At 52.8% G+C, this 57,671-nt stretch carries 42 protein-coding genes and 1 CRISPR repeat array (1 of these 43 running past the window's edge); of the genes, 13 read left to right on the forward strand and 29 right to left on the reverse strand.

The features are described from left to right. Nucleotides 1-231: 231 nt before the first annotated feature. The 4 genes from IE090_RS07485 to IE090_RS07500 form a co-directional block, all read right to left on the reverse strand. Nucleotides 232-600, reverse strand: a complete 369-nt coding sequence (locus tag IE090_RS07485) for a hypothetical protein (RefSeq protein WP_189387750.1) — start codon at nt 598-600, stop codon at nt 232-234. Continuing rightward, nucleotides 597-1,793 carry an RHS repeat domain-containing protein gene (locus IE090_RS07490; RefSeq protein WP_505656084.1) on the reverse strand — a complete coding sequence of 399 codons (1,197 nt, stop codon included), beginning with the start codon at nt 1,791-1,793 and terminating at the stop codon, nt 597-599. The genes IE090_RS07485 and IE090_RS07490 overlap by 4 nt, the downstream gene beginning before the upstream one ends. A 651-nt stretch (nt 1,794-2,444) precedes the next feature. After that, nucleotides 2,445-3,413: a hypothetical protein gene (locus IE090_RS07495; protein ID WP_189387752.1), complete on the reverse strand. Its 969-nt coding sequence runs from the start codon at nt 3,411-3,413 to the stop codon at nt 2,445-2,447. Beyond that, the gene (locus tag IE090_RS07500) at nt 3,410-7,063 is read right to left on the reverse strand and encodes an RHS repeat-associated core domain-containing protein (protein ID WP_189387753.1); all 3,654 of its coding nucleotides are present in this window, start codon (nt 7,061-7,063) and stop codon (nt 3,410-3,412) included. The genes IE090_RS07495 and IE090_RS07500 overlap by 4 nt, the downstream gene beginning before the upstream one ends. 1,045 nt (nt 7,064-8,108) lie before the next feature. Here IE090_RS07500 and brnQ point away from each other — a divergent pair. Beyond that, nucleotides 8,109-9,440 carry a branched-chain amino acid transport system II carrier protein gene (gene brnQ / locus IE090_RS07505; protein WP_189387754.1) on the forward strand — a complete coding sequence of 444 codons (1,332 nt, stop codon included), beginning with the start codon at nt 8,109-8,111 and terminating at the stop codon, nt 9,438-9,440. A gap of 58 nt (nt 9,441-9,498) precedes the next feature. Here brnQ and IE090_RS07510 read toward each other — a convergent pair whose 3' ends face one another. The 5 genes from IE090_RS07510 to IE090_RS07530 are packed head-to-tail and all read right to left on the reverse strand — an operon-like array spanning nt 9,499 to nt 16,822. After that, nucleotides 9,499-10,461, reverse strand: coding sequence for a DUF4124 domain-containing protein (locus tag IE090_RS07510; RefSeq protein ID WP_189387755.1), 963 nt, complete (start codon nt 10,459-10,461; stop codon nt 9,499-9,501). Beyond that, nucleotides 10,424-10,819 carry a group II truncated hemoglobin gene (locus IE090_RS07515; protein ID WP_189387756.1) on the reverse strand — a complete coding sequence of 132 codons (396 nt, stop codon included), beginning with the start codon at nt 10,817-10,819 and terminating at the stop codon, nt 10,424-10,426. The genes IE090_RS07510 and IE090_RS07515 overlap by 38 nt, the downstream gene beginning before the upstream one ends. Next, complete coding sequence (locus tag IE090_RS07520) at nt 10,819-14,457, reverse strand: ATP-binding protein (RefSeq protein ID WP_189387757.1); 3,639 nt, start codon at nt 14,455-14,457, stop codon at nt 10,819-10,821. The genes IE090_RS07515 and IE090_RS07520 overlap by 1 nt, the downstream gene beginning before the upstream one ends. A gap of 5 nt (nt 14,458-14,462) precedes the next feature. Further along, a complete protein-coding gene (locus tag IE090_RS07525) occupies nt 14,463-15,368 on the reverse strand; it encodes a DUF4194 domain-containing protein (RefSeq protein ID WP_189387758.1) in 906 nt (301 codons plus the stop codon). Between the two features lie 2 nt (nt 15,369-15,370). Continuing rightward, on the reverse strand, nt 15,371-16,822 hold the full coding sequence (locus IE090_RS07530; protein WP_189387759.1) for a Wadjet anti-phage system protein JetA family protein: 1,452 nt from the start codon (nt 16,820-16,822) through the stop codon (nt 15,371-15,373). Nucleotides 16,823-16,987: 165 nt separating this feature from the next. Between IE090_RS07530 and IE090_RS07535 the strand changes: the two genes are divergently transcribed. Both IE090_RS07535 and IE090_RS07540 read left to right on the forward strand, forming a co-directional pair. Continuing rightward, complete coding sequence (locus tag IE090_RS07535) at nt 16,988-17,500, forward strand: hypothetical protein (RefSeq protein WP_189387760.1); 513 nt, start codon at nt 16,988-16,990, stop codon at nt 17,498-17,500. Between the two features lie 41 nt (nt 17,501-17,541). Further along, nucleotides 17,542-19,866, forward strand: coding sequence for a 7TM diverse intracellular signaling domain-containing protein (locus IE090_RS07540; protein WP_189387761.1), 2,325 nt, complete (start codon nt 17,542-17,544; stop codon nt 19,864-19,866). 14 nt (nt 19,867-19,880) lie between these two features. Here the strand turns inward: IE090_RS07540 and IE090_RS07545 are convergent, their stop codons facing one another. The 12 genes from IE090_RS07545 to IE090_RS17935 form a co-directional block, all read right to left on the reverse strand. Then, nucleotides 19,881-21,941 carry an NADPH-dependent 2,4-dienoyl-CoA reductase gene (locus IE090_RS07545; protein WP_189387762.1) on the reverse strand — a complete coding sequence of 687 codons (2,061 nt, stop codon included), beginning with the start codon at nt 21,939-21,941 and terminating at the stop codon, nt 19,881-19,883. 127 nt (nt 21,942-22,068) lie between these two features. Continuing rightward, nucleotides 22,069-23,166, reverse strand: coding sequence for an iron-sulfur cluster carrier protein ApbC (gene apbC / locus IE090_RS07550; RefSeq protein WP_189387763.1), 1,098 nt, complete (start codon nt 23,164-23,166; stop codon nt 22,069-22,071). A 101-nt stretch (nt 23,167-23,267) separates the two neighbouring features. Then, nucleotides 23,268-26,690: direct repeats of the CRISPR family, unit length 32 nt; unit sequence GTTTCAATCCGCGCGCCCGTGAAGGACGCGAC. A 175-nt stretch (nt 26,691-26,865) separates the two neighbouring features. After that, a complete protein-coding gene (cas2, locus tag IE090_RS07555; protein WP_189387764.1) occupies nt 26,866-27,159 on the reverse strand; it encodes a CRISPR-associated endonuclease Cas2 in 294 nt (97 codons plus the stop codon). A 9-nt stretch (nt 27,160-27,168) separates the two neighbouring features. After that, complete coding sequence (gene cas1c / locus IE090_RS07560; protein ID WP_189387765.1) at nt 27,169-28,185, reverse strand: type I-C CRISPR-associated endonuclease Cas1c; 1,017 nt, start codon at nt 28,183-28,185, stop codon at nt 27,169-27,171. Beyond that, a complete protein-coding gene (gene cas4 / locus IE090_RS07565) occupies nt 28,182-28,805 on the reverse strand; it encodes a CRISPR-associated protein Cas4 (RefSeq protein WP_189387766.1) in 624 nt (207 codons plus the stop codon). The genes cas1c and cas4 overlap by 4 nt, the downstream gene beginning before the upstream one ends. A 27-nt stretch (nt 28,806-28,832) precedes the next feature. After that, nucleotides 28,833-29,702, reverse strand: coding sequence for a type I-C CRISPR-associated protein Cas7/Csd2 (cas7c, locus tag IE090_RS07570; protein WP_189387767.1), 870 nt, complete (start codon nt 29,700-29,702; stop codon nt 28,833-28,835). Further along, nucleotides 29,699-31,558 (reverse strand): type I-C CRISPR-associated protein Cas8c/Csd1, encoded by a 1,860-nt coding sequence (cas8c, locus tag IE090_RS07575; RefSeq protein WP_189387768.1) that lies wholly within the window; start codon nt 31,556-31,558, stop codon nt 29,699-29,701. The genes cas7c and cas8c overlap by 4 nt, the downstream gene beginning before the upstream one ends. Further along, on the reverse strand, nt 31,555-32,229 hold the full coding sequence (cas5c, locus tag IE090_RS07580; RefSeq protein ID WP_189387769.1) for a type I-C CRISPR-associated protein Cas5c: 675 nt from the start codon (nt 32,227-32,229) through the stop codon (nt 31,555-31,557). Before cas5c ends, cas8c begins: the two co-directional genes overlap by 4 nt. A 69-nt stretch (nt 32,230-32,298) precedes the next feature. Beyond that, on the reverse strand, nt 32,299-32,487 hold the full coding sequence (locus IE090_RS07585) for a hypothetical protein (RefSeq protein ID WP_189387770.1): 189 nt from the start codon (nt 32,485-32,487) through the stop codon (nt 32,299-32,301). 73 nt (nt 32,488-32,560) lie between these two features. After that, nucleotides 32,561-34,861, reverse strand: coding sequence for a CRISPR-associated helicase Cas3' (gene cas3 / locus IE090_RS07590; RefSeq protein ID WP_189387771.1), 2,301 nt, complete (start codon nt 34,859-34,861; stop codon nt 32,561-32,563). A 395-nt stretch (nt 34,862-35,256) separates the two neighbouring features. After that, complete coding sequence (locus IE090_RS17930) at nt 35,257-35,532, reverse strand: DUF2268 domain-containing putative Zn-dependent protease (protein WP_268247116.1); 276 nt, start codon at nt 35,530-35,532, stop codon at nt 35,257-35,259. 35 nt (nt 35,533-35,567) lie between these two features. Then, on the reverse strand, nt 35,568-35,912 hold the full coding sequence (locus IE090_RS17935; protein ID WP_189387773.1) for a DUF2268 domain-containing putative Zn-dependent protease: 345 nt from the start codon (nt 35,910-35,912) through the stop codon (nt 35,568-35,570). Nucleotides 35,913-36,233: 321 nt separating this feature from the next. Here IE090_RS17935 and imuA point away from each other — a divergent pair, with 321 nt between their 5' ends. From imuA to IE090_RS07620, 4 genes are all read left to right on the forward strand, one after another. Continuing rightward, nucleotides 36,234-36,854, forward strand: coding sequence for a translesion DNA synthesis-associated protein ImuA (gene imuA, locus IE090_RS07605; protein WP_189387774.1), 621 nt, complete (start codon nt 36,234-36,236; stop codon nt 36,852-36,854). Next, nucleotides 36,854-38,254 (forward strand): Y-family DNA polymerase, encoded by a 1,401-nt coding sequence (locus IE090_RS07610; RefSeq protein ID WP_189387775.1) that lies wholly within the window; start codon nt 36,854-36,856, stop codon nt 38,252-38,254. Before imuA ends, IE090_RS07610 begins: the two co-directional genes overlap by 1 nt. Then, entirely contained in the window at nt 38,238-41,339 is a 3,102-nt protein-coding gene (locus IE090_RS07615; protein ID WP_189387776.1) for an error-prone DNA polymerase, read from the forward strand. The genes IE090_RS07610 and IE090_RS07615 overlap by 17 nt, the downstream gene beginning before the upstream one ends. Before the next feature lie 83 nt (nt 41,340-41,422). Next, a complete protein-coding gene (locus IE090_RS07620; protein WP_189387777.1) occupies nt 41,423-42,235 on the forward strand; it encodes a PhzF family phenazine biosynthesis protein in 813 nt (270 codons plus the stop codon). A gap of 28 nt (nt 42,236-42,263) precedes the next feature. On the opposite strand, the gene IE090_RS07625 is transcribed toward IE090_RS07620, so the two are convergent. Continuing rightward, nucleotides 42,264-43,283 (reverse strand): alpha/beta hydrolase family protein, encoded by a 1,020-nt coding sequence (locus tag IE090_RS07625; RefSeq protein WP_189387778.1) that lies wholly within the window; start codon nt 43,281-43,283, stop codon nt 42,264-42,266. A 214-nt stretch (nt 43,284-43,497) separates the two neighbouring features. Here IE090_RS07625 and IE090_RS07630 point away from each other — a divergent pair, with 214 nt between their 5' ends. From IE090_RS07630 to IE090_RS07645, 4 genes are read left to right on the forward strand one after another with little or no spacing between them, the layout of a single operon-like run. Continuing rightward, nucleotides 43,498-43,953, forward strand: a complete 456-nt coding sequence (locus IE090_RS07630; protein WP_189387779.1) for a DUF2141 domain-containing protein — start codon at nt 43,498-43,500, stop codon at nt 43,951-43,953. 11 nt (nt 43,954-43,964) lie between these two features. Next, nucleotides 43,965-45,074, forward strand: coding sequence for an efflux RND transporter periplasmic adaptor subunit (locus IE090_RS07635; RefSeq protein ID WP_189387780.1), 1,110 nt, complete (start codon nt 43,965-43,967; stop codon nt 45,072-45,074). Then, nucleotides 45,071-48,214, forward strand: coding sequence for an efflux RND transporter permease subunit (locus tag IE090_RS07640; RefSeq protein ID WP_189387781.1), 3,144 nt, complete (start codon nt 45,071-45,073; stop codon nt 48,212-48,214). Before IE090_RS07635 ends, IE090_RS07640 begins: the two co-directional genes overlap by 4 nt. Nucleotides 48,215-48,234: 20 nt before the next feature. Beyond that, nucleotides 48,235-48,981: a MipA/OmpV family protein gene (locus IE090_RS07645; RefSeq protein ID WP_189387782.1), complete on the forward strand. Its 747-nt coding sequence runs from the start codon at nt 48,235-48,237 to the stop codon at nt 48,979-48,981. A 167-nt stretch (nt 48,982-49,148) separates the two neighbouring features. Here IE090_RS07645 and IE090_RS07650 read toward each other — a convergent pair whose 3' ends face one another. Genes IE090_RS07650 through IE090_RS07660 form a run of 3 tightly spaced genes read right to left on the reverse strand, consistent with a single transcriptional unit; the run spans nt 49,149 to nt 51,470 of the window. Next, nucleotides 49,149-50,447: an ATP-binding protein gene (locus tag IE090_RS07650; protein WP_189387783.1), complete on the reverse strand. Its 1,299-nt coding sequence runs from the start codon at nt 50,445-50,447 to the stop codon at nt 49,149-49,151. Beyond that, on the reverse strand, nt 50,444-51,148 hold the full coding sequence (locus IE090_RS07655) for a response regulator transcription factor (RefSeq protein WP_189387784.1): 705 nt from the start codon (nt 51,146-51,148) through the stop codon (nt 50,444-50,446). The genes IE090_RS07650 and IE090_RS07655 overlap by 4 nt, the downstream gene beginning before the upstream one ends. A 10-nt stretch (nt 51,149-51,158) precedes the next feature. Continuing rightward, nucleotides 51,159-51,470, reverse strand: coding sequence for a hypothetical protein (locus IE090_RS07660; RefSeq protein WP_189387785.1), 312 nt, complete (start codon nt 51,468-51,470; stop codon nt 51,159-51,161). A gap of 161 nt (nt 51,471-51,631) precedes the next feature. Between IE090_RS07660 and IE090_RS07665 the strand changes: the two genes are divergently transcribed. Beyond that, entirely contained in the window at nt 51,632-52,678 is a 1,047-nt protein-coding gene (locus tag IE090_RS07665; RefSeq protein WP_189387786.1) for a TRAP transporter substrate-binding protein, read from the forward strand. Nucleotides 52,679-52,743: 65 nt separating this feature from the next. Here the strand turns inward: IE090_RS07665 and IE090_RS07670 are convergent, their stop codons facing one another. Continuing rightward, a complete protein-coding gene (locus tag IE090_RS07670) occupies nt 52,744-53,373 on the reverse strand; it encodes a LysE family translocator (protein ID WP_189387787.1) in 630 nt (209 codons plus the stop codon). Between the two features lie 75 nt (nt 53,374-53,448). After that, entirely contained in the window at nt 53,449-54,444 is a 996-nt protein-coding gene (locus IE090_RS07675) for a GlxA family transcriptional regulator (protein WP_189387788.1), read from the reverse strand. Between the two features lie 130 nt (nt 54,445-54,574). Between IE090_RS07675 and IE090_RS07680 the strand changes: the two genes are divergently transcribed. Continuing rightward, the gene (locus tag IE090_RS07680; protein ID WP_189387789.1) at nt 54,575-56,296 is read left to right on the forward strand and encodes a beta-ketoacyl synthase; all 1,722 of its coding nucleotides are present in this window, start codon (nt 54,575-54,577) and stop codon (nt 56,294-56,296) included. Nucleotides 56,297-56,440: 144 nt separating this feature from the next. On the opposite strand, the gene IE090_RS07685 is transcribed toward IE090_RS07680, so the two are convergent. Together IE090_RS07685 and IE090_RS07690 are read right to left on the reverse strand one after the other, a co-directional pair. After that, nucleotides 56,441-56,884, reverse strand: coding sequence for a DUF4124 domain-containing protein (locus tag IE090_RS07685; RefSeq protein WP_189387790.1), 444 nt, complete (start codon nt 56,882-56,884; stop codon nt 56,441-56,443). Between the two features lie 60 nt (nt 56,885-56,944). After that, nucleotides 56,945-57,671 carry the 3' portion of a substrate-binding periplasmic protein gene (locus IE090_RS07690; protein WP_189387791.1) on the reverse strand. The gene runs 62 nt beyond the window's last position, so only the last 727 of its 789 coding nucleotides appear in the window; its start codon lies beyond the right edge, outside the window — the gene reads right to left on this strand; it ends in the stop codon at nt 56,945-56,947.

Genomic DNA, 57,671 nt, shown 5'->3' on the forward strand with positions numbered 1-57,671 from the left:
TCACCGATAACGGGTAGGGTTTCCTACCTCGTAATGACTTGCTGTAATAGGCAGCAATCGGGCACTCCAGCTCTCTCCAAGGTAGAAGTACTTCCATTTGGTTGAGAAATTTCTCTCGGCGAGTCACCTTACGTTTTTTGGCCTGGCCTTCGGCATCGGAGAAGCTGAGTTGTGACATATTCCTGCCCTTGCTAACTGGAAGATGGATTATCGCCTATTTTGGGGTATTTTTCAGAGGTGCCCTAGGTATTCAATATCAGCTTCGCTGTTGCTGACACTCTTGAAGGTCTGTAGCGCACCTGATGCCAAATCTAATTTCCCCAGCCAAATCAGTGACTCTATTGTCGCAATGTAAATACGCCCACCACCAACTATATTTAAAAGGCCGAACTCTTCGAATAGTCCAACGAGACGCGCCTGATCCCTATCACTGATCGCTGAGACATATAGCCATTGCAAGTAAACACTTCGACTAAAGCATTCAACCTGATTTTTTTTCAAAGAGCTATAGATGTGCCTGTCAAGTTCAGTCCCTTTTAAAAAAGAAACTAAACGCGCACGAGCGATAATAAATGCTGCCCTAAGCTTCAAGAAACTCATGCACACCAACCTGACTTAAGGCAATCATCGATTGCAGATGGATTACACCCATCACCAGGAGCCACTGGAGGCGCAGAGAAGCCATCTGATGGAAATGAATCGAAAAAGTCTTTCGCTTTATCCATAAATCTCTGTTTCCTGCCAGGCCCAGTCGAGTTAGGGTCATATTTACCATTCCTTGTTGCATCATGCGGCTTTTCTTTCAGCTCCGGCCGAGAGTTTTCATTTCTATTTCTCGCGTACTCCTGCAACCGCTTCGAGTACTCCTGAAGAGACTCCCCTCTCCTTTGACTGGGCACAGAAGGACGCGGAGCAGACACTGGCGGCCTAGGTGTGACAGGAGGTGGCCTAGCCATCAAACCATCAGGATCCACCCAGTTTATCGGATTCTGATACGCATACCCAAACGTACTCAACCCACCATTTAACCCAATCGGATCGCTCTGCAGGTAACGCCCCAGCTCAGCGTCGTAGTAACGATGCCAGTTATAGTGCAGGCCACTTTCGCTGTCGTAGTACTGCCCTGGAAAGCGGATATTAAAGGCAATCTGGTTGTCGCTAAGGGTGCTTTCACCAAACGCTTTTTGCTCAAGGCTCCAGACTTTATTTTGCTGGCTGTCGCTTAGGGCTTGCGGTGTGGCCAGGTGGTCGTTGTGTACAAAATACAGCTGACCGTCGGTGTAATAACCCACCAACTCATTGCCCAGCCATAGGTATTCTCGGGTGGTGACCGGGGCTTCGCCGCCGTGAGACACACGCTCGCTGATCATTTGGCCTTGCAGGTCGTAATCGTAATAGGTGATTTGATCGCCTTGGATTTTTTGACTGCGCAGCTGATTCGGGAAGTAGCGATATTCCGTGGTGCCATCGCTGGTGGTCAAAGTGCTGATATGACCAGTCGGGTCGTAGCTGAACTGACGCTCACCCAGTTGCGTGGTTTGACCCAATTCATTGATCACCACGGCTTGTGCATTCACACCTTGAATGCTGTCCAACTGATGGGAGTTGCTGGCGTAGCCATAGGTGGTGCTACCGGGGTTTTCACCGCCCAGGTTGTCGTGGCTTAAGCGGTAGCCAATGCCGTCGTAGGTGTAATCATCTTGCTGGCCGTGCTGCTTGGCTTGGGTTAAGCGCGATAATAAATCGTAATCGAAGTCATGTTGCTGGCTGCCCCAATCGCCTTGTTGCTGAATGGCTTTAACGCAATGTCAACAGTCGGCAGGATGTTGGCTAGTGCTGCCGTCCAGGAAGCTCCTGCGGACACAGCCATTGCCAACTCAGGCGGCCTGGAAAACCTAAGCGCCAGACCGCACCCAGAGCTTAGGATGGGGGGCTCAGTAGTTTCCTGAAGCCGATGTTTTCTAAAAACGCTTCTATTTCCGCCAGGCCCCATTGCCCTCCTTGAGGGACCTTATCCCTCACGCCGGGCAAGCGAGCGATTGAAAGCGTACATCGAGGCAGCTTCTGCTAGGCGAAAAGTAATAAAAAAGCGCAGCTTACCTGCAGTAAGTGAGCATGTGACCGGGCTCGCGATCGAGACATTTTTAACGCAGCAGAAACAACACAGATAGCTTAAAAATTCTCTAAGCCCTATGCCCTCCTTGAGGGATCTTATCCCTCACGCCGGGCGGGCGAGCTCCCTGCTTTGCGCTGCTCAGGCCGTTTCCCTTCGTTACCAATGCTGTGGTCGCCGCAACGCCAACAGCCTGCATCCCGGCAGGATGTTGGCTGGTGCTGCCGTCCAGGCAGCCCCTGTGGGCACAGCCATTGCCAACTCAGGCGGCCCACTAAGGCGCGGAAAACCTATGCGCTAGACCGCACCCAGGGCTTAGGGTGCGCCTCAATTAGTTGCTGCAAACCTTATCAAATTCATTTTGCCAATACTCATATTCTTCCTCGCTTGCTTTCCATACATCCAATGTCCGCATAAGCTTCTCCTTTCTACAAAAATGAACATAAGCGTTTAACCGAAGTACAAGGTTTTGCTCATTCATCGACCACAAGCTCTCGGCTTGGGCCATGTTTATTTCAAAGCTCCGCTCGTCATTTTTATATATGGAAGCGTTAGCCTTAATCAAATTACATATATAATAATCTGTGGAACAAGAAGGCACCATGCCAAAGTACCTCATGAGCCGATGTAGATCAGGACTACCACTTTCAATAGCGAGTAAGACTACATAGAGAGCCTGAGAATATTCGTAACCCACACTCAAGTTCAGATCATCCAAACGGATGGAGCTAGATTTAGACAATCTAACGAACTCGCATTCGAATACAAGCTCGTTGTTGTTTTTACAATATTCATTCGCAGTCTCGTAACCTATAAATCGTGCCAGAGCGAAAACCTTATCGCCATAGTCGATATCGCTATTATCTATCAATCTGTAGGCAACACTATTTTCATTGGATTTACTTACAGCCTTTAGAAGTTCATTGGTACGGTACAAATAGGATTTCTCATTAATACCGCGCATATCGGTATAGATACCACTCTGAAGCTGGCACGCATAGCGATAATACCGGGAAACTGTTGTGTAGTAGTCGTGACTACACAGAGCCTCTACATTGTCAGTGAGAAGATATAGCTCCCCCTGCATGATAGACTTAGTCGTTTTGTCCGACGCTTCATTTATGAGCCTCCGAGCCATATCGACGTCACCCATCTTAATCTTTCCAACAAACTCTTTTAGCTCACCTCCCTCTGCGACTCTCTCAATATCAACAGCATCCATACTTTCGTTGCTGGCATAGCAGTAGCCTGAGAACAACAATACCAATCCAAAAAAAACAGACACGATTTTACTAGTCATTGTTTTAAATCTCCCGGCCCAGACTCGATACAGATACATCCATTCGCTTTGTTTCTTACAGGTTCAACTGATGTCCCAGGACAACTATTAGCATTATTTTGGTCCCACGGACACCAAGTCCTTTTGCATACTTGGCGCCAGCGATTCTGAGGGTTCCAAAATGGCGATGTGCCAGTAAAGGCTGGATCATTTAGATTCGATATGGCCTCATGCCTAGCAGGATTGATCCATTCACGCATGCTTGTTTCTCCCCGAGTGGAATTTCCCTCATAATAGGTTCTACTCGTACCTCGAATACCGTTACTACTATTTCTAGGCGGAGGCGCTACTCCGACTCTAGCCAATCCATTCGGATCAACATACATCAACGGATTTCCGCCAACATACCCAAACGTACTCAACCCACCATTTAACCCAATCGGATCGCTCTGCAGGTAGCGCCCCAGCTCAGCGTCGTAGTAACGATGCCAGTTGTAGTGCAGGCCACTTTCGCTGTCGTAGTACTGCCCTGGAAAGCGGATATTAAAGGCAATCTGGTTGTCGCTGAGGATGCTTTCACCAAACGCTTTTTGCTCAAGGCTCCAGACTTTATTTTGCTGGCTGTCGCTTAGGGCTTGCGGTGTGGCCAGGTGGTCGTTGTGTACAAAATACAGCTGACCGTCGGTGTAATAACCCACCAGCTCATTGCCCAGCCATAGGTATTCTCGGGTGGTGACGGCGGTACCGCCACCGTGAGACACACGTTCGCTAATTAACTGGCCTTGCAGGTCGTAATCGTAATAGGTGATTTGATCGCCTTGGATTTTTTGACTGCGCAGCTGATTCGGGAAGTAACGATATTCCGTGGTGCCTTCGTTGGTGGTCAAAGTACTGATATGACCGGTTGGGTCGTAATTAAACTGACGCTCACCCAGTTGCGTGGTTTGACCCAATTCATTGATCACCACGGCTTGTGCATTCACACCTTGAATGCTGTCCAACTGATGGGAGTTGCTGGCGTAGCCATAGGTGGTGCTACCGGGGTTTTCACCGCCCAGGTTGTCGTGGCTTAAGCGGTTGCCAATGCCGTCGTAGGTGTAATCATCTTGCTGGCCGTGCTGCTTGGCTTGGGTTAAGCGCGATAATAAATCGTAATCGAAGTCATGTTGCTGGCTGCCCCAATCGCCTTGTTGCTGAATGGCTTTAATGCGATTAATGGCATCCAGGGTGTATTGACGCTGACGCACGGGGTCGATAGCAGAAGTCGACAATAAGCGACTGCCGGTGAGTTGGCCGTCCAGTTCGTAGTCGCGCTGCAAGTTTAAGCCGTTACCATAAGTTAGCGATTCAATGGCATTGCTAAAGGCTCGGTAATTCACATCCGACACCACGGTTTGCAATGGCGCAGCGCCATTGGTCTGCCAGTGCAAGGCGGTGATTTGACCGGCCAGGTTGTAGGTTGGTTTTAACTGAGCACCGCTTGGATACACCAGCGCCTGCAGCTGACCATTGGCGGCGTAGTGCCACTCGGTGATGGCCTGGCTGGTGTTATTGGCCGACAGCAATGTGCGCTTAATGACTTCGCCTGCGCCGTTGTAATGGTAGCGAGTCACCTGGCCCTGACGGTCTTTGACTTCACTTAAACGACCAATCGAGTTAGCGCTGCTGTTCAGGTCGTAGCGGTATTCCACCGTGCTGTTGTCGTGATAGGTGGTTTTAACCAGCCGGTTAAGGGCGTCGTATTCATAAGTGGTGACTTCGTTGTTGGCATTTGTGCTTTGCGTGCGGTTGCCAGCCGGGTCGTATTTAAACGTGGTGGTGCCGGTATCTGGGCTGATGATTTTTTCTAAATCACCAAAGTAGCTGTATTTGTATTCGGTTTTTTTGCCTTCTGGATCGGTCACCGAGGTGATCTGATCGTCGGCATTGTAGGTGTAGCGGGTTTCACCATTATCGGCATCGATGTATTTGCTTAACCGACCGAGGGCATCAAATTCAGACTGGCTTTGTGTGCCCAGCGCATTGGTGTAAGCAATGGCATTGCCTAAGGCATCGTATTTTGTCAGATCACCTTGTTCGCCCGCCTGAGCATCTGGCTCAATCGACTGGCTTAAGCGGCTGAGCTGGTCGTACACAGCTTTGTGCTGACGCTGCAACGCACCGTTCACATCAAGCACATCGGTCTGAGTGACGTTGCCAGCTAAATCCACGGTCAGTTCAATGCGGTTGCCCAAGGCATCCGATACCGACGTTAAGCGACGTGCATCGTCATAACCGTATTGCACCCAAGCGCCATCGGCTTGAGTCACTTTTTCTAATAAACCTCGGGCGTCGTAAGCGTATACCGTCGTGCGATCGACCAAACCATCGGTACTGAATAAGCGCAGCTGTGTTAATTGACCGTCGTGGTTGTATTGCTGTTGGTAAGTGGCGCCATTGCCATCTTGCCATTCGCTGATACGGCCATAAGCGTCATAAGCCAAAACCTTTTGCTGTAACACACCCCCGACCCAGACTTCACTCAAACGTGAGCGGTCGTCGTATTTAATCTCGGTGATGTCATTAACGTCGGTGCGTGGGCCGTCGACTGAAGCCAATAAACCTTGCTCGTTATAGGCGTAGGTGGTGATGCGGGTGGGCTGTCGATAGGCAGAAACATTCATCTGAGTCAGACGACCTTGGTCGTCGTACTTCATGGCACGATTCCACATACCATTTAATCGAACGTTGCTCACTAGGCCCGCAAAACGGCTGTCCCAGCTGTAATTGGTTTTATGCGTAAATCGGCGATTACCCTCCATGCGGTAGGTTCTGTCGACCGAGGTAATCTGTCCGGTTCTGCGATTCACGCCTTTCTTATGCGACACACCCAGTTCATCGGTCATATCGATGTAACGGCTGGTGTAGTCGACGGAGGTACGCGGCAAGGCTCCACTGCTCAGCTGTTCTGAACTGGCACTGCCACCGATCACTTCCACCACACGGCCATGTGGGTCGTTAATGACGGTTTTTTGATGCCCCAGAGCGTTAGTGACTAACGAGCCCACGCCTTGGTAATCAATGGTCACTTTTTCTGCACCACCGGCATGGCGACTCTCGATGGCCAAGCCTTGATGGTCGTATTCCCAACTGGCGTACTCAACGCCGTTGGCATCAACAATGGCCGCTAAACGGTAGATCTGAGTGACCGTATCACCGCTGTTTACATCGGTGATATCGATGGTTTTATAGCGATAGGTTTCCCACCCTTGTGAGCCGAGCTGAGTGCCAGTTAACTGACCTTTATCGTCAAAACGAAACTGGATGTCCTCGCCACCGCTGGTGCTTAAACGCACCAAACGTTTATGTTCCGGATCGTAGTGGAACTGCAGTCGATAGCCTTGGTAGTGAGTGATGGCATCAATGCGACCCAAGTCGTCATACACCAGGGTTTGCCAGCCACCTTGTGGATGTTCGATACGTATTAGCTGACCGTCACTATTAAACGTTTCTCGAACGGCATTTTTCTTAACCAAAATCGCGCTGCCGTCTGCTTGACGAGTCACCGTGCCCAGGCTGGATTTAAAGACCGATCCTGATTTTGAAAAGCGAATCAACTCACCTTGGTCGTCTTGATAGAAGGCACGGGCTGGTGAGGTAAAACGCAAACTCACCTCGAAGCTATGGCGCATATTACCCAACGGAGCCGGGGCTTTGATATCCTCAGCATCCGGGAAAAGAGTGCTATTTTTACGCCATTCTACATTCTTTAATGTGTACTCGATCCAACTAAGTTTATCTCTGTCTTTATCGCGCCACAGTCTTTGATTACGATCGTTTTTAGAAGGCATCGAGCGATAAAGGCGACTAAACACAACCGGGAAGTGGCCTTGTCCTAACACAACATCAGGCCCAAAGCGCTGTATTTTTTCACCCGTGGTTACGTCAACTGGGTTACCCGCTGTTTTAGCGTGACACATTTGATCCGGCGGTTGCACTCTATCAAGAAAGCAAGTGCCCGTATCCCAGTCCAGACTCTGACCAGCAGGGCAGTGGGTGATACACATTTGTTGCTCGCTGTCCCACTGGTATGGGTTGGGGCATGTGACGCAATCGTAGCGATAAACACTCGCGGAGACATATGTACCACTCAGCTTTCCAGTACTTTTCAGAATTTTTGCTTTCATCCAAATATCCTGGGAAGTGATACCACCTTTTTTCAAGCCGCGATTAGCTGGCAGAGTGAGCGCAAATCGCCAATCACTCACAGAAAATATGCTAGGAGGTGGGGGTGGCTTGGTGTAATTTATACCTTCGATGACAGCGCTGAACGAGTCCTGCTTACAGTATTGGTTAGTCGCCGGATCATTTGCTCCCGCCGCGCAAAAAAACGTGCCTGCACTTGAGCAAAATTTCTCCGCCTGCGCTCCGACAGCCCCCAACAGCATCATCCCTAATATCAGCCATCTGCCAAGCGAACGCATGCGCATATCCTCTGAGCGAAAAACCGCGCATCATAGTGGCTCAACCAGCGCTGCGCAATCGACCATTAACGCACTTTGAGTTGCGACAAGGATGCACACCAGCACTACGAGCAACTGCGAACATCCAACCTAAAAACTACCTGCCACCCCACCGTAAAAACCGAACAAGCTATTGACATCCACTACAGTACTGGTATTAGCGCCCGGGCAACCGATATAATCGCAGGCTTTTATTTGCCCCCTTAGGTGATTTATGTCGACATTCCGCCGCAGCGATGTGATAGCGCTGGGTTTTATGACCTTTGCCCTGTTTTTAGGTGCCGGTAACTTAATTATTCCCCCGGATGTGGGCCGCCAGGCCGGTACGGATTTCTGGCCGGCCACGTTAGGCTTTCTAGCAACCGGGGTTGGGCTCCCGCTGCTAGGTGTAGTGGCAGCTGCCATGTGCGGTGGCGGTTTGCGTGAAATTACCCGGCCACTGCCAGTCTGGGCGGCGATTGCCTTTGGCATGGCAATTTATTTATCCATCGGGCCATTGTTCGCCATTCCGCGTACGGCCACGGTGGCGTTTGAAATGGGCACCTCGCCCTGGCTTGCCAATGGCAGTGAATCGAAGATAGCGTTGGCCATCTACACCCTAGTGTTTTTTGTTGCCAGTGCATATTTAGCACTGTCACCGGGCAAATTGATGGACCGCATTGGCCGCTATATTACGCCGGCCTTAATCCTGGTATTAATCGTCATGGCTGCCGGTATTTTGCTGGACCCGCAAGGCAGCGCTGGCAGCCGCAGTGAGACCGTCGCCCAAGGCGCCTTCGCCTTTGGCTTTATGCAGGGCTACCAAACCATGGATGCCCTGGCCTCGGTGGTGTTTGGCATTGTCATTATTCAAGCCATTCGCGAGCGCGGTATTAAAGACCGTGCCTCCATCGCCCGCTACACGCTAATGGCCGGCGTCATTGCGGCGTTGTGCTTGTCGCTGGTGTATGTGCCCCTGGCTTGGTTAGGCGCCACTAGCCATAGCGTTGCCAGCCAATACGACAACGGCGGTCAATTAATTGCAGTCTACATCACCGAAATTTTTGGTCCTGCCGGCCAGTTAATTCTGGCGCTGGTGATTACCTTGGCATGCTTAACCACTGCAGTAGGCCTGCTCACCAGCTGCGGCGAATACTTTAACCAATTAATGCCGAAAATTTCTTATCGGGTGTTTGTGGTTGTACTGGCGATTTTCAGCGCATTGGTGGCCAACCAAGGACTGTCGCAAATCATTCAACTGTCGATTCCGGTGTTGGTCGCTCTGTACCCACTCACCATGACCTTAATTGGCTTATCTCTGGCGCGCCCATGGATGCGTGACCCGCAGCGGGTGTTTGCCTGGGCCATGGGTGTAACCGCCATCATTGCCTTGTACGACGGTTTGGCCGTTGCCAAGTTAACCCCCGTCGGTTTAGAAACCTGGTATCAACAACTGCCCATGGCCAGCAGCGGCATGGCCTGGCTGACCCCAGCGCTGGTGGCTGTAGCCATTGGTTGGGCGCTGCAAAAGCGCGGGTCTGAGAACATCGCGAGCATGGGCTCTTAAGGAATAAAATAGAGCGGCCGTTCGGCCGCTTTATTCTGCACCGCTGTTCGATGCTTTATTATTGAAACACGATCTGCTTTGGCTGAGCCATGCCCTCAGCGCGCCACGTCTGCCAATGAATATTCAATGCGCTAGCGCCGCCGATGTAATGCTCATCCAATAGCGAATAAGCGGTTCTGCGATAGCCGCGTTTGTACTCCTGCACCAGGCGCGTAATAAAACTGCGGCCGTAGCTTTTACTGAGGCTAAAATACACCAGCTGCCCCGCCATAGCTTGATGAATGGCTTGGTTGAGATTCTGCTGCCGCCAGGTGACATTATTGATTTCGACAAATTCACGCACTGGCATCAGTTGCTGCTGAGCCGCGATTTGTCGATGGTTTAACGCATGCTGGTGAATCACAAAGCGCCCGCTATCGTCGTACTCAAGGGTTTCCATTTGCTCGGCCAAACCTTCATTTAACCAGGCAGGCATGCGCTCGGCGACGGAGGCAAAAATAGCGTGGCTGGTTTCGTGCTTGATGGTGCGATAAGTGCTTTCAATGCCCCCTAAGCTCTCTGGATGCAGAAACACCGCAATTTGATGGTGATCGTGCAGGTAGACCCCCAACGACGGTGGCACCTTACTGTTGGTTTTGGCCGCCAAATAGCGGCGATACTCGCTCATGTCGGTTAATACATGAATGCTAACCGGCACCTTGCGATAAAAATCGATAAACAGAACGCGGTCAAAAAACCGATAAACGCGGTTAACGTCATCCTCGATGCGCTCAGCGTCCAATTGCGGCAAGGGCTCGCCCGCAGCAGCGGCGGTAGAAAAACCATTGGAATAGGTCAGTTGAATATCAAAGCCACGCCAACCCGGCGATGACTCCACTTCCACCTGTTGGCGCTCAACTTGCGGCGGCGGCCGATCACCAAAATGAACCTTGCCATTGGCATCCGTCCAACGGTAAATGCCTGCGGTAGCAACACTGGCCAGACTAATCAGAGCGATTACGGCTGCGCTCCGCAGGCACATACAATTGCTCCAATAAATATTGCTTAAAATCATCTGGCCAAGGCTGTTGCTCGGCGGCCACTTGCATGCACAACAGCCAAGCATCGCGCTCCGCTGGCCCTATTGCCAAATGGCGATGGGCCACGGGAATGCGAATCGGACCGTATTTTTCGCTGAACAGTTTGGGGCCACCGAGCCAACCGCATAAAAACCGCGCCAACTTATCGCGCGATTCGGTTAAATCCTGCGGGTGCATGTCACGAATGGTACGCGCCTCAGGCAAGGTCTCCATGGCGTCGTAAAAGGCATCCACCAGGGCTCGAACGCCCGCCTGCTCGCCCGCCGTTTGATACGAAGTATCGCCGTCACCGTAGGCCATCAGGCAAACTCCTCCATAAAATCCAGTGCAGCTTGGTGGCGAATGGTGCGCCTGTGATTGGCCCACAATTCTTTGACTTTTTCTTGGTTGCATTGCTGGCGGTCAACTAAGACACGGGTTTGCAACTCACCCTTTTTCTGACCGCCTACCAAAGGCACCTTGCTGAATACGAACTGATTAGAGATCAAGTCCATAAAGGGGCCAGACTTACTGGTAGGCATAATAAACAACAGCTGCAACCCTAGGCTCTCGGTCAAATAATGAATGACCTCTTTCGAGCGGGTTTCGTCCATTTTCGAAAAGGCTTCATCGACCAGCACCATGCGCAGGTGCGTATCGCCCTCGTTAAAGCGAAAGGCTGAAGTAATGGCCGCCGAGCGAATAATGTACGCCGGCGTTTCCAACTGACCGCCCGAACCGGTGCCGTATTGCGACAAGGCAATGGGGTCTTTATTGGCGGGCTGCTTATAAATCTCGTAGGCGCGGTAGTTGCGGTAATCAGAAATCCGCTCCAACTCACGCATGGCCTTTTGCTCATCTTCATCCAGCAGCATCGACATCAGCTGATCGCGCACGCGCTTGCCGCTGGCAGAGAGGTCGGCGTTAAACAAGGTGGTGCCATCACCTAGGTTCGGGTTTTTGATGATTTCTTCAAAGAACTGCCAGTATTCCTTGTACTCTGCCACCCAATCCCAATCAAACCAGTAGCGCTCGCGGTCGGCACCAAATTCATGGTGGGCCAGCTCTTTATTGAGGTCTTCTAAAATGCGCTTGCCATCATTGATGGCCTGATAAATGGAGTGACACAAGTTAGTGACAAACGCATTGTTAAAGCTTTCACGCAGCTGAATCAGCTGATCTTGCTTTTCTACCAGAATGTTATTTTTCAGGCGGTTATGAATGCGCTCCACTTCGCGCTCCAGCGCACACACGCAGCGGAAAAACTCGACACCGTGCTCATCGCGGTAATCCGGCGTATAGACGATGGCATCCATGGTCTGACAATTCAGGTTGTGTTCATTAATATTGCGCTCGATCTCATAGGCCGTGGAGTTCAACTCCTGAGCAATGGATTTGCGCTGATTTTCCACCGCCTCCGGCGGACTGTTTTTGGCTTCGTCGTCTGCTTCTTGCAGGCGTTTTTCCAGCTCAAACTCCGGCCAGACGGAAACAATTTGCCGCAGGTTTTGCTCTTTTTGCTCGGCATGCTCGGCGGTTTTTTCTTGCATGTCACTGAGGTTGCGACACAGCTTTTCACTGTCGTTGAGCTGTTGCTGCAAGCGCCCCAGCTCACCATCTAGGTCTTTGATGACTCCGTCTAACTCATCGCCTTTGTCTTTTAATGCCTGGAATTCATGCTCCAAATGGGAGAAGTCCGACACATCTACCTGATTAAGCGATTGCTCAGCACGCTGCATTTGATAATGCACATCCAGCATGGATTGCATTTGATCGGCAAACGTTACGTGGCGCAGCAGATTGATGGCGTCCAGCAACTGCTCAACTTGGCGCAGTTGAAAACTGGCTTCATTGGCTTGCTCAGCAATGGCATCCAGTTCAGCGCGCTTGGCACTGAGGGCTTTTTCACGCGCCCCCAAACCAAACACCAACTCACTGTCGTCTAAGTCACAGCGATAAATCGAATAAGCACCGCTGCCCAGGCCGTCACGCGTCACACCGCGGCGGGTTAAGCGCAGGGTGTCGGTATCTTCGACTTGCTCAACATTGCCGTAACTGGCCGCCAAAAACGCCTTGGCGGTGGCGTGTTCAAAATCCATTAAGTGCAAAATGGAGTTGGCCGGCAAACTGCGGCGCTCGGCGTCACGGCGGGCTTTTTCACCCTGAATGACCCGCGCGCGGCTGCCGCCAGGAATGGCGCGCAAAATCTGTGCGGCTTCGGCTTCGTATTCGCGCTCCACCAAAATGCTAAAGCGGGCACCGCCAATGTAACCTTCGATGGCGTTTTGCCATTGCGGGTCACGTACCTCCACATAGTCGGCCAATACTTGCGGACTGGCCTCGGGGCATTCGCGTCGCAACACCTCCAGCGCTTGGCGCACATGGCCGGGGTAATTTAATTGGCGCGCTTCCAAACTGTCGATGTCGGCCTGTTTTTGCGCCATGCGACTGTTTAATTGCTGCAACTTTTGCTCGCGCCGATCAACCAATTTGGCGATTTGATCACGCAAGCTTTGGCCACTGCTTTCCAGCTCGCCGGAGTGAAAGCGCTCGCGCCATTGATTTAATAAGCTTTGCTGCTGGCGCGCTTCATCCAAGTGGGCCTCTAGTGGCGATAAATCGATCCAGTCGCGGCCCATGAGTTTGCGCAAGTCCAATGCGCCTTGGTCTTTTATTGCCAGTACATCGCGCGCTTGTTCCAGCAGTTTTTTCTGCCCTAAGCTGGGTATGTCTACCGCCACGGCGGTTTTTTGCAGCGCCCCATGCACCAGCTCCGTGGCGCGCAGGCTGGCTTGCAGTAATTGCTCTTGCTCCAAAAGCGGCATGGCTAGCTTCTGCAACTGCTGCTTGCCATCGGCAATGGCTTGCTCGGCTGCGTCTTTATCTTGCAGCGCATCAATGCCCCGGCGCTGGGCTTCCATCGAAATCAGCTGCTCACGCAGCTGCTTGCGCCGCTCCTGAGCCACACCGCGATCTTTTTCGGCGCGAGCAAAGCGCTCGCGAATGTCTTGTTGCTGCTCTTTGGCTTCTAAATAATTGCGCTGATCGTGCAAAAAGCGACTGCGGGCCGCCGTGTATTCGAGCACGTTGTAATCGATCCATTGATCGATGTAGCGATTGGCCGCACCCCGGGTGTTGTTTAACCGCTCAATGGTGTGGGCCAATACATTGGCATCGGACTCCATCGCATGAATGGTTTTCATCAAATCCGAAACGCTGCGAATGGCGTCACCTAAATCTTTGGCTTCAAGAATTTCATTTTGCACAAAGCCATTGATGCTTTTTACCGGCTTGTAGGCCATAAAGCGCGAAAAGGTACGCGCGGCATTCATCGCCTCACGCTCTGGCACGGCATCGTTGCGACCGCGCAAGGCACCATATAAGCGCCGCAAATACTGCTTTTTGGTGTCGTATTTTTCGATGTTTTCCAGTGCCACGCGCTGGCGCAAATGACGGGCAAAGCGCGCTAACTCTAATACTTGGCGGCTGCCATCTTTATCGACGGTAAAATCAGACAGCGTTAGCTGCTCGCCGGCAACAATATAAAACTGCAAATCATTTTGTCGCGCCACCGGCTGCGCACCGGCGCGATCAATGCTGGCGCTGACGCCAATCACGGCGGTAAAAGGCTCGCCACTTTCACCTTGCGTGGGGTGAAACACGGCCGCCAAATAGCCCACCGCACCATTGGGGCGGGCGTAGCTGCCATCGTCACAACCGAGCACATAGGACGCCAGGGTTCGCACGTTTTTTCCGCGCCCACGCTGGGTGGCTTCGTCTTGGCCGGGGTTAAAATGAAACAGGGTATCGTGCGCCGCCGTCATTACGGTTTGAATGGCATCGGCGGCGGTGGTTTTACCCGAGCCATTGCCGCCAGACAGCAAATTAATGGGGCCAAACTCAAATTCGGTGGCGGGAATATTGCCCCAATTGACGTAAACGAATTTCTTCAAAAACATCGGGCTTATTCTCCAAATAAACTGGCTGGGCTGGCTTTTTCACCAGCAGGTTGTGGGGTTTCCTCAACGGCGGGCTTATCGTCCTCTGCCTGTGCTACAACATCGCTGGCTTGCGTATCGTCGGCCTGTTCGACATCGGCCTGTTCGACATCGGCCGGTTGACCGTCATCGGTCTGTTCAGCCACACCCGCTTCCGCGCTGGCAGTCGCGGCCATGTCTTCTACGACTTCGGCGGTCTGTTTTTCCTCGCCTTCCTCGATTTCCTTGACTTCCTCGGCGGCATTGTCTGACGCTGGTGGGGTTAACTCAGACAGCACGTCATCGCTGACATAGCTCATTATCATCGGGCGAATGCGCAGCCACACATCGCCGTCCGCCAGCTGCTCTTCATTGGCCAGCTGCACCAAGCGCAGTTGCTTTAAGCGGCGAAACAGCTGTTTGCGTTCAGTCAGCTGCTCGGGCAAGGTGCGCTTCAGCAGGTTTTTCATGGCAATGCTCAGGCTCTCGAAGGACACCATGACACAGCCTTGCTCATCGACCTGGCCTTCGCGCAGGGCTTTGTCGTACTGCGCACGCAGCACCAAAATCAGCGCCACTTCTTGCTGATTTAATTTAAGGCGCAGCGCCTGGCCGCCCGCTTGCAGCGGCTCTTCCATGCCCGGCACCTGAGCACCCGGCGGAAATAAGCGCACAAACTGAAAGCGTCGATCGTGCTGCACGCGCACACCGATCAAGGATAAATAGTCCGCCACTAACGCCTCCAGGCGAATGTAGCGGTCATACAGTTGTTGTTCGATTTGGCTTTCGTCGCGGCAAATCACGCCGTAGTCCAGCAGGCGCACCAATAACTCGGAAAAATCGCGCTGGTCTAGGCCTTCTTTTTCTAACTCTTGCTCTATGGCTTGCAACATAATCAGGGCTCTTTTTGTACCAGTTCCAGGGTGAAATGATCTTTGCTTAAGAAATATTCGCCAGGCTCGTCACTGGCGCTGTCGTCTGGCATCACCTGGAACTGAAATTCACTCGATAACGCGTCGGCGGCGCCCAAGCTAATGGCATGGGCGACGGCAAGAAAATCTTGTGCGCTGTCAATGGGTAACTCACGGGTAGAGACCACCTTGCCCTCACGCAGATGCTGGCGAATGTAGCTGCGCACCGCTTGCTGATTCACCAAGAAGGCTTGGTCCAGCACTTGTTGAATGTAAATATCGCGCCGCGCTTCGACGTCAAAATCGCCACTACCTTCATCTAGGCTGGCATCAATACGGCGGCGCTGGCGCGCATTGGCCAGGCGCACTTGCGCAGGGTCGACCAAGGCAATGTGCGGCACCGTCATCTGACGGGCGGCCTTGGCCAGCAAGGTATCTTGCTGCTCGGGGCTGGCCGCCGCCAACTGCTTGCACACCGCCAGCACATCGTTGTGCTGCTGCGAGGCCAAGTAGCTCATTTGGCGAATAATAATGTCGGCGCGCTTGGTAAAGCTTTGCAACGCCCGGCGCAAGGCGGGCAGCATGATGTCGCTGGCGTTGCGCAAACGCTGCTCGATGCCGTCCAGCAACAACCACAACACTGACTGCCCTGGCTGGGCCAGCTCGGGCAACAATTCGCGCAAGCGGCGCTCAATGGCGGCCTTGTGATCTTTGTCTTGGCGGCGAATTTCGCTGATCAGGCTTTGAATGCGATCGCGGTGCTTTTCGACGTTATCCGCCGACAGCCGCACCGACAAATCGGGCTGAAAGCGCTTCTCCATAAAGTCGAAAAAGGCTTCGCTGGCGCGCTGCACCAGCAGCTGATCTTCCATTTCCCGCACCAGATCGCGTTTGCGCTCCTCCAGCTCGGCAATGACATCGGTAAAGTCGCTGATGATGCGCTCCGAATACTCATAGGCATCGAGCAAGTCATAGACATCGCCACGCTCTAGATAAGCCTCCAGCGAGTTGCGGGTATTGCGGGTATTGCGATGGCGGGTGCGCGCCGAGGTGCGACTGTCGACCAGCCAAGGCTCAGTAAACAAACGGCCATAGCGGGTAAAGGCAAAGGTGCTTTGCAAGCTGGCTTCGTCGACTTGTTTTTCCAGCCAGCCATGCTCGATCAGCAGGTTGAGAATCCAACCGGCCTGCTCGCGGCTGTTGCGAAACCGCCCTTCGCCATCACCATCCTCGCCTGGCGAGGCCAGCAACGGCGCCCGCACCAGTGCTTCTTGAAACACTTCAATCACGGTGTCACGACCGATGGCCTGGCCGTAATCGGCGCTACTGGAGCTGTACAGCCGTCGATACAACTCGCTTAAGCAATGCTGTACCTGAGCCCGGTACTTGCCCGTCAGTGGGCGAAAAAACTGCAGCCGTTCCTGATCAAAAAACATACCCAGCCGTTACTCTAAAACCTTCATCAAACCGGCAACGATACTCAAACCCTGGCGCCAGCGCTACCGGCAAACCGTGACGCACTCGCCAAACAAGTCTGCGCTCGTTAGTATCAGGACAATCCGGCATGCGATACGGACGCCGGCCAGCGATTGGAGCTAAGCATGCAGCAACACCAGGAAGTCGAAGACAAGGCCCTGTTCTTCCCCATCGGCACAGAGAAGTTCATTGAACTGTCACTGGCCACCTTCGGCCTCTACAACCTCTATTGGAGCTGGTGCCACTGGCATCAGGTGCAACGCCGCGGCGGCGCCAACCCCTGGCTGATGATGGCCATTTGGCCGCTGAGCCAATGGTGGTTGTATCAGCGAGTGTATCGCCAAGCCGTTGACGATGGCGACCAGCCCCGCTGGCAGCCGCTGCGGGCGTACTTGTTGTTTATTCTGCCGTTGCTATTGAGCCTCTGGTTTGTCGCCACCGGCGACCGCGACGGTTGGTTTTTGGCACTGCTGCTGACCCTACCGAATGCTCAGGTCAACCTGACCATTAACCGGCTGCACGACAGCAGGCTGCACTTTTTTGTTCAAAATACGGACCTGACTGCGGTTGAATGGGCCATACTGATAGCCGGCATGATAGCTTGGGTCAGCTTGATGGTGTTTGCACTGGCCTACTGACTCACGGGCCGAAGGACAAATAACAATAAAAGGAACGTCAGGTGCAGCAATTTCTATTTTTTTGCCTAGGGCTGTTGTGCCTGCACGCCAGCCACGCCGAGCATCCCAGCCACGACGCTGCCCAAGCTTTTGGCCTAGGTGCCCAGCAACTGGTTGATGACAGCCGCCAACTCACGCTGAGCCAAGTGCGCCAGCGGCAGGATTGGCAACCGACCCAAGCCGAGCACCCCAACTTTGGTTACACTGATGCCGCCATCTGGTATCAACGCCGCGTCACCTTAACCGAGCAGCCCCTATGGCTGTGGATTCGCTACTCCTTGCTTGATCGCGTCGATTTATACGTATGCCCAACTAACAGCCCCCAGAGCACCAGCCAATGTGAGCATCAGGCCAGCGGCGACAGCTTGGCATTTAGCAACCGCGCGCTGCAACATGCCGATTTACTGTTGCCGATAAAAGGCCAGGGCGAGGTCGAGCTTTTTTTGCGAGTCCACAGCCAAGGCACGCAGCAACTGCCCGCTTGGCTGCTGCCTGACGATCAAATGCACGATTCGCTGCAATCCTATAACTTGCTGCGCGGCGGCTTTTTGGCCGCATTATTGGTGATGGGGCTATATAACCTGTTTATTTTCGTCACCACCCGCGATCGCAGTTATTTGCTCTATGCCGGCTTTGTATTGTCTTTTTTGCTGCTGCACATGACCTACGAAGGCTCCGCCTTTCAGTTTTTATGGCCAAACTGGCCAGCGTTTAACCAGTATGCTTTGCCACTGTTTTTTGGCCTTAACCAGCTAGTCATGTGCGCTTTTGTGAGTCGCTTTTTGCGCCTCGCCGAGTACAGCCAGTTAATGCATGCTGCCTTTGGTATTTATGCAGGTCTGGCGGCGCTGTCGATGCTGTTGTCATTGCTACTACCTTATGGTTGGGTGCTGGCCTTTCAAAACCTACTCAGCACTTTTATCAGTGTCTCGGCCTTGGCATGCGGTCTGCGTTTATGGCGCCGTGGTGAAATGGCGGCGCGCTACTTTTCTATTGCCTGGCTGGTGTTTATCGTCGGCATGGTCATTACCAATGTGCGCTCGCTAGGCTGGTTGCCAACCAATACCCTGACCTTGTTCAGCTATCAAATTGGCTCATTTATCGAAATCATTTTGCTGTCAATGGCCTTAGGTGAGCGCATCGCTAAGTTGCAGCGCAATGAACTGGCAGCCCGCCAACAGCGCCTGCAAAGCCAAGAGCAAGCGATTCATTATTTACGCAGCTTTGAAGAGCTTTATCACAACTCGCTGTCGGGTCAGTTTCAGTTAGATGCTCAAGGACGCTTTACCAAATCCAACCCGTCATGGCGGCGCATGCTTGGCCTAGCACACTGCGACACCGAGCGTTTACCGCCGTTTGGCCATTTGTTTCATGCCAGCGCTATGTCGTCTTTTTGGCACACTCTAAAGCAAGAGGAGCAGGTGCAACGCTATGTATTGGAGCGCGGTTACGATGAGCAACGCAGCTGGCTCAGCATTACCATGCGCCGGCGGCGCCAAGGAGAACTGGCCGGCTCTAACACCGTATGGATTGGCTCAGCGCAGGACGTAACCCGTCAGTATCAGCATGAGCTAGACGTGCGCCGCATACAGGAAGAAAAAACCCGCTCGCTGCGCCAACTAGTGATGGGCGTGGCGCATGAAATGAACACGCCATTGGGCAATATTCAAATGGCGCAAAGCTTTTTGGCCGAAAACATCGCCGCGGTGCGCGACGATGATTTGCGCTTGCAGCTACAGGCCGCCAGCCAGCACATCGACCAAGGAATTGTTCGGCTAAAAGATTTGAATCAGGTGATGAAAAACTCAGCGTTAGTTGACCAGCAGTCGTCGCCGGAGCTGATTCAGCTGCATCATTGGTTTAGCCACTGGCGCCGCGAAACCCTGCGGCTAGACCCAGAGCTGGCGCTGACCATCACTGTCGACACCGACGTTTCACAATGGCAAGGCAACAGCGATGCATTAGAGCGGGTTTTGAACCAGCTGCTCGACAACAGCCTGCGCCATAACCCACAACTGGCCAGCACTCATACACTCACGATTGATATTCAGGTCAGTCAACCAGCCCAGCAGCTCAGCGTGCGCTACCAAGACAACGGCTGTGGCATTGCCGCCGATGAGCGCGAGCGAGTGTTCTTACCGTTTTATACCACCCGCCGCCAGCAAGCGGGCAGCTGTGGTTTAGGGCTGTATGAAAGCTATAACCTAGTCACCCAAGTATTAAACGGCACGATACAGTGGGGCGATGGCCCAGGGTTTGATTTATGCCTATTGCTGCCGGTCGAGACTCGGGCTAACGCTGAAGCAGCGCCGCCCTTGTCGGCCTGAGTTAATGCTCCCTGCTACAGCTGTGCGGCTAGTTCACTGGCCAGTTTAATAGCGCGTTTGGCGTCTAGTTCGCCGGCAAACTCCGCACCGCCCACCAAGTGCAAGCCAAAGGTTTTGCTGCTGTCTTGCTCTAATTGCTGGTGCAATTTATTCACCGACACTTGGCCTGCGCACAGCACCACGTGGTCGACATCGAGCACGCGGGTTTCTTTTACTTCTTCGCCCTCTTTGCCAGTGGTAATGGTGATGTGCAAGCCGGCATCGTCAACCTTGTCGTAGCTAACGCCGCCAATGGTTTCAACGCCTTTCATTTTCACCACCGCACGGTGCACCCAGCCGGTGGTTTTATTCAAGCCTTTGCCAAAGCGCGAGGCTTTGCGCTGCAGCATATAAACTTTGCGTGGCGACTCCTCGATATGCGCTGGCTTTAAACCGCCGCGCGCTGAGTTGCTGCCATCTACGCCCCACTCTTTCATCCAGGCGTCTTTATCTAGGGTAATGGATGGGCCTTCGTGGGTCAGATATTCCACCATGTCGTAGCCGATGCCGCCGGCGCCCATAATGGCGACCTTTTTACCCAGTTGCAGGCCTTTATCCAATACATCTTGATAAGTGACCACCTTGGCGTGATCGACGCCCGGCATATTCGGCACGCGCGGCTCCACCCCAGACGCCACCACGACCTCATCAAACCCTTCGGCTTTTAATTGCTCAGCATCGACCCAAGTGTTGAGACGCAAGTCGATATTGTGCACTTCGATCATTTTGTGGAAATAGCGAATGGTCTCGTAAAACTCCTCTTTGCCGGGAATTTTCGCTGCGTAATTAAACTGACCGCCAATATTGCCGCGCGCTTCAAACAAGGTGACCTTATGGCCGCGCTGCGCCGCGACATTGGCACAGGCCAAACCGGCCGGGCCAGCACCGACCACAGCGATTTTTTTCGGCTGGGCCACTGGCGTGTATAACAGCTTGGTTTCATGGCCAGCGCGTGGGTTAACCAAGCAGCTGGCGCGCTTGTTTTCAAAGGTGTGGTCCAGGCAGGCTTGGTTACAGGCGATGCAGGTATTAATTTCATCAGCGCGATTCTCGCGCGCTTTATTGGCCCACTCAGGGTCGGCCAACAGCGGTCTCGCCATAGAAATCATATCAGCCTGACCACTGGCCAGAATCTGCTCGCCTACATCCGGCATATTAATGCGATTCGACGCCACCACAGGCACAGACACCGCGGCTTTTACTTGAGCCGTCACGTCGGTAAATGCCGCCCGCGGCACTGAAGTGACAATGGTTGGCACCCGTGCTTCGTGCCAGCCGATACCTGTGTTAATCAGGTTAACGCCGGCTTTTTCCAGCTCTTTGGCCAGCTGAATCACTTCGGCCATGTCCGAGCCGTCTTCGACCAAGTCGAGCATCGACAGACGGAACATCAAAATAAACTGCTCACCCACGGCGGCACGAATGCGACGCACCACTTCCAGTGGGAAGCGCATGCGATTTTCGTAAGAACCGCCCCATTCATCGGTACGCTTGTTGACGCGCTTATTCAGCATTTGGCAAATAAAATAGCCTTCCGAGCCCATGATCTCGATGCCATCGTAGTTGGCCTTTTGGGCTAGCTTGGCGCAGCGCACATAATCATCGACGGTTTTTTCGATTTGCTTGGCGCTTAGTTCTTTCGGTTTAAAAGGCGTAATGGGCGATTTAATCGCCGATGGAGCGACATTAAAGGGGGTATAGCCGTAACGTCCGGCGTGCAGAATCTGTAGCAGGATTTTGCTGTCTGATGCCGCCTCATGCACCGCCGAGGTGACTTTTTTATGAAACGGCACTTGCCAGCCGCTAATCAGCTTGGAGCCAAACGGCAGCAAGTCACCACGGCGGTTAGGGGCAAAGCCACCGGTGACCATCAGGCCGGTACCGCCGCGGGCACGCTCGGCAAAATAAGCGGCCATTTCATCAAAGTGCCAAGGGCGGTCTTCTAGGCCGACGTGCATCGAGCCCATCATGATGCGGTTTTTCAGTTGGGTAAAACCCAAATCCAAGGGTTCAAACAGATGCGGATACTGACTCATCAAGGGCTACCTAAGGAATGATTGTGATGAGCGCAGTTTACCCTGACAAAGCGCCGGGTAAATGACCCAAGTGTGCAAATAAAAAACCCAAGTGCGCAAACTTACACACTTGGGGCATCTTAAGCACTCAGTCGTCGCTGATCTCAATGCTCGGCATGGCCTGGCGGTTTTGCGCCTGGCGCATCAAGGCTACGGCTAAGCGGCGCGCGGCGTGGCGATACATCATCGACACTTCCGAGCAATCATCAGCGGCCACCACCGGCGTGCCAGCATCGCTTTGCTCGCGAATGTATTTAGACAGCGGCAGCGAGCCCAGCACTTGGGTATCGTAGCGCTGCGCTAACTCATCGGCGCCATCTTGGCCAAAAATAGGCTCGGCATGGCCGCAGTTGGAGCAAATATGCATGCTCATGTTTTCAATCATGCCCATCACTGGAATGTTCACCTTATTGAACATTTCAATGCCTTTTTTGGCATCGGCCAAAGCAATGTCCTGCGGCGTGGTAACAATGACCGCACCCGATACCGGAAACTTCTGACTTAAGGTCAGCTGAATATCACCCGTGCCCGGGGGCATATCGATGATTAAATAATCCAGCTCGCCCCATTGGGTTTGCGTCAGAATTTGCTGCAGCGCACCGGCGACCATAGGCCCGCGCCACACCATAGGCGTCGATTCAGTGACCAAATACGCCATCGACATGGTTTTAATGCCGTGGGCTTCAATCGGCACAAACCATTTATTGTCGATGGTTTCTGGCCGCGTGCCCTCGTCTACACCCAGCATAATGCCCTGGCTAGGGCCGTAAATATCGGCGTCTAACAAGCCCACTTTGGCGCCGTCTTTGGCCAATGCCAGCGCCAAATTTACAGACGTAGTCGACTTACCGACACCGCCTTTGCCCGACGCCACGGCCACAATGTTCTTAACCTGCGCTATGGCCTCAACACTGTTTTGGCTCTTGCATTCCAGCACTTCCCAGCTGATTTTAACGCTGGCCGATTGGCAGCCGTCGATGTTTTCTATCGCCGTTTGCAGCATTTGCTCGACGCCATTGCCCAAGAAGCCACTCGGGTATTGTAAGTGCAGCGCCACTTCGATCTCGTTGCTATTGCTAATGCTCACGCTGCGCAGCGCACCAGCACTGACCAAATCGCTGTTTAAATACGGATCGATGTAGCCCTGGATGGCTTGCTCAACTTGAGACTGGGTTATTTGGCTCACGGTGCATCCCCTTAGATCACAACCTTTACTCTCGATGGCGCGATTGTACGCCCGGAAAGGGCAAATGTCAGACTGCCGCGCTCGGATTTATAGAAGTTGCTGTTTCAATCCGCGCGCCCGTGAAGGACGCGACGATTTACTTAGGTGCTACGCTCGCGGCAAAGGAGGTTTCAATCCGCGCGCCCGTGAAGGACGCGACGCCGAGCTAAGCCACCAGGCGATAGCTCAGCGCGTTTCAATCCGCGCGCCCGTGAAGGACGCGACGGCTGGGCTTCCGGCGATTGCCGGGAAAACAGGGTTTCAATCCGCGCGCCCGTGAAGGACGCGACTTGATCAATAGTCAGCTTTGATTTTTTTACAACTGTTTCAATCCGCGCGCCCGTGAAGGACGCGACGATCATTTGACTTTTCCTACACCGAAGAAGCCAAAGTTTCAATCCGCGCGCCCGTGAAGGACGCGACGGCACTGCGCTGAGTTGGTGGCTACGGCGATACAGTTTCAATCCGCGCGCCCGTGAAGGACGCGACTAGGCAACAGTTCGATAAATCGACCAATGCCAGAGTTTCAATCCGCGCGCCCGTGAAGGACGCGACGGTCCTTTCTCGTAAATTTTCAGAGTACTATGCTCAGTTTCAATCCGCGCGCCCGTGAAGGACGCGACGTGCAAAGCGCGGGCATCTATGCTCAGCTTGCTGACGTTTCAATCCGCGCGCCCGTGAAGGACGCGACGCTTTGTCTTCTTGGCCATGGGCTTTACCGGCAAGTTTCAATCCGCGCGCCCGTGAAGGACGCGACGTGCCGACCGGCCAAACACGCCAAACTTCATCGAGTTTCAATCCGCGCGCCCGTGAAGGACGCGACCCGCAGGAATGCGGCCAACTTCGTTGACTGCCATGCCAGTTTCAATCCGCGCGCCCGTGAAGGACGCGACTAAAAGCCCTGTTGATACGTGCACAGACTGACCGGTTTCAATCCGCGCGCCCGTGAAGGACGCGACTTGGCGACACGCCAGCAACAAAAACCAGAGCTTGAGTTTCAATCCGCGCGCCCGTGAAGGACGCGACTGGAAGTACTCCTGCGAGCACTACCTGACAAACCAGTTTCAATCCGCGCGCCCGTGAAGGACGCGACCTGCCTTGTCTATTCCAAACCGACGCATATGCGAGCGTTTCAATCCGCGCGCCCGTGAAGGACGCGACTGCACCCGCAGGGTAGGCTGACTGGGCCGGTGCTGTTTCAATCCGCGCGCCCGTGAAGGACGCGACTTGTTGTAACGCTGGGTCTGCCGACCGTAGAGCTTGTTTCAATCCGCGCGCCCGTGAAGGACGCGACTAGTGGCGGGTTTATGTCATTACAGACTCTAATCGTTTCAATCCGCGCGCCCGTGAAGGACGCGACCCCACGCGATCTAGCAGCACTGCAAACGTACATCGTTTCAATCCGCGCGCCCGTGAAGGACGCGACCGGTTGCGTGCTGGGTGAACTCGCCAGATGATTTGTTTCAATCCGCGCGCCCGTGAAGGACGCGACATATCAACGTCTTGATAAAGCGCCTCCGTAAACCGTTTCAATCCGCGCGCCCGTGAAGGACGCGACCGCACCGATCGCGCCAATGCCTGTAACAATAGTCGAGTTTCAATCCGCGCGCCCGTGAAGGACGCGACACCCGTGGGATGCCCACGGCATCAAAACCCACTGGGTTTCAATCCGCGCGCCCGTGAAGGACGCGACGCCAGTCGTGGCGTCAGATTTTTGCGGGATTCGGTGTTTCAATCCGCGCGCCCGTGAAGGACGCGACATGGGTGTCAACGCTGGACTTCGAAGACGCTAGGGTTTCAATCCGCGCGCCCGTGAAGGACGCGACTCACATCATCCCAAAATCGCTTGGAGGTGGAGATGTTTCAATCCGCGCGCCCGTGAAGGACGCGACCCGTCGCCAGAATAGTCGCAGAAGCGCCCGTGATGTTTCAATCCGCGCGCCCGTGAAGGACGCGACTATAGCGGCAGGAGAGGGCCTGCGATCTTGATGCGTTTCAATCCGCGCGCCCGTGAAGGACGCGACGCGATTTATAGCAATATGGATCGGCCATACAACGTTTCAATCCGCGCGCCCGTGAAGGACGCGACCTTCGCGTATCGCCTTTTTGCTGCCAAGCTCTAAGTTTCAATCCGCGCGCCCGTGAAGGACGCGACTGTTCGATCTGGTACAGGGCTTAGACCTGACAACAGTTTCAATCCGCGCGCCCGTGAAGGACGCGACGCGATCAGTTTGACTACAGCAACGGCGGAGCGGAGTTTCAATCCGCGCGCCCGTGAAGGACGCGACCGACTGGCAGTAGGCGCACCAGCTCCTCGTTGCTGTTTCAATCCGCGCGCCCGTGAAGGACGCGACACGCGGTCATTAACCGGCGCTCTTGTTTTTTAGCGTTTCAATCCGCGCGCCCGTGAAGGACGCGACTTCCAACCCACGAAATTCAAAGCCTGGCATTCCAGTTTCAATCCGCGCGCCCGTGAAGGACGCGACGCTGATAGATCAGCTGACAGCCAAGGGCGTGGCAGTTTCAATCCGCGCGCCCGTGAAGGACGCGACACCCTGGCATGCCGCAAGAGGGCTGCCACTGCGGCGTTTCAATCCGCGCGCCCGTGAAGGACGCGACCTGCTGGTGCGTCCGCTTGCCTTCATTGCGCGGATGTTTCAATCCGCGCGCCCGTGAAGGACGCGACCCTCGACCGTGCGCCAGTGGCACAACTCATAAGCGTGTTTCAATCCGCGCGCCCGTGAAGGACGCGACTCCACAGCGCAGACGATCACCGACCTTACTGGCGAAGTTTCAATCCGCGCGCCCGTGAAGGACGCGACGGTATGGCGCAAAGTTGTAAGTTTGTGATTTTATTGTTTCAATCCGCGCGCCCGTGAAGGACGCGACCCTTCTCGCCTTTGATGTGCGGCAGCAGTTCGATGTTTCAATCCGCGCGCCCGTGAAGGACGCGACGCAGTAATCCTGCAGGCGCTGCTCGTCATACTCAGTTTCAATCCGCGCGCCCGTGAAGGACGCGACCTGCGGCTCGTCGTTGTTACCCTGATAATTACCCGGTTTCAATCCGCGCGCCCGTGAAGGACGCGACAGCATTCACTTTAGACTCCCAAATGTCATCGATTGTTTCAATCCGCGCGCCCGTGAAGGACGCGACTGGCGTAATCAGGCAGCGCTGTTCCAGTCAGCTCGCGTTTCAATCCGCGCGCCCGTGAAGGACGCGACAAAACGCCTCAACCCCACCATTATTTATCTCCTGTTTCAATCCGCGCGCCCGTGAAGGACGCGACAACCCCGCCTTGATCAGTCGCTCCAACGAAGACCGTTTCAATCCGCGCGCCCGTGAAGGACGCGACGCTTAATTATTTGGCTTACCTGTTAGAAGACTTAGTTTCAATCCGCGCGCCCGTGAAGGACGCGACCTTTACCGGATGCAGCACCGCTTTATTGGCGCCGGTTTCAATCCGCGCGCCCGTGAAGGACGCGACACCGCTATTCTAAGTTGTTAAAGAGCTGCAGGAAAGCACCCTATTTGCGCTATCCCTCAGATTTACCTAAATGGTTCTCGACGGTAAATATCACTGCCAGAAAAAAGTATTTAATATCAATGACCTAGAAAATCGCTAACCGCCCGGCAATGTTATGAGGACCGCGGGTTAGCGGTTAAAGAATCAGTACGCCTGAATGGGGGTCAGTTACTTGTTTGGCACCGTGATGCTCAACCTTTTCACGGCCTTTTTTCCCCAAGTGGTAGAATCGCAAACTGTCATCGGCAGGGTCATAAATGTCTAACAGCGCCGCTTTGAGTTGTACATATTGTGCCGGGGTCAGTTCGCACTCAAAAACGGAGTTTTGTACCCGTGTGCCATAGTCGAGGCATGCTTTGGCTATATTTCTTAGCCGCTTTGGCCCGTCGGGCGCGATGACGCTGACATCGTAAGTAATCAGTATCAACATGAGTTTTTCCTATTTTATTGTCCAAGGCGGATAGCAGGCCAGATCAGCGCGAAGATGCCGAGCTAGCAGCAAGGCCTGGCAGTGGGGCAACAAGCCCATGGGTATTTTCTCTTGCAGATAGGGGTGCGTCAGCTGTTCACGCTTCTTTTCTTGATAATGCGTTAAGAATGTCTTGCGACCGTCTTCAGTGAGCCTGACAGCACCGCTACCCTCTTTGGTAAAGTCTTTTGTTTTTAATTGCTGCCGGTTTAACAATGTCAGCACCAAGCGATCGGCCCACCCAGCACGGAACTCTTCGATCAAGTCCAACGCCAACCCCGGTCGACCCGGACGATCTTGATGTAAAAAACCAACATAAGGATCTAGCCCTACACCCTGCAAAGCCGACACACAATCCTGAGTTATCATTGAATAAGCAAATGATAACAGTGCATTGATGGGGTCTGTTGGCGGCCTGCGAACGCGACCATTAAAGCAAAAACCAGGTACTCGAATGCGCTGCTGCAGTACGGAAAAGTAAGTACTGGCGGCATCACCTTCTAGGCCCATCAAAGTTTCCAAGCTGTTGGCCTGCTGCGTATTGCGTAGACTAGCGGCCAATTTGACCACAGCTTGCTGAAGCTCGTGCTGATCACCATGGTTACGGATATCGCGCTGGAGTACCGCTCTACTGTTGGCGATTTTGGCGGCAATCATTAAGCGTGCAACGGAGAGCGACCGTTCACTATCATCGGCCCAACGATACTGGCTACGGCGCAGCAAAACATTGCCACTTTCCGGGCCCTGCAGTCTGGCGAGAAAACGACCATAGTCGGTATAAAAACTCAAGCCAATACCTTGCTGCGCCAGGTAGCCCATTAAAAAAGGCGAGACAGAAACTCGGCCAAAGCAATGGATATTTTCCAACGCCAGTGATGGAAACTGCCCCAGCTTTTCGTCCCCTTGTTTTATAACAATGGTCTCGCGCTCTTTGTGTAAGTACGTTTCTTGGCGAGTGATGTACAGGGTATTCAGGAGTTTTTTCATTCCTTGAACAGCTCCTGAACGTAGAAGGTTGAGCGGTCAGATCGCACGACTTCTGGCTGGCACTGATCTACCAAAGAACAAGCTTTACACCGTTTGGTGTGCGATGTAGGCGCTGGTGTCTGGCCCTTGAGCAGTATTTCCTTAGCGCCGCGAATGGCGTCTAACGTTGCCTGACGAAGATCATCGCTAAAGGTTACAACCTCGCGGTGGCGGGTTTGCCAATACCAGAGCGCCCCTGCGGAAATGTCGAGGTTGCGCATTTCTTCTAGGCACAGTGCTTGGGCACACAGCTGCAGACGATCCCAATCCTGTACTTTGGGCTTGCCACGTTTATATTCCACGGGTGTGAGTTTAGGCGGACTGTAACTGGTCTCGATTTCCAGCAGGTCCATTTTGCCGTTCAGGCCAAGCTGCTGACTGGTGATGAGTACCGCACGTTCGTAGCGCAGATTACCGCGCTGTTCTGGCTCGCCCTCGTCCACTCTGCTATGCAGCAATAAGCCCTCGACAGTATAGCGATTGTCTGCCCAGGCCTGCTCTAAATGGATTAAAGCGAACTGGCGCGGGCAGTAAGCAAAATGCTGAATGGCTGAGATGGCCAAGGGCTGGCTGTCGTCCATGACAGAGATTCCTTGTTTATTTAAAGATCAGATCAAGGCCTCAACACTGACACACGCGGGCAGCTTTTCACTGTCAAGCTGTATTTGATAATCGGCAAACGACTGTGCTGGACTGCCGGCTTCACCGTTAACTCGCGTCACGCTGACGGTCTCAAATAATTTATGCGCGGGTGCATTGCCCATCACACTGTCGTGCTTAAACACAAACAGCTGACGTGCGCACATTTCGCCACGAGCAGCTGAGCGGTCGTGCTCAAAGGCGTTGATTAGCGATTGCCACAGTAATGCCAAATCTTCTTCAGAGAAACCGGTTTTCTCCGCTAACTTAGCAGAGATATAACCATGAACTCGGTATAACCCATAAGGCACAATATGTTTGCGCCCCATAGTACGCTCTTTTTCCAGATCTTTTTCATTGGTCACCGCCATTCGGGTAATTGAGACTTCCAATGGCACGATGGGGTCTTCAGATTTAGCGAATGCGATCTGTATCGGCCCGCGTACTTGGCCTGCATTTACCTCAGTGGTCATCACAGCACCAAAAGCACGCACATCAAAAAAGTTCTTGCACATCCATTGCGTTAGCTGCTGAGCAACCTGGTGCTCTTTCGGCAGTTTTTTAGCAACCGGCTCAATTTCTAAGGCTTCATAAGCTTTTTTATGCTGATTATTCAACACCGACTTTTCTTGCATATAAATGTCAAAGCCGGGTTGATCGTCTTTGGCCAGCGCAACGAAGTTGCGGATTTTGCGCTTCAAGCAAACATCCGTCACCAAGCCCTGATTGGTTTCTGGGTCGAGGCGCGGCATGTTACCTGCATCTGGGTCACCGTTAGGGTTGCCGTTAGTGACATCAAAAAAGAAAACAAACTCGTAGCGGTTACTAATAGCGGTCATATGGTTTCTCCTTCCATGGTGTGCTGAGAAGAGGTAGTTTCAATATCTTTTTCATGTTTTTTAAACAGTTCACTGCGTTGATGGTAATAGCCAATGGCAAACCGCCCTTGTGCTTCTAACCCCAAGTTTTTGGCAAAACTACTGTCTAACTTATCTATGACTTCGCCCAATTGCTTTTCGAGGTTGACCGCAAAACCAGGTTTGATTTTTCGCACTTTACTCAAATGGTTTTGAGCATTGCGAAGTAACACCGGAAAAACACTGGCCGGCGTTGCCGACGCAGCACCGTAATAACGGTCTCGAATGGTAGCATTAACGGACTTCCCTAATGCGGCCCTCTGCACAGCTTCCAGGACAGCAAATAAACGTCCCAGTAAATAACCAGGGTCTTGGTTCTCTACATCTAGGCTCACGAATAGCTCCTTGTGATATTGGATTGGATTCAGTGTTCGCAATTTACGCACCAGTGCCGCTTTGCACAGCGCAACACGTAAACTAGAGATATCCCCATCAGCGCGAAAACGCATAATCAGATTGGCCAGCAAACTTTGCGGGTAGCGTTGGCCGGTTAATATGGCGCGGGCCAGCTCACCCGCCAGCTGCGGTGAGGCGTCGTCTTGCTTTGGTTTGGACCCAGGCCTGTGCGGTACGGTCTCATTGATCAAACGCCATATACTGGGTGCCGTGTTCCACGGCAGCGGTTCCATCTGCAAATCCTGATAATGCTGCGCTAGGCGTTTGGCAAACTGCTCTAGGCTGTTGCTTTCCCAGAAACGTACCGACAAGCGCGCTGCATTCGGCGCCAGGCCTAATACGTAGATTTGGGTATCGGGTTTTAAATCGGCTGCTATGTCTTGCAACGGGCGACCTTGGGCCAGTTGAGCAAAGGCGCTGCTGAGCTTACTAGCTTCGGCTCTGTCGCTATCGGCAGCCTGCTTTTCACTGTCTAGTGCGGGGTTCGGAGAGCCTGAAAACAATCCGGCCAGCAAGTTCTCGCTAGCCTGAGCTTGTTGCTCGGTTTCTGCTTCGGCCCAGAATACTACCGTAGTATCGCCAATATTCACCCGCTGATGATTCGTATCGCTACGGCGTAATAAATAATTTAACGCCGTACCATACGCAAAGGCTGCTTTGTTTGAGACCGGTGCATTCATTCCCTGCTTGTTGCCGTATGAGGTAAATGCATCCAAGTTAAAAGACACCAAAGAAGCCCCTGAAGACTGTGCACCATTCACGCCTTTAATCGCTGGATGTAACTCGGCGATTGCCGAGGGCTCTCCCGTTATCAGGCAAGTTCGCTCAACATCGCAGTGGGTGGCCAGCTGCTTAGCTCGGATCTCTTTGGCGGCGGCACGCTCGTGAATAAAACCTTGCTGCCCTTCTAGGCGAAACAGCACATTGGCATCGAGCATGTCATCGTCAATCAGAGCATTACGAGGGTCTTGTCGTGCATCCCATCGATGCAAGAAAGCCAGCACAGCCTGTAGCCCGACATCGTCATTCTCGCCTATCCACTGCTGATGATACGCCTTAAACGCCTGGTGGGTTTTAGCGGCACGCTCGAGATCCTTGTCAGCATCACTGGCCGTCAGCCCGAGTACGTAACTGGTTTTGTCCCATAAAAAGCAAGGTGCAATATTAACTGAGCGTTTAGGAGCATTCGGCACCAGGTGCACCGAGGGCCGTGGTTTTTTACCGCTGGCATCCCTAAGATCCATAACGTCTACCAACTCGCCGTCAGGGGAAATCACCAATGCATAACTGATTTTTTCTTGGCTAAAACCATAGGGGGAGATCTCTGTATTGCCTTGCTCCATCAGACGGTCATAATACTTATTCAGTGCTGTCAGTATCATGCCTTGACCTCTTCCCCTTGAAAAATCGGCACATCAATTAGGCCGTTTTTCATCACTGCGCGAAAATAATGCGGCGTGACCCCGTTGCTAAAGTCAAAGTCGTGCAGCATCCACCCTAAGTCTTTATCACCTTGCAGTGCAGCATCTGCGCTAGGAACTTGTGCATCGTCTTCAATCAGTTCAAAGTTGGCCGGGAATTCACGCACACCTAAACAGGGAGCATGAAAGTATTGCCCCTTGCGAGCACGGCGCTTAAAAATATCGAGGTGTTTGCCTTCGTTATCGGTTGCATCTGCTTTGTGCGTGAGCGTGAAATGCGCTTCGATCACATAAGCCACGTCACGCAGTACGGTAGCAGCACGCTGCTGTCGATCTTCATCAACATAATTGACCAGCCCCGACGTATTGCTGGTTTTCATTGCCGATTTGACTTTCCCGGCCGATAGTTTACTGCCAATTTCGTTACGGCGAATGGATTCAAAGCGAATCGGTTTTAGCACCTGTATTTTATCGACGTGCCAGCGAATGGCCGGTTTCCAATGAATGGCCTCCAAAATACCTCTGGCCGCCGAGGGAGTGATTACATCGTAACTAACGCGTTCGACTTTCATTTCTGGCCGGGTAAAACAGGCACGCTCCCCCCATACCAGCAGCTTAATTCCGTATGCCATTAAACCTCCTGTTGAAAATTAAACTAGCCCTTCACCAAGGGAGAGACACTCACGTGTAGCGAGAAGTTTCTATCCACGTACCTTCATCAGCACTTGAATAAGATATCTAATATCCGGATAGCCAAATTCAAAGAGCGAAGCTACGACCGTCGATACCAGAACCGGGCTTCCTTGCAACTGAACTCGAGTGGCATGGGCGCCTCTCTCTATGTTCAGCGAAAGAGCAAACCAAGGATCTGGTTTTTCAGGGCGAGACATAGGCCATCCTTTTGCATCGACCAAAGCAAGATACCCATAAAAGTACTCACAGTAAAGTTCTTCTCACTACAAGTTAAGAAATGATCGTGCTTTGCACATCAATGAAGGCAAGATCTTGGCATTCAAGCCCACATTCTTGGTCGTAACCCCCCCCGATCTCCAAACGCAAAAACTGATTGCCAAACTTCTCTGGTCGTATGGCTTGTACAGCGCCCAACTTCTCCAGTGCCATCAACCCTTGTTGCGGTACTTGCACCAGATAACGCTGTAACTTACTCGCAAGAGCACCTACTCGATCAGCGTATTCCAGTTGATCGAGTAGCTCTATAGCCGTTTCATCATAGGGAACGATCACCGGCAACATATTGCTCTCGATCATTTGGAACTTATTCGCTATTTGCTCAAAGGATATATCCAAGCCATTTGGATCTCTGGCATCGAGCTGGGTACACGCAAGAATGGCTTTGGCATCCAGACCATCCTGAATGCCTGCCGTTTTCTGCCAATACACCTCTTGAAAATACTCTTGCATGGCAGCAAGTGAGAGTATGGCCCCTCTGTGTTTTCGATACACGCGGCGAAACGCATCAGCATATTGCTTAAGTTCAGGTGGCACTGACCATTGTTTCTCGGTTTGAAACACTCTAACCAGGCTGGATTCAATAGCACGCTCACCCTCACGGTTGCAGCGCCCGGCGGCTTGGGCAATGGAGTCTAGCCCTGCTTCTGCTCGGTACACACACGGGAAATCAACATCCACACCGGCTTCAATCAAGGATGTTGACACCAAGCGAACTGGCTCACCGGCAATTAGCATTTTCCGCAATTCTGCAAGCTTTTCAGAACGATGCTGAGCACACATCAAAGTGGTCAGATGGGCGGCGCCAGTTTGGATGCGGATTTTCTCAAACAACGCACGAGCATGACGACGATTGTTAACGATGCACAGCACTTGATGATGTTGCAGCAGTTCTTCTGCAAGGCTGTCATCATCCAGAGCACCTATGTGCTCAACGCGTACGCGCTCGAGCTGTTTGTGCAATAGTTCTGGCGTTGGTGCCAACTCCTGTATTTGCTCCAAGCCATTAGTAAAACCGTCTTCTAAGCGCAGTGCCGGCTGAGTTGCAGTACACATCACCATACTGGTGCGGTAATTCAACGCCAGCTCTTTGATCATGGCCACACAGGGACGCAATAATTGAGTCGGTAAGGTTTGTGCTTCATCCAATATCACCACCGACTCCGCAATGTTATGCAACTTGCGACAGCGCGATGACCGATTAGCAAACAAACTCTCAAAAAACTGCACTGCCGTGGTCACGATAATAGGTGATTGCCAATTTTCGGCCGCTTCACGCAGCTTATCCTTGCTCGATGGATGTTGATGGCAAATAGCATCGAAATTAAATCCACTATGATGCTCTAGCAAGGTAGGGTCCTCAGCCCCAATAGATAGCGCCTTGCGCCAAACATCGGCGTTCTGCTCCACAATACTGGTAAAGGGTATTACCAAAATTACTCGGCGCAATTGGTGTTTTTTAGCGTGATCTAATGCAAAAGCTAGCGATGTCAATGTCTTACCGCCACCAGTGGGTACATTGAGGGTAAACAACCCAGGCGACAGAACAGCGCGTTCGCGCACGGTGTTCAAAATATGTTTTCGGATTTTATTAATACCAACATCCGACTGAAATACTGGCTTAGATAAATAGCCATCGAGCCGCTTTTTTAACTCCTCGATAGATGGGTAGTTCGAATCACGCGTTGGACGATTTTCAATCAGGCGATAAAAAGCTTCGGTGTCGAGGTAATCGGCATCCACCAAGCAGGAATATAACATTCGCCCTAGCACCGACAGCTGCCAGGCAATTGCTTCTGCGGATTTTTCTGCAGTTTTGAGCGGCATTGAACGTTCATTTTCCCGGCAGATATTAGCGAGACTGCCTTCCAACTCATCACGCCACTTGCCGGAGAGCTTGGGTAGCGCCTGCTTGCCTCCGCCTAAGCGGGTATTCAGCGCTGATACTTTTTGGCACGCAGAAAGAACCTGACGATCTGCTAGTCCCGCATGGTGTCCCGCGATAGCATGCGCTAACAGCCAGCGCATAAACGGATGCAATGATTCTATTTCTAAGACATGCAAAGCACCGTGAGTCGAGTGATCTACCTTGACCTGACTACCTCTTAGGCGCTGTTGAAATTGCGGCGTATACTTGCCCAGATCATGCAACAACCCAGCAATTTGAGCCAAGCCCTGACCGTTAAAGTGGCTTGCTTTATCAGCAGCAAGCCTGCCTACATTTTCTAAGTGGGACCTCAGGGGTTGCCACTGCTCCTCCGGCAGATGCTCCGCCGAGTGGGCATACCATTTCAAAACAGCACTCCTTATTTCACTCAGCTGTACTGGCTGACACTATCCGCTTTTAACTACCACTAAAAGATACATCATCAAGCCAATCAAAATTTTATTCTACAATGCACTCGTTCGCATCATCCACTTTTCAACAAGCAACAAGCAACAAGCAACAAGCAACAAGCAACAAGCAACAAGCAACAAGCAACAAGCAACAAGCAACAAGCAACAGGTCAGTAAAAATAGATCATAACGGGAAAATCGTGAGGACCAGCTGATTGATCCAAGCCCATGCAGGTGTTTTATATATGACAAGGCGTCTACTAAGTGCTGACAATCAGCTTTTTAACTCACACTGGACTCACTCCCCGGCTATTAACTTAATGAATAATCACTGTTCGATTTGGTTGAGCGAATTAGGCAACCAAGGTATTGGCAAAGTCGATCAATGCCTCCGCCTCGATACCGACCAACTCACGCTCACTCACGTCGTGCGTCTCCAAATAGGCTTTGACTATGTTGTAGCCCACCCAATAAGCGGCATAGCGAGGAAAATCCTGCGGCTGGCTGCCTAGCAGGTAGTAATCGCGATCATAGCTGGTGCTATACAGCTCAGGCTGCATGCGCCGGTACATACCGCGCCAATCCTGATCCCACAGCTCATTAAACAAGGATGGGGCTATGCCGGTCATGGTGTGTTCAAAATGACACGCCAACCCCTCCATCGCTAGGGTATTGGCCAGCCGATCTTCACCGCCGCGCCCTCCGACATACGCGCTGCATGATGCAGTTCGTGCACCAACACCGGCGCCAAATCCCGCTCAATGCAGTCTTGCAAATCTTGCCTTGCTGTATCAAAAATAATTTCAACACGGTTAGCCGCGGCCGCAAAGCCACCGATACCATGAGGTAAATTTAAATCTTTGCCTGCCGTGCACAGGGTCAGATCGATATCCGTTAGCGGCAAGGCTTCACACATATCAGCCAAAATGCGCTGCGAGCGTTGAATTAAATCCTCCGCATACGGAGCCAGGGTTTTTGTAGCATCCAAACAGGTTATTTTATATTCCATTTTGATCTCCTTATTAAAAGGGACCGGCAGTGTATAGAGCGGCACGAAGGCTGTCGACGCTAAGGGCACCGAATTACTCAGAGATGCCCTAAGGCTTTGGCCACTTTGCGCTTTCTCGCCTCCCTTGAATAACCTCGCTGATAAGCCTTCACCATTCAGACTTGCCATCACGCAGGCCGCCATTCTGCCTTCTGTGCAGCCTCATACTCACGCCCTCATCGCCTCAAAGCTGTCATTCTCCCCCCAGCATCGTTTGCTACTTTTCAAATGCCGATCAGATACTGTATAAAATCACATACTGTATAAATAAACACTGCCACTATGAAAACACTGCAACACATGCTGCAACAAGGCCAAGTCTGGCAGGCCGAGCGCCCTAGCCTGATCGAGAGTGTTAGCTCTGGCTACCCGGCATTAGATGAGACACTTCCCGGTGGCGGCTGGAACTTAGGCGCCGTGCATGAACTGTATAGCCATGCCCCGGGCCAGGGCGAACTGAGTTTATTGCTCCCAGCGCTGGCGCAGCTCAGCCAGCAACCACGTTGGATTGTGTGGGTCGGCGCCCCCTGGATGCCCAATGCCACCGCCCTAGCCATGGCCGGTGTAAACTGCGAGCGCATATTGCTCGTGCACCCCAAAGACTATCAGCAAGCCATGTGGAGCATGGAAGAAGCCCTGCGCAGCGGCCATTGCAGTGCCGTATTAGGCTGGCCCACACAGTGGCATAAAGCCCATATTCGACGTTTGCAAATCGCCGCCGCCGAGCAGCAAGCGCTCTGCTGGCTGTGGCCGCAAACGCCATTGGATGTCAGCGGTTCGCCCGCAGCGATACGCCTGGGTGTGCGTCGTGCCAGTCATCAACAAGTTGAAATTGAGTGCTTTAAGCGCCGCGGTGGCTGGCCATTAGCGCCGTTTTGCATCGAGCTACCTCAGGTGCACTAATGCGCTGGCTGTACCTGTATTTTCCGCAATTGTATTTGCACAGCTGCGGTGCAGACCCACAGCAACCGCATGCGCTGCTGGCCGCACGCGGCGAGCATTTACTCGACATCAACAGCTGTGCTCGCCAACAGGGGCTAGAAAGCGGCATGCCCCTCGCCACCGCCTGGTGTTTATGCCCAACATTACAGGTACAGCGCTTGCAGCCAGAGCGTCAACAACACTGGTTACAGCAACGTGCGCTATGGGCCTATCAATATTCGGCGCACATTAGCCTCGATCCACCCGAAGGCCTATGGCTGGAAGTGGCCAGCATGGCCAAACTGTTTGGCAGCGTGACACAGTTATGGCAACGGCTGACCGATGAGGCGAGTAGCATGAATTGGCTGCTGCACAGCGGCGTCGCCGCGACCCCACTGCAAGCCAAGCTGGCCGCTTATAACGCTTGGTTCTCGCAGCCCACCACAGAGCATGACGTTTGGCAGCGCTGTTTACAGGCTTCCATCACTGAGTTGCTGTTGCCCGATGAGCAGCAGTTGCAATTACAGCGCTTGGGCATTCGCACGCTGCAACAATTATTGCGCTTACCGGCCGCGGATATCGCCAGTCGTTTATCGCCCGAGTTATTGCGTTATTTACAGCAACTGCAAGGCCGCCAAACCATGACTCTGGAGCGATTTAAACCACCGCTGATCTTTCAGGATGAGGTGTTATTTATCAGCGAGGTGGAGCATCGCAATGGCTTGCTGTTTCCGCTCACCCGCATGCTGGCCAGTCTCAGTGGTTTTTTGTGGCAGCGCCAATTGGCCACCCGCAGCGTGCATGTGCACTTAAGCCATCGCCATCAAGCCAGCAGCCACTGGCCGATTGAATTTGCCCACGCCGAATACCGCCAAGCGGAGCTGTTGTTTTTATGTCGCCATCAACTAGAGCAGCGCCAATTAAGTGCCCCCGTCACCCAGCTAAGCCTGCGGGTCGAACAATTTGTAGCGCTCCATAATCAACAACCCTCTTTGCACCCAGAGGCCCAGCAAAATGCAGATCAACATCTATTGCTCAATCGTCTGCAGGCCAAACTAGGGCCACACCAGGTGCGTCGCTTGCATCCAGATGGCGATGCCAGGCCCGAATATGCCAGCTGCCAACCGCGTCAATGTGATGCAGGCTTAGCCCCTCTGCCCAATCAATATCGCCGCAGTTTGCGCCCCTTATGGTTATTACCTCAGCCCTTGCCCTGCCCAACGCCCCCTCAGTGCGAGCATGGCCCCGAGCGCATCAGCGCGGGTTGGTGGCAACACCAATCGGTACGTCGCGATTATTACCACGCCTGGTTAAATGGGCGCTATGCCTGGGTCTTTCGTGATGATCAGCAACAGTGGTTTGTCCATGGTTACTTCAGCTAGCCCATTGCTGCCCTTTGCCGAACTGCACTGCTGCAGCAATTTTACTTTTTTAACCGGTGGCTCTCATCCACAAGAGTTGGTGCAGCGTGCTGCACAGCTAGGCTATGGCGCATTAGCCATCACCGATGAGTGCTCTGTCGCCGGTGTTGTGCGTGCGCATCAAGCCATTAAAGATCAACAACTGGCGTTGAAACTGATTATTGGCAGCAGTTTTTACAGCCAAGAGCAGCGCTTTATCGCGCTGGCCCCCAATCGTGCGGGCTATCAGGAGCTGTGTCAGCTGATCAGCCACTGTCGCATGCATGCACCGAAAGGCGAGTATCAATTTCATTGGCAAGATTTATTGTCCAGCCAACATTTATTGCTATTGTGGCAACCGCAAACCCGCCATATCGACGAGCACATGCGTCAAACGCTGCAACAACAGTTTCACGGTCGTTTATGGCTGCTGGCCGAGCGCTTATTAGACGAACATGATGTGCTGCGCTATGACGCCATCATCGCCCTGGCCAAAGACTGGCAGCTGCCACTGACCTGCGGCAATGATGTGCATATGCACCACCCCAGCCGCCAGCCATTGCAAGATTGCCTGACCGCCCTGCGTCATCACACCAGCGTCGCGGCTGGGCGCCAGTATTTATTTGCCAACGGCGAGCGCCATTTGCGTTCGCGCAAAAAACTCCAGCACCTCTACCCAATCGAGCTACTACAAGCCAGTATCGACATAGCCCAGCGCTGTACATTTAATTTGGACGAGCTGTCTTATCAATACCCCACCGATTGCTTACCCCCAGGGCGTGAAGCCGGTGAGTATTTGCGCGAGCTGGTCGAGCAAGGGGTGAAAAAACGCTTTCCCAAAGGGGCCAAAGCCAGCACCCTAGCCACCATCGACAAAGAATTAAAGCTGATTGCGCACAAACAATACGAGCATTATTTTCTTACCATTTATGACATCGTGCGCTTCGCTCGCAGCCAGAATATTTTATGTCAAGGGCGTGGCTCAGCGGCCAATTCCATCGTGTGTTATTGCCTAGAAATTACCGAAGTTAATCCAGAAGAAGTGCAACTGTTATTTGAACGCTTTATCTCTGCAGAGCGTCACGAGCCGCCCGACATTGATGTCGACTTCGAAAGCCAACGGCGCGAAGAGGTCATTCAATACATTTACCGCACCTATGGGCGTGAACGTGCCGCCTTAGCCGCCACTGTAATCAGCTACCGGCGTAAAAGCGCCATTCGCGATATAGGCAAAGCCTTAGGGCTTGATTTACTGCAGCTGGAGCGAGTCATGAACAACTTTGGCTGGCGTTATCGCGATGCCAACTGGCTCGATGAGTTATTTGCCCACTCTGTCGATGGTGCCACCCGTCAGTTGTTTCAGCAGCTGGTTAGCGAGCTGCTCGGTTTTCCACGGCATTTATCGCAGCATGTCGGCGGTTTTGTTATCAGCCGTGGGCCACTGAGTGCCCTGGTGCCAACCGAAAATGCCAGCATGCCAGAGCGCAGTGTTATTCAATGGGATAAAGACGATTTAGAAGCCCTGGGGCTGATGAAGGTAGATATTTTAAGCTTGGGTATGCTCAGTGCGTTGCGCCGCTGCCTAGCGTACATCAGCCCGCCCAATAAGCCCATCACACTGGCAAACATTCCCAGAGACGACCCAGCCACCTATGCCATGGTGCAAAAGGCCGACACCGTGGGCGTTTTCCAAATCGAAAGCCGGGCGCAAATGAACATGCTGCCACGCTTAAAACCTAAAAATTATTACGACCTTGTCATTCAAATCGCCATTGTGCGACCAGGCCCCATTCACGGTGACATGGTGCATCCTTATTTACGCCGCCGCAACGGCGAAGAGCGCGAAGACTACCCCATGGAATCACTCAAACCGATATTACAACGCACCAAGGGTATTCCTCTGTTTCAAGAACAGATCATTGCCTTTGCCATGGTGGCGGCCAACTTCAGTGCGACTGAAGCCGATCAATTACGTCGCGCCATGGCCAGCTGGAAAAAAAAGGGCCATATGCACAGATTGCAGCAACGCTTGCAAGATAACATGCTCGCCAACGGTTTTTCTCTGGACTACATACAGCGCATTCAACGCCAATTAGAAGGCTTTGGTGAATACGGCTTTCCCGAGTCACACTCAGCCAGCTTTGCCTTACTGGCCTACGCCAGCTCTTACTTAAAATGTCATTACCCAGCACAGTTTTGCTGTGCTTTATTAAATAGCCAGCCCATGGGTTTTTATAGCCCAGCGCAACTCATTAATGATGCCAAGCGCCACGGCGTCAGCATAAAGCCCGTCGATATTAATCACAGCAACTGGGATCATAGCCTGGAGCCGGCGAGCTCACAGGAGTCGAGTCAGCAATCCCAACCTGCTGTGCGCCTTGGCTTACGGTTAATTCATGGCTTACAACACAGTGTTGGCCAACAACTGGTTAACCTGCGCCCGCAGCACGGCTACACCAGCATTGCCCAAGTATTACAGCTGAACGCCTTGGACAGCCAGCAGCGCCAAGCCCTGGCTTCTGCCAACGCCTTTGGCGAGTTGGCCGAACACCGCTACCAAGCTCGCTGGCAAGTGGCCGAACCGCAGCAACAGGATTTATTAACACCATTAAATACAACACCTAGCTGGCCATTGGATGCGCCTAACGAAGTCGAAGATTTATTGGAGGATTATCACGCCCTGGGGCTGAGCTTAGGGCGCCACCCACTGGAATTGCTGCGCCAACAGGGCAAATTAGGCAGCAGCCTGCAAGCCTGCGAGCTTATTCACCAGCCGCATGCCAGCGAAGCCTTTGTTGCCGGCTTGGTTACCTGCCGCCAGCGCCCAGGCACCTCCGCCGGCGTGACCTTTGTTACCCTGGAGGACGAAACCGGCAGCAGCAACGTAGTGGTATGGCTGAGCACCGCCCAGCGCCAACTTAAAACCCTGGTCAGCGCGCGCATTTTGCAAGTGTATGGTCGCATTGAAAAAGACGACAACAGCGGCATCGTCAATATCATTGCTTATAAGCTACTCGATTTAAGCCACTTACTGGAGCTGTGCAGTCAATCACATGATTTTCACTAACGCCGTTAATCTTTAGCCGAGCATTGGCAGCAGCGCACAAGCGACGCATACTAAGACTCCCTTGAAGGTTATGAGAGCCCTGTATGCAACTTGAAATCAACATCATCGACGCATTTACCGAGCACGTCTTCGAGGGCAACCAGGCGGCCGTTATCATCACCGATGACTGGCTGACTGAGGATCTGATGCAAGCCATTGCTAGCGAGAACAATCTGTCTGAAACCGCTTTTCTGGTGGCAGAAGGTGACGATCACTACCACATTCGCTGGTTTTCACCCTTAACTGAGATCGCCTTCTGCGGCCACGCCACTCTAGCGGCAGCATTCGTACTGTTCAGCAAACGCCCCAGTACCCACACCCCTAGTAAAGATGTGCTTTATTTTAGCGCCAAAGCGGTTGGCACCTTATCGGTTGTGCAAAATGGGCAGCAGTCCTTTACCATGGATTTCCCTAACACTTGCCCACAAAAAGCCACAGAGATTCCAGCAGAGATCCAACAAGGCCTGTCCATTCAGCCCGCCGAGCTGTACCAAAATCAACAAGCTTATTTTGTGATTTACAACTCTGAAGCGGACGTACGAGCAGTGCAACGCAACAACGACTTGCTCAAGCGGCTCTATCCGCGCGACGTGGTGGTGACCAGCCATGCAGAATCCGCTGACTACGATTTTGTATCACGCTATTTCTGGCCCGCTAATGGCGGCGATGAAGACCCAGTGACCGGCTCGATTCATACCGGCCTAGCGCCCTTTTGGGCCGCACGTTTGGGCAAAGACCGCCTCATCGCGTATCAGGCATCCGCGCGCGGCGGCCTGCTCGATTGCCGCGTGGAAGGCAGCCGGGTTTATATCACCGGCAAAGCGGCGCAGTATTTAACCGGCACCATTACTGTTTAGGCATCTACATGCTGCGCTATAGCAGCCTCTACAGCTGCTGTTTAATCCAGCTGGCAATATCCTCCCCCACCCCGGGGGCCAGCCCTTCTGCGCCAAGCACATTCATTTTTAACCAAAACCACACACTGTCTTTGGGTTGATCGGCAAAAAAGCGGTTTTTAAACAGCGCATGATCAACATCCTTATACACCTGATGGCTAAAATCCGATTGAATATGGGTTTGATAAACGCTAATCGACTGCTGCACATCCACATTGCGATCCGAGTCGCCAAACAAGGCGAATACTGGCTGACTGATATGTGGCAGAAACTCGCGCGCATCGGCGCCTATATTGGCAACGACAAAATCAAAGCGTGCAGGCGACATTTCACTGCCGTGGAAAAATTCAGGTTCGTGCTGCTGGCGATAGGTTTGGTAATCCGCATAAGACATGCCTTGTGCCAATTGCGCATCCAGCGCCTGGTTATATTCTAACCCTCGCTTTAGTTGCTGATGATTTAACCCTAAAGACAGCAAACGCTGACGCGTTAGATACTGGCCCTGCTCGCGCCAATCGATGGCCGTGGAAATAAACACCCCAAAAGCCAACTTAGGGTCCTGCGCTAACGCCTGCGGCATGACCCAGCCAGCTTGTGAAAAGCCCATTAAGCCAATCGCCTCGTCATTGATGTCTGACCGGCTACGCAAATAGTTGACCGCAGCCGCCACTTCCCCACTGCGATCTGCCATGGTTTGGCTGAGCCAGTCCCCTTCTGACTCGCCTACGCCCGGTTTATCCCAGCTCAGCACACCAATGCCTGCGGCCAATAAAGCGTCAATATACGGCTGATAATAGCCGGCACTGGCACGCACCACGGCGCCATCACCGTGCACAATCACCACCACAGGCACTGCCTGATCGCGAGACTCTGGCAGCCATACATCGCCAGCCAGAGTGACGCCGTTGTGAGCAAAAAATACGCTTTCGCTGCGATATGGCGCGGCCGTGGCAACGACCAATAACAACACTAAGACTACGACCAGCGTGACAGCCAACCCGGTTTTCATAAACGCCTCCATATTTACATATTTTTTATGGTAGAGAGGAACGCCAAGACACCACAAACGCTTTTATTGCCACCAGGTCGAGTTCTTACAATGGCTTACTGAAGCCTCCCCATTTTTCTCCCACACTGGCTCTGTCGATTGGCTGACACCCGTCGCAAAGGTGGCCTTAGTGCTTTGAACCAGGCCACCTGCTTTTTAATTCAGGGAGTTTACGATGACCAAAACATTCACCACAGCATGCCTATTTTTAAGCATGGCATTGACTGTTTGTGCGCACCCTAGCCTGGCCGATGACTCTGCTGGCCAACGCGGCAATCTCACCATCGAGGTCACTGCCGCCGCCAGCGATGACGGCTTCGTCGACATCAGCTTGCTCAATAGCAATGAGCAATTTAGCGGCCAAGTTGCACCACAGTTAAACTGTCGCCAGACCATTCAACAGCAAAGAGCACGCTGCACATTTAATGACGTTCCTTATGGTGAATACGCTTTATTCGTGTACCACGACGAAAATGACAACCACGAATTGGACGAAAACTTTCTTGGGGCTCCCACCGAAAAACTCGCCATTAGCGCGGTGGATTTAGCCAGCAATACCAGCCCCACATTTGAGCAAAGCAAAATCCGCTTTCACAGCCCGCACGGGCAATTGTTTATTAATCTTCAATAGAGCCAAGCATCATGAAATGGCTATGTTCTATTCGCTTACGTCAAATATTGGCTACTGCCTTTGGATTGTTGGTTCTGCTGGCAGTCTTAGATGAGCTGGAAACTACCGAGATCAGCACAACCCAAAGTGCGCCCTCACCTCAGGCTTATATCGCCAGCGTGGTTCAGCCTAAAGCAGAAAAGCAAATGCCAACACTGAACAAGCTCGGCCAAATAGAAGCCACTAAAATAATCGAACTCAGCAGTGACGTTGGCGGGCGCATTATCGCGGCCTCGCCCGACTATCGCCGTGGGCGCATATTGTCAGCTCAGCAATGGCTATTGCAAATTGACCCTCTGCCTTATAAAGCCGCAGAAGCAGCGGCACACGTTGCGCTGATGAATGCCAATATGGCGCTGAAAAATGCCCGTGCTCAGTACGCACCCAGCAGCCTTATGGTGCAAACGGCCCAGGCTGACCTGGATTATTATCAGCTGCAATACCAACAAGCCCAGCAAGACCTAAAGCGTACCCGCATCGCCTTACCCTTTGCCGGTGAACTGGTTGAACTCAAAGCTCATGTCGGCGAGCACATTGCCGCCGGACAAAGCATTGCCTCGGTGTTACCGCGCGGAGGCGAACACATTCGCATCACGCTCAGCGCAAAGGAATTTGATGCACTTGCAACACCGTTACTAGGTCAGCAAGCCACCATTCATGACGTTAATGGCAACATCGTTGGCCAAGCTTCCATCACCGGCGTGAGTCATTACAGTGAGCAACTGCAAAGGCAACTGTTTTTAACCCTGGAAGGTTCGCACTCGCTGTTGGTTGGTCAGCATGTTCGCGCGCAACTGCCATTAAAACCCTGGAATAACGTCTTTTCTGTGCCCGAATCCAGCCTGACTGCAAACCATGAAATTTGGTTTTTAGATGCCCAGCAACGTGCACATAAGCAGCGCTTACAAGCCTTTATTGTGCAACACGAGCGTGTGTTTTTTGACTGGCCACTCACCAACAATGCTCACCCGCATATGGATGTATTGGTGTATCCACGTGATTCATTAGCCCAAGGCATGAGCATTGAAACACGTTCAGCAAACTCGAACACCGGCACACTCAGCCAGGAGCAAACGCTATGATCGCCTGGTTTACCCGCCATCCTGTGGCCGCCAACTTATTAATGCTGACATTGCTGCTGGGGGGCTGGATCTCTGCCAGCCATATGCGTAAAGAAGTACTTCCCAAGCTGCCCGCCAGTGAACTAACAATTAGTGCTTATTATGAGGGCCGCAGCGGTGAGCAAATTGACCAAGAGCTGGGGCAAAAAGTCATACAAGCCTTAGAAGGTTTAAATGGCATTAAATCCGTTGCTGTCACCAGCCAACAAGACGTACTGAATGTCACGGTCAAAAAGCAGCTCGACTACGATATGCAGCGTTTATTTGGTGATGTGAAAGCCAATATAGAAAGTATTCATGACTGGCCACAACAGGCAGAAAAACCACAAGTGCAACTGGCTGATATGACCTTCGATGCTTTAATGGTACAGCTGCATGGCGACACGGATGATCACAGCCTAGTGCAACTGGCCAACCAGGTAAAACAAGCACTATTAGCCAACCCAGCCGTGCATAAAATTGAACAGTATGGTTTGCGTGAGTACGGCCTGTATATTTATTTAGAGCCGGAGAAAATGCTGCTCTATGACTTATCGCTCGCAGAAGTCGCAGAGGCCATTCACCAGCAATCCGTGCGCAGCCGCACCGGGCTTCTAAAAACAGATAACGGCCAGTTTCTATTGCAAGGGCAACACAGCGCTGAATCGTTACAGCGCCTCAGCCAGCTAGTGGTCCGCACTAGTGAGCAAGGACAGCGTTTGCGGTTAAGCGATGTAGCGCGTATTCACGATGGCTTTATCGAAAGTGATGCGGATATTCGCTTCAACCAACAGCCCAGTGTCGCCTTTGCCATTAAAATGGCCGCCAATAGCGATGTGCTAGAAATTTCGCGTCAAGTCAAACTCGAAGTCGCACAGCTCAGTGCACGCTTACCCGATAACGTTGAGCTGACGGTTTGGTTTAATGCCGCCGACTATGTGCAATCAAGGCTGCAATTACTAACCAACAACGCCTGGATAGGCTTTGTACTGGTGTTTATTATTCTCAGCCTATTTTTGCAATTGCGCCTGGCCTTCTGGGTGGCCATGGGCTTGCCCGTCGCCATTGCAGGCACCTTAATTGCCTTAGGCGAATATGGCTTTCAATACACCATTAATGAAGTCACCACCTTTGGCTTTATTCTTGTATTAGGCATATTAGTCGACGACGCCGTGGTGGTTGGTGAGAGCATTTATCAGCAAAAACAACACGCCGATCCACAGCTAGCCGACCCCATTAGCACGACCATTGCCGGTGCTCAAAAAGTGGCGCTACCGACCACCTTTGGTGTGTTGACCACGGTGGTAGCGCTATTACCCATGACACAGTTTCCCTCCGAGACTGGCCGACTGTTTGCAGGCTTTGCCTGGGTCATTATCGTGGCGTTATTGTTTTCACTGCTGGAATCTAAGCTGATTTTGCCGGCACATTTGCGTCACATTGTCGTCCACCAAGACGTGCCTAAAAGCCGTTTAAAGCGCTGGCGTGCCCTACCTCAGCAAGGCTTGGATGGCCTGCGCCAAAGGCTGTATCTGCCGCTACTGAGTAGCGTATTGCGTTATCGCTATGCCTCATTTTGTTTGGCCATCGCTCTGTGTGTGCTGATCTTTGGCTATTTAAGTCTGGGCAAAATTCGCAGTGTCATGTTCCCAGAAGTCGCTGGCGATTTACTCATCATGCAAATCGACATGGAGCCCAATACACCCAAGGACTTGTTACTAAACGCCAGCGAGCAAGCCCGGCAACAGCGCTTATTGATTAACCAACAATATCGTCAGCAGGGAATCGCCGGCGATGTCATTGAAAAAAGCATGACCATTACCTTGGATCAAGGGCAAATTTTGATATTTGCTGAGCCGTTAAAGCGCGAGCTGCGCGGCCAAGTCGATCTTGCGGCCATTGCCCAACAGTGGCGCCGCGCCCTATTACCATTGGAAGCCGTAGACAATGTCGATGTCACCGTATCGCTGGAGGGGTCTGGCGCGGGTAACCAGATCATAGTGCAACACCCGGATGCAAGTGTGTTAGCACAGCAAAGTGACGCCATTCGTAACTGGCTACTGGCCCAGCCCGGTGTGCGCTCAGTTAAAGATGCGCACCAAGCCAGTTTGCCGCGGCTGTCATTTGAGTTAAAGCCTGAAGCGCAACTCTATGGCATCAGTCGTCGCATGCTGGCTGAGCAATTGGCCATGGGCTTTGGCGGGCTGGAAGTGGATCGGTTTTTCCGCGGCCAAGCGCGAGTAAAAATGTATGTGATATTGGCACCCGAAGCGCGCAATAGCCGGGCAGACTTATCAAACTTTTATGTTTTCAACCAACAAGGTCAGCGCTTTCCACTCACCGCCGTTGCAAACATTAAAGCCTCGCACTCTGCCGGTGTTTTTTATCGCTACAACTCAGCGTTAAGCCGCAATCTAAGCTTGGATATCGATAAGAGCATTGCCAGCCCCACTGAGGTGTATCAGCGCTTAGTGCAAACCCAGCTGCCTAAGTGGCAACAACAATATCCGCGCTTATCCATCGTACCTGGCGGTGAATTGGAAGAGGTTGGCGAATCCCAGCAAGGCCTTATGACCGCATTTGCGTTGGCGCTATTGGGCATTTATATCTTGCTGGCGATTCCTTTGAAGCGTTACTGGCAGCCGCTGATTATTATGGCGGCCATTCCCTTTGGCCTAGTGGGCGCCATTTTGGGCCATGTCTACTTAGGGCTGAGCGTCAGCCTGTATTCATGGCTCGGCATGCTGACCCTCGCGGGTGTGGTGGTTAACGACAGTTTGTTGATCGTTAATCGCTTTAACGATTGTCGCGAGCAAAATTTAACCTTAACAGAGGCCGCCACAGAAGCCTGTTTGAGCCGCTTTCGCGCCATCATTCTAACCTCCGTCACGACTTTTGCGGGGCTCTACCCATTACTGACGGAAACCTCAGAGCAAGCACAATATTTAATTCCGGCAGCCGCCTCTATGGCCTACGGGCTTTTATTTGCCACTGTCATCAGCTTGCTGCTCATTCCGGTGTTATTGGTTATTTGCGCCGAAATAGGTGCCTGGCTGGGGCTATCTCCCAGAATCAATTCTCAGCCAGATTCGCCTACGGCAAATGCAACGTCATCACTTTAGCTTTGATAAAAGGGACGCTTATGTCAACCAAGACCAGAACTCAACGTTTACTCATTTCCGCCCTGCTGGCAGGCTGTGTACTGCCCGCCGCCGGCCAGCAATTTCATATTGGCGCCGGCATGGCCAACACCTCCGCCGAATATAAAGACAGCAGCGGCAATGTGTATGCTCTACCTGTGGTGCAATATCAGAGTGATTTATGGAGCATCAACATTGACCGAGCCGAGCTTTATTTGCCCGTCAGTCAGTACAGTTGGTTCAGTGCCATTGCCGCCTTGCGTCTGCAAACCCTGAACGAAGACACCAGCAACGCCACCCAAGGCATAGAAACACGTAAAGAAAGCCTGGACGCAGGCCTAGGATTTAATTATTTCGATCAAGCCCTAGGGTATTATGCTGTCGAGTGGGTGCATGACATCAGCCAGGTCCACCAAGGCTATGAAGTGTCACTGGTAGCAGCGCTGCCACTCGAAGGCCCGCGCCTTACCATTACGCCGGCCCTTTTTATTCACCAGCTCGACCAACAGTTGGTGGATTATTATTACGGTGTCAGCGCACAAGAGCAGCAGCAGAACCGCCCAGCCTATCAGGGCCAGGCCACCACCAACGTTGGCAGCAGCTTGGAAGTGCGCTATCGCATGACTCAGCGCTGGCGTTTGCAGGCAGAAACCAGCATTACCCGACTTGGCAACGGCATTACCGACAGCCCGCTTATCGACACCCATTATCGTTGGAGTACTATGTTGTCGGCGAGTTATCGGTTGTAAGCGGCATCTTCTGTTTCAGACATAAAGAACGGAATTAATAGACAGCACATAATAGAGTTTGTTCACCCAGCATGGGTTTAATCTCAAGGAAGGCATAGGGCAGGGCGAAAAAGAAAGTGTATGCACGGGGTCAGAGCTTAAGCTCTGACCCCAGCGCAGGATAAAAACTATGTTGATGGATACCGACCATGTGCCATGCCCTGTACCACAAACTTCACACCACCCAGTTCGCTATCGAGCACTTGCAGGTCAAAGCCATGTTTTTCCAACAGATTCACCACAATAGCCAGGCCCAGCCCACCGCCCTGGCTGCTGCGGCTGTCATCTAAGCGCACAAAGGGCTGCAATATGCGGGTTTTGTCGGCATCTGGCACGCCAGGGCCGTCATCTTCCACGGTTAAAACAAAGCCCTGGTTATTTGCCTGCAAAGCAATGCGCAGCTGGCTGCGGGCAAATTTAAAGCCGTTGCTGATGAGGTTTTCCAGTATGCGGTTGAATAATGACGCATCGACAAAAGCTTCACTGTCATCCAGCTTTAACGTCAGCTGCACGGACGGCGTCAGTGGGCTGAGCCGTTCGCTCACTTGCTCAACCATGGGAGCCAACGCGCATTGAGCGAGGGTAACGGGATAAGCCTGGCCATTTAACTTGGCCAATAGCAACCAGTCGTCGAGCAGTTCCGTTAAATCATCCAGGCACTGATCCATTTGCTGCACCTGGCGCTGGTAGTCGGCCACAGAGCGGCATTCTCGTGTCATATCTAAGGCAAAGCGCAGGCGCGCCAACGGGGTTTTTAAATCGTGCGAAACACCATTCACCATCAATTGGTGTTCATTCATTAAGGTTTCAATGCGCTCGGCCATGTCATTAAAGCGCTGTGCCAATTCATCGTAAGGGTGTGGCATGCGCTCATCTACGCGCTGGCGAAAATCACCGCTACCATAAGCCTGATACACCGCACTCAAACGCCGCACATAGCCTTGGTTATTGCGCACATACAAAAATACAAACAGCCCCAACACCAAAAACACCATCAACACCAGGCCATTGCCATAATGTTGGTGTGCTAAGGCGTTGTGATACATTTTTTCTGCCACTAACACACAATGACACTGTGGGAAAAAGTAAAACACAGTAACGTCATCGACGACCCAACCGCTGCGGGCACGGACATAACTGCCCTGCTGCAGTAGCTGCTGTTTTTTTGCTTGGCTCAGTGACAGATCGGCCAGTGGCAGCAGAGATAACCGATAGCCAAACTTATCTTGCCACTGCATCAATCGTTGCTGTCGATCTGAATGCTCGATGATTTGCTGCTGTACCAACTGCTGAATGCCCTGAGTGCGGGCGTATTCTTCTTGCTGCAGCGCTTGCACATAGTGCTGATCCAGCAATACCACTGCGGCAATCACCCCCACCAGCAAAGCACCAGAAACGTATAAAAACAGGCGACTAAAAAACTTCATCCAGCCGCCAACATATAGCCACGCCCACGGACGGTTTTAATGTATTTGTACGGCGGCACACTGTCGCTCATTTTTTTACGCAGGCTGGAAATACGCATATCAATGGCGCGATCAAGGCCATCGTATTCGATGCCCCGTAAAGCAGCGACGATATCACTGCGTGCCAATACCACACCCGGCTTGGCCATCAGATATTCGGCAATGGCAAATTCGGCAGCGGTTAGGGCAACAGGTTCATCATCAATAAAAAACTGCCTTGAAGTCGGCACTAATTTGAGGTTTTGCACCCGGTAACACTCACCCAGCTCTGGTTCCGTCGCCTGGCCTTGGGCCAAGCGAATCAAGGCTTTTAACTTGGCAAACAAGATATGAGGGCGCAGGGGTTTTTGAATGTAATCGTGCACCCCGAGGTCAAACGCTTGCTCTTCTAACTGGGGGCGATCACTGGCGGTAATCATCAATACAATGCCGCAGTATTCAGGCACGGCCTGGCGCAATAGCTCTAGGCCATTGAAGTGCGGCAGCATCATATCCAGCAGCAAAATATCCGGCTGCCATTCGCGCAGCAGCTTTAGCCCCTGGCTGCCGGACGTGGCACTGTTCACTCGATAGCCCTGGGTCTGCAACGCCTCGCTCATCATGCGATTCAGGCTGAGGTCATCCTCAACGATCAATAGCGTCGGTTGGTGCCTTGTGCTCATCATGCCGCCCTTAATCGCGTTGGCTGGCGTAGCGCTCAAACGCTGGCGCATCGTAAAGGCTGTAGTCCAAAGTCTCGTGCTGCCAGCGAGTGCCAGATGATTGTTGACGCTCAGCAATGCTCTGGCCAAATACTTGTTGATGAATGGCTTCCATGCGCTCGGCCATTTCTTCACGGCTGATCAGCTGCAAAAAGACCCCCGCCTGCATAAAGCCTTCGAGGCGGTGACGCTCGGCCGCGGGTGCTTTTACACCTTGCTTGGAAGCTCGAAACATCTGCTCTAAGCGCTGCTCAACTTGTTGGATAAAGGCCTCTCGCTTCATTCCCTCTCCTTATTTGCCTTTGTTGTTTTGCCTTTCTTTTGTAGTTCAACAGCGGTGAACACTTGATAGGCCACGACTGACATTTGCTGTACCCGCTAACTGAGCACACAATGCAGAAATACTACTTATACTGAAGACAGACTGGAACTCATAGGTATGCGATGAAGTTTACCCGCCGCCGTTTTTTGTCGACTTGCCTGACCGCCGCCAGTACCGCGGTGTTGTCGCGCCCCACGATCGCTGCCGACCCTTATGTGCTGCGATTCGCCTCGCCTTACCTCAGCAGCGAGGCAGACACCAGCCCACATATGCACGCCGATATAAAAACCCAGGTAGAGCGTCTTTCCAATGGCCGTATTCGCGTGGAAATATTAGATGGCGGGCAAGCCGGAGCTGGCCCAGAGCTAATGGCCAAGGTCTCGCGCGGCTACATACAAGGCGCGCTGGTATCCGCCTCTAACCTGAGCCCCATTGCCCCAGCGCTGGATATCCTCAACATTCCTTTTTGGTGTGCAGAAAATCAAGCCTATGAAAACCTAGTGAACTCTGAGGTATGGCAACGGCTGATCATCGACAAGGTGCATGCTGCTGGCGCCATTCACGTCTGGTTCCCCTATGTTGTCGGCGGCCGTACCCTAACCACTGGCAAACACTGGCTTAAGCCTGTCATGACGCCCGAGCAACTCGCCAACATCATGGTGCGCGTGCCCAGCAGTGAACTTTTGCGGCATTTTTACACCCTCGCCGGTGGACGAGCTCGCCGCATCGATTGGGGCAAGGTTGCAGCGGCACTGCGTGCGCGTGAAGTGGATGTCATCGACCCTGCCATTAATTCGCTGTACAGCGGCCCAGATGGCTTGCGCCACCAAATCGGTCATATCTTCCAGCTTAACTCGGTGCATGACGGCTGGATGGCGGTCATCAACCAGCGCTGGCTGCACTCTTTGCCCAACGATTTACAGCAGGTCATGGCCGAAGCCGGTGCACAAGTTCACGCCTGGCAGCCCGCTGCTGCGCGCCGGGCCCAGCAAACGGCTAGCCAGCGATTTAATGAAATGGGGGTAGGAATTTATACGCCCGATGCCGAGCTGGCTCTTAACTGGCGTCGGCGCTTTGGTCATGAGCACCCTTCCTGGCAACGCTATAAACGCAACATTCTCGGCGATGATGTGCTGTTTAATGAGTTGCTGCGCGCGACTGAAGGCTAGTCAGCCACCACTTTACATAGCCAGCATAAGTCCCGCTGTGGCTGGCAGAACTCAAACAGCTTTTATTAGCTGCGCTGAGTGAGCACCAGTGAGCTGAAATAAATCATGGCGCCGCCGGATGCCCGCTGCAGCCACACACCCAACGCCGAATTTTTAGCGCGATAACGTATGCGCCCGATGACCAGCGTCATCAAGGTAAACCAAATAAAAATAATGCTGGCATGCAGTGCGACCAGTGCAAAGGCAAAACCGTAACTGAAATCGGTCGGGTCGATAAACTGCGGAAATGCCGCCAAATAAAACACCGACACTTTTGGGTTAAGCAGCTGGGTTAAAAAACCTTCGCTGATGTAATAGCGCACGGATTGCTTGGCTTGATGCACCGGCGGAAGGCCAATACCGGCCTGTTGCTGCTGCATCGATTGCCAAATGGCTTTCGCACCGATGTAAAACAAATAAGCTGCGCCGAGTATTTTTACCAGCATAAATAGTTCTGCCGACTGCAATACCAACGCCGAGAGGCCGAATATCGACAGCGCACCGTGCATAAAGGTCGCGGCAAACAAGCCACTGATGTTTAGCATGGATGCCGCTTTGCCCTGACTAGCGGCCGTTTTGACAATCAACACACCGTTAGGCCCGGGCGACATCACCAACAGCGTGGCAATCACAGCGAAGGTAAAGACCTCCTGCATGCTGTTCTCCTTGAACCAAAACCGTATTTTAAGGCCAGCCCTCACCAATGCAATCTGCGCGGTCATGTGTAGCGGTTAGCCACTAAACAGCTTGGCCCTAACTTTTTGCCGATAAGCCCCCGGGCTTTGCTGCAGCCAGCGGCGAAATACACGGCCAAAGTGACTGCTGTCGTTAAAGCCTGTGGTAGCAGCAATGTCGGCTATCGATAAATTGCTGTGTTGCAGCAACTCACAGGCGGCATGACAGCGCAAACGCTGCAAATATTGCCCAGGGCTTAGCCCACACACCTGCTGAAAACGTCGCTCCAGTTGGCGCTCGCTGAGCTCCACTTGCTGCGCCAAGCGAGATAACTGCAGCGGCTGCGTCATATTTTGCTGCAGCCAACTTTGTGCCCGTGCGATGGCTTCATCAGGGTGCTGATGATCAAGGTCGCCGTGGTAGACACCTTTATCCAGCGGATTGCGCACCTCTGGCGAAAACTGCTGCTCAATACTGAGCGCCAGCTCAGGACCGAACAGCAGCCCGAGTAAGTGCACCATCATATCTGCACCCGAGTTCACACTGCCGGCACAATAAATACGTCCGGCCTGAGTCAGCAAATGATCGCGCTGCAAGCGCACCTTGGGATATTGCTCGGCGAAGGCATCGAGATAGTGCCAATGCGTGGTGGCTACTTGGCCGTCCAGCAGGCCCGTCTCTGCGACCAAGCAAACACCGGTGCCAACGGCCACGATGCTGGCTCCTTGCAAATACTGGCGTCGCAACCAGGCAATGGTCTCCGCTTCCTGTTGCAATACCGGCCGAGGATTGCGCCACAGTGCGGGCACCACAATAAGATCCGTGCGCTCCAGCTCGCGGCAAATTTTATGGGGATGCAAGGTAAAACCACCCAGCATGTTCATCGGTTGGCGCTCACGTGCGACCAGTTCAATGCTGAAATCGCTGCCCGGCTGGCGACGAGCGCGCAGCGCCGCCCGGCTGGCTTCTAGCATTTCCATAGGAATCGCAATACTGGAGCTGAGCATGCGCGACGTGGCCAGCAGGCTAACATGACGAATGGAGGCGGGCATGGTTGCTTTTCCTTGAACGACACAAAAGCGTCGATTTTGTTCTGTTTTATGTCGCTTTCATATTATCAATAACAAAAGCACCCTGCCTAGAATGCCCAACATTCAACGTTATGTGATTTTGGGGATTTTCATGAACAAGCTGGCTGTGATTACGGGGTTTGGCGGCATCAACGCCGCTGGCCGTAGCTCAGGACACCAAGCCTTTCGCCGCCTGATTGCCGATGCACTGAATCAGCAGCAACGCTCTGGCCTGTTGGCTAGCTTGGCACAGTTAACTGGCCAGCTGCAGCCCTGGCAACAAGGTGCGCACAGCGATGAAGCGCTGCTGCAAGCCAGTTTGATTCGCGGCTGGGAAAACGTGCCTTTCGACGGCAACCAGATTGAAACACGCGTTGCGTTTAAGGATGAGCATGGCCGCCCATGCTGGCGCCAAGATCACAAGCGCTTGGCCGTGCAAAGCGCGGGGCAGCTGCCTACTGGCTTTGACCCAGCAACGCTTTACCCATCGCGCCACCATCCGCGCGGTTTGCAAATGGCGGTCTATGGCGCCTCCGATGCGCTGGGCTGCCTCGGCATGGACTGGGAAAAAATCCGCCAGCATCTGCAACCCGATCAAATTGCCGTCTATGCCGGCTCAGCCATGGGCCAGCTGGATGCCAATGGCCACGGCGGCATGCTGCAAAGCGCCCTGCACGGCAAACGCACCAGCTCCAAGCAATGTGCATTGGGCTTAAGCGAAATGCCAGCCGACTTTATCAATGCCTATGTGCTGGGCAGCGTTGGCAGCACGGGCAGCATGGTCGGCGCTTGCGCGACGTTTTTATACAACCTCAAAGTGGCCTTGGACGACATTCAATCCGGCCGACGGCGGTTGGTCATTGTCGGTAACAGTGAAGCGCCGATCACCCCGGAAATCATCGAAGGCTACAACGCCATGACCGCGCTGGCCACTGAGGCCAACCTGCGCAAACTCGATGGCCTGAGCGATGACGAAACACCCGATTGGCGCCGCGCCAGTCGTCCATTTGGCGATAACTGTGGCTTTACGCTGGGCGAGTCGGCACAGTTTTTTGTACTCACCGACGATGAACTGGCCATTGAGCTGGGGCTTACGGTTCATGCTGCCGTGGGTGAAGTTTTTGTGCATGCCGACGGCCATAAAAAATCCATTTCAGGGCCAGGCGTTGGCAACTACATCACCATGGGCAAAGCCATGGCGGCAGCGCGCCGTTGGCTAGGGGAAGACGCCCTGAAAAACGGCAGCTTTGTGCAGGCCCACGGCAGCTCAACCCCGCAAAACCGAGTGACCGAAGCGCACATTTATGCCGAGCTAGCGCGCGCATTTGGCATCGAAAACTGGCCCATCACAGCCGTCAAAGCCTATGTCGGCCACTCCATTGGCGCTGCCTCCGCTGACCAGTTGCTGTTTACTTTGGGCAGCTGGCACGACGGCTGGTTGCCTGGCATCACCACCACCGATCGCATTGCTGACGATGTCGAGCAACGCCGCCTGCAGTTCTTACTGCAACACCAAAATATTGACCCCCAACAGATGCCACTGGCGTTTATCAATGCCAAAGGCTTTGGTGGCAACAACGCCTCGGCCTTTATGGTATCGCCTCAGCAAACCCACGCTTGGCTGCGAGAAAAAGTCGGCCGCCAACGCTGGCACGCTTATTTGGAGGCCAACGAAAGCGTGCGCGAAGCAGCAAAAGTCTACGACCAACAAGTATCGGCCGATCAAGTAAAACCGCGCTATGAATTTGGTCAGGGCGTTATTGAGCCGGAGCAACTGGATATCAGCGATGAGCGCATTGTGGTACCAGGCTGGCAGCAGCCAATTATGCTCTAAGAGATGCATTCCAGTGAATGCGGTTGGTAGAGCCTCATTAGCAGTATTAACAGCAGCTGGCGCACAGCCATGCAGTGCTATTCAGAACGTGCTAATACAAAAAAGCCCCACTGTGATGGGGCTTTTTTAGTTTGATAGCAGTGCTTAACCACATTCTTCGTTGTAACGCGCAATGGTTTTTTGCAAGTACTGCTGCGCTTTTTCTTCATCAAAGTATTCGCGCTCACCCTGATCATTTAATTTATAAACATGGGTTGAGCGCTCAGCTTCTAGCTTCTCGGCCAGCAACTGTTTGCACAGGGCTTCTTGTTTTTCTTTTTTGGCCCTTTCCATTTCACGCTTTTCACGTTTGGTATTGCGCTCTTGTTGCCAGCTTTGCAGCATTTCCTGCTGGCGCTGGCGGCGCTCAAAGCTCACACCATTGCCTGTCGATTGCGGCACTTGAATATTCACTTTTTCTGCTTGCTGCGTTGCTCTTGGTGGCTGATCACCAAAATGCACCCGCCCTTCTTCGTCAGTCCAGCGGTACACATCCGCTGCCGCCACATTAGCCAACACTAGGCCAGCCAATAAATATGTCCGTACCACAGTCCATTCTCCTCACTACCAGCCTGCATCATAAGGACAGGCCGACAGACGAACAAGCGTCTACTCTGGAATGCCGTAACGAATTTTCAGCACCGACAAGCGGCCGCTGTCGCGCAGTTGCTGATAGCCGCGCTCAAATGCGGCCAGAATTGTTTCAGCGTCGGGGGTATCGTTGCGCAGCGCTAAAAATTCCTGATTGGTGGCATAGGGCGGCAACTTGCGTATTTTGTCCATCAACTTGGGGCGCTGGCGCAGGTGATGGTCCCAAGTGACTTCGTAGCCGACAAAGCCTGCTACCCGGCCCAGCATCAGCAGCTCAAAACCCTGAATCATAGAGTCCACCTGCATTGGCTCGACCTCTGGCCATTGCTGCCAATCAACGCCGTAGTTAAAGCCACGCATCAAAGCCAGTCGCTGGCCATTAAAGCTGCTCCAGTCCTGCCAACTCACTGGGTTATCACGCTTTACGTACACCAAATAACGAACCTCGTTGACTGGCGAGGTGGAGTAAATAAAGCGCTTTAATCGCTCCGCCGTGCGACTGATGGGGAACAGCGCCACACCAGCTTCAGTACTCGCCTGGCGAAAGGCCCGCGCCCACGGCTGCACCGTCAGCTCTAGTGTATAGTCTTGTGAGTGCAGACTTTCACGCACCACATCCCAACTAAACCCCCGCAGTACCTGTGAATAGTCACCGGGCTGCAAGGTTTCGGTAATACCGTAACCAATGCCCTCATACAAAAAACAGAAAGGCGCATAATCAGGCAAGGTGGTCACCGACAATACC

This window comes from Bacterioplanes sanyensis (assembly GCF_014652515.1).
Classification (GTDB): domain Bacteria; phylum Pseudomonadota; class Gammaproteobacteria; order Pseudomonadales; family Oceanobacteraceae; genus Bacterioplanes; species Bacterioplanes sanyensis.

Bases quoted from the DNA above. Each gene is read 5' to 3' on its own strand.
- brnQ (WP_189387754.1), top strand. From the start codon at position 8,109: ATGTCGACATTCCGCCGCAGCGATGTGATAGCGCTGGGTTTTATGACC.
- cas2 (WP_189387764.1), bottom strand. From the start codon at position 27,159: ATGTTGATACTGATTACTTACGATGTCAGCGTCATCGCGCCCGACGGG.
- IE090_RS07545 (WP_189387762.1), bottom strand. From the start codon at position 21,941: ATGAGTCAGTATCCGCATCTGTTTGAACCCTTGGATTTGGGTTTTACC.
- IE090_RS07680 (WP_189387789.1), top strand. From the start codon at position 54,575: ATGAACAAGCTGGCTGTGATTACGGGGTTTGGCGGCATCAACGCCGCT.
- IE090_RS07665 (WP_189387786.1), top strand. From the start codon at position 51,632: ATGAAGTTTACCCGCCGCCGTTTTTTGTCGACTTGCCTGACCGCCGCC.
- IE090_RS17930 (WP_268247116.1), bottom strand. From the start codon at position 35,532: ATGACCGGCATAGCCCCATCCTTGTTTAATGAGCTGTGGGATCAGGAT.
- IE090_RS07535 (WP_189387760.1), top strand. From the start codon at position 16,988: ATGCAGCAACACCAGGAAGTCGAAGACAAGGCCCTGTTCTTCCCCATC.
- IE090_RS07615 (WP_189387776.1), top strand. From the start codon at position 38,238: ATGGTTACTTCAGCTAGCCCATTGCTGCCCTTTGCCGAACTGCACTGC.
- IE090_RS07635 (WP_189387780.1), top strand. From the start codon at position 43,965: ATGAAATGGCTATGTTCTATTCGCTTACGTCAAATATTGGCTACTGCC.
- IE090_RS17935 (WP_189387773.1), bottom strand. From the start codon at position 35,912: ATGGAATATAAAATAACCTGTTTGGATGCTACAAAAACCCTGGCTCCG.
- IE090_RS07670 (WP_189387787.1), bottom strand. From the start codon at position 53,373: ATGCAGGAGGTCTTTACCTTCGCTGTGATTGCCACGCTGTTGGTGATG.
- IE090_RS07645 (WP_189387782.1), top strand. From the start codon at position 48,235: ATGTCAACCAAGACCAGAACTCAACGTTTACTCATTTCCGCCCTGCTG.
- IE090_RS07620 (WP_189387777.1), top strand. From the start codon at position 41,423: ATGCAACTTGAAATCAACATCATCGACGCATTTACCGAGCACGTCTTC.
- IE090_RS07485 (WP_189387750.1), bottom strand. From the start codon at position 600: ATGAGTTTCTTGAAGCTTAGGGCAGCATTTATTATCGCTCGTGCGCGT.
- IE090_RS07525 (WP_189387758.1), bottom strand. From the start codon at position 15,368: ATGTTGCAAGCCATAGAGCAAGAGTTAGAAAAAGAAGGCCTAGACCAG.
- IE090_RS07530 (WP_189387759.1), bottom strand. From the start codon at position 16,822: ATGTTTTTTGATCAGGAACGGCTGCAGTTTTTTCGCCCACTGACGGGC.
- cas4 (WP_189387766.1), bottom strand. From the start codon at position 28,805: ATGGACGACAGCCAGCCCTTGGCCATCTCAGCCATTCAGCATTTTGCT.
- IE090_RS07625 (WP_189387778.1), bottom strand. From the start codon at position 43,283: ATGAAAACCGGGTTGGCTGTCACGCTGGTCGTAGTCTTAGTGTTGTTA.
- IE090_RS07675 (WP_189387788.1), bottom strand. From the start codon at position 54,444: ATGCCCGCCTCCATTCGTCATGTTAGCCTGCTGGCCACGTCGCGCATG.
- IE090_RS07660 (WP_189387785.1), bottom strand. From the start codon at position 51,470: ATGAAGCGAGAGGCCTTTATCCAACAAGTTGAGCAGCGCTTAGAGCAG.
- IE090_RS07510 (WP_189387755.1), bottom strand. From the start codon at position 10,461: ATGTGCCTGCGGAGCGCAGCCGTAATCGCTCTGATTAGTCTGGCCAGT.
- cas7c (WP_189387767.1), bottom strand. From the start codon at position 29,702: ATGACCGCTATTAGTAACCGCTACGAGTTTGTTTTCTTTTTTGATGTC.
- IE090_RS07640 (WP_189387781.1), top strand. From the start codon at position 45,071: ATGATCGCCTGGTTTACCCGCCATCCTGTGGCCGCCAACTTATTAATG.
- cas8c (WP_189387768.1), bottom strand. From the start codon at position 31,558: ATGATACTGACAGCACTGAATAAGTATTATGACCGTCTGATGGAGCAA.
- IE090_RS07650 (WP_189387783.1), bottom strand. From the start codon at position 50,447: ATGAAGTTTTTTAGTCGCCTGTTTTTATACGTTTCTGGTGCTTTGCTG.
- IE090_RS07495 (WP_189387752.1), bottom strand. From the start codon at position 3,413: ATGACTAGTAAAATCGTGTCTGTTTTTTTTGGATTGGTATTGTTGTTC.
- IE090_RS07515 (WP_189387756.1), bottom strand. From the start codon at position 10,819: ATGGCCTACGGTGACGGCGATACTTCGTATCAAACGGCGGGCGAGCAG.
- IE090_RS07585 (WP_189387770.1), bottom strand. From the start codon at position 32,487: ATGTCTCGCCCTGAAAAACCAGATCCTTGGTTTGCTCTTTCGCTGAAC.
- IE090_RS07610 (WP_189387775.1), top strand. From the start codon at position 36,854: ATGCGCTGGCTGTACCTGTATTTTCCGCAATTGTATTTGCACAGCTGC.
- imuA (WP_189387774.1), top strand. From the start codon at position 36,234: ATGAAAACACTGCAACACATGCTGCAACAAGGCCAAGTCTGGCAGGCC.
- cas5c (WP_189387769.1), bottom strand. From the start codon at position 32,229: ATGGCATACGGAATTAAGCTGCTGGTATGGGGGGAGCGTGCCTGTTTT.
- IE090_RS07500 (WP_189387753.1), bottom strand. From the start codon at position 7,063: ATGCGCCATAGCTTCGAGGTGAGTTTGCGTTTTACCTCACCAGCCCGT.
- IE090_RS07655 (WP_189387784.1), bottom strand. From the start codon at position 51,148: ATGAGCACAAGGCACCAACCGACGCTATTGATCGTTGAGGATGACCTC.
- cas1c (WP_189387765.1), bottom strand. From the start codon at position 28,185: ATGAAAAAACTCCTGAATACCCTGTACATCACTCGCCAAGAAACGTAC.
- IE090_RS07520 (WP_189387757.1), bottom strand. From the start codon at position 14,457: ATGTTTTTGAAGAAATTCGTTTACGTCAATTGGGGCAATATTCCCGCC.
- IE090_RS07630 (WP_189387779.1), top strand. From the start codon at position 43,498: ATGACCAAAACATTCACCACAGCATGCCTATTTTTAAGCATGGCATTG.